General features: G+C 62.7%; 59 protein-coding genes, 3 tRNA genes and 1 pseudogene (1 of these 63 cut by a window edge). 31 read left to right on the top strand and 32 right to left on the bottom strand.

Going from position 1 to position 54,928, the window contains the following annotated elements; translation table 11 throughout:
• From gmk to WA904_RS15300, 3 genes are all read left to right on the top strand, one after another.
• Positions 1-516: the 3' portion of a guanylate kinase gene (gene gmk / locus WA904_RS15310; protein ID WP_425197981.1), read on the top strand. It extends 105 nt beyond the left edge of the window; the window shows 516 of its 621 coding nt (coding positions 106-621); its start codon lies beyond the left edge, outside the window; the stop codon is at positions 514-516.
• 46 nt (positions 517-562) lie between these two features.
• Positions 563-766 (top strand): DNA-directed RNA polymerase subunit omega, encoded by a 204-nt coding sequence (gene rpoZ / locus WA904_RS15305; protein WP_096662930.1) that lies wholly within the window; start codon positions 563-565, stop codon positions 764-766.
• A gap of 111 nt (positions 767-877) precedes the next feature.
• Positions 878-3,118: a RelA/SpoT family protein gene (locus WA904_RS15300; RefSeq protein WP_425197980.1), complete on the top strand. Its 2,241-nt coding sequence runs from the start codon at positions 878-880 to the stop codon at positions 3,116-3,118.
• On the opposite strand, the gene greB is transcribed toward WA904_RS15300, so the two are convergent.
• From greB to hrcA, 4 genes are all read right to left on the bottom strand, one after another.
• Positions 3,115-3,687, bottom strand: a complete 573-nt coding sequence (gene greB / locus WA904_RS15295) for a transcription elongation factor GreB (RefSeq protein WP_425197979.1) — start codon at positions 3,685-3,687, stop codon at positions 3,115-3,117. The two genes, WA904_RS15300 and greB, sit on opposite strands and share 4 nt — an antisense overlap.
• An 88-nt stretch (positions 3,688-3,775) precedes the next feature.
• Positions 3,776-3,852: transfer RNA gene (locus WA904_RS15290), tRNA-Arg, on the bottom strand.
• A gap of 30 nt (positions 3,853-3,882) precedes the next feature.
• Positions 3,883-3,959, bottom strand: a tRNA-Ile gene (locus WA904_RS15285).
• 27 nt (positions 3,960-3,986) lie between these two features.
• Positions 3,987-5,006, bottom strand: a complete 1,020-nt coding sequence (gene hrcA, locus WA904_RS15280) for a heat-inducible transcriptional repressor HrcA (RefSeq protein WP_425197978.1) — start codon at positions 5,004-5,006, stop codon at positions 3,987-3,989.
• A gap of 48 nt (positions 5,007-5,054) precedes the next feature.
• Here hrcA and WA904_RS15275 point away from each other — a divergent pair, with 48 nt between their 5' ends.
• Genes WA904_RS15275 through rapZ form a run of 3 tightly spaced genes read left to right on the top strand, consistent with a single transcriptional unit; the run spans position 5,055 to position 8,457 of the window.
• Complete coding sequence (locus WA904_RS15275; protein WP_425197977.1) at positions 5,055-5,930, top strand: NAD kinase; 876 nt, start codon at positions 5,055-5,057, stop codon at positions 5,928-5,930.
• On the top strand, positions 5,927-7,570 hold the full coding sequence (gene recN / locus WA904_RS15270; protein ID WP_425197976.1) for a DNA repair protein RecN: 1,644 nt from the start codon (positions 5,927-5,929) through the stop codon (positions 7,568-7,570). The genes WA904_RS15275 and recN overlap by 4 nt, the downstream gene beginning before the upstream one ends.
• On the top strand, positions 7,567-8,457 hold the full coding sequence (gene rapZ, locus WA904_RS15265) for an RNase adapter RapZ (RefSeq protein WP_425197975.1): 891 nt from the start codon (positions 7,567-7,569) through the stop codon (positions 8,455-8,457). Before recN ends, rapZ begins: the two co-directional genes overlap by 4 nt.
• A gap of 89 nt (positions 8,458-8,546) precedes the next feature.
• On the opposite strand, the gene mutY is transcribed toward rapZ, so the two are convergent.
• From mutY to mutM, 3 genes are all read right to left on the bottom strand, one after another.
• Positions 8,547-9,680, bottom strand: a complete 1,134-nt coding sequence (gene mutY / locus WA904_RS15260; protein ID WP_425197974.1) for an A/G-specific adenine glycosylase — start codon at positions 9,678-9,680, stop codon at positions 8,547-8,549.
• An 8-nt stretch (positions 9,681-9,688) separates the two neighbouring features.
• On the bottom strand, positions 9,689-11,650 hold the full coding sequence (locus WA904_RS15255) for a dynamin family protein (protein WP_425197973.1): 1,962 nt from the start codon (positions 11,648-11,650) through the stop codon (positions 9,689-9,691).
• Between the two features lie 74 nt (positions 11,651-11,724).
• Positions 11,725-12,540, bottom strand: a complete 816-nt coding sequence (mutM, locus tag WA904_RS15250; protein ID WP_425197972.1) for a bifunctional DNA-formamidopyrimidine glycosylase/DNA-(apurinic or apyrimidinic site) lyase — start codon at positions 12,538-12,540, stop codon at positions 11,725-11,727.
• A 64-nt stretch (positions 12,541-12,604) separates the two neighbouring features.
• Here mutM and WA904_RS15245 point away from each other — a divergent pair, with 64 nt between their 5' ends.
• From WA904_RS15245 to pth, 7 genes are all read left to right on the top strand, one after another.
• On the top strand, positions 12,605-14,386 hold the full coding sequence (locus WA904_RS15245) for a tetratricopeptide repeat protein (protein WP_425197971.1): 1,782 nt from the start codon (positions 12,605-12,607) through the stop codon (positions 14,384-14,386).
• 6 nt (positions 14,387-14,392) lie between these two features.
• A complete protein-coding gene (locus tag WA904_RS15240) occupies positions 14,393-14,914 on the top strand; it encodes a lipoprotein insertase outer membrane protein LolB (RefSeq protein ID WP_425197970.1) in 522 nt (173 codons plus the stop codon).
• Between the two features lie 38 nt (positions 14,915-14,952).
• Positions 14,953-15,807, top strand: coding sequence for a 4-(cytidine 5'-diphospho)-2-C-methyl-D-erythritol kinase (gene ispE / locus WA904_RS15235; protein ID WP_425197991.1), 855 nt, complete (start codon positions 14,953-14,955; stop codon positions 15,805-15,807).
• Positions 15,808-15,913: 106 nt separating this feature from the next.
• Positions 15,914-15,990: transfer RNA gene (locus WA904_RS15230), tRNA-Gln, on the top strand.
• Positions 15,991-16,238: 248 nt separating this feature from the next.
• Positions 16,239-17,213, top strand: a complete 975-nt coding sequence (locus tag WA904_RS15225) for a ribose-phosphate pyrophosphokinase (protein WP_348072241.1) — start codon at positions 16,239-16,241, stop codon at positions 17,211-17,213.
• An 86-nt stretch (positions 17,214-17,299) separates the two neighbouring features.
• The gene (locus tag WA904_RS15220) at positions 17,300-17,998 is read left to right on the top strand and encodes a 50S ribosomal protein L25/general stress protein Ctc (protein ID WP_425197969.1); all 699 of its coding nucleotides are present in this window, start codon (positions 17,300-17,302) and stop codon (positions 17,996-17,998) included.
• Positions 17,999-18,141: 143 nt separating this feature from the next.
• Entirely contained in the window at positions 18,142-18,768 is a 627-nt protein-coding gene (gene pth, locus WA904_RS15215; protein ID WP_425197968.1) for an aminoacyl-tRNA hydrolase, read from the top strand.
• Positions 18,769-19,006: 238 nt separating this feature from the next.
• Here pth and WA904_RS15210 read toward each other — a convergent pair whose 3' ends face one another.
• From WA904_RS15210 to WA904_RS15190, 5 genes are read right to left on the bottom strand one after another with little or no spacing between them, the layout of a single operon-like run.
• Complete coding sequence (locus WA904_RS15210) at positions 19,007-19,288, bottom strand: YfhL family 4Fe-4S dicluster ferredoxin (RefSeq protein WP_425197967.1); 282 nt, start codon at positions 19,286-19,288, stop codon at positions 19,007-19,009.
• Positions 19,289-19,290: 2 nt separating this feature from the next.
• Positions 19,291-19,800 (bottom strand): pantetheine-phosphate adenylyltransferase, encoded by a 510-nt coding sequence (gene coaD / locus WA904_RS15205; RefSeq protein WP_425197966.1) that lies wholly within the window; start codon positions 19,798-19,800, stop codon positions 19,291-19,293.
• 54 nt (positions 19,801-19,854) lie between these two features.
• Positions 19,855-20,508: a 16S rRNA (guanine(966)-N(2))-methyltransferase RsmD gene (rsmD, locus tag WA904_RS15200; RefSeq protein WP_425197965.1), complete on the bottom strand. Its 654-nt coding sequence runs from the start codon at positions 20,506-20,508 to the stop codon at positions 19,855-19,857.
• The gene (locus WA904_RS15195; protein WP_425197964.1) at positions 20,505-21,896 is read right to left on the bottom strand and encodes a M16 family metallopeptidase; all 1,392 of its coding nucleotides are present in this window, start codon (positions 21,894-21,896) and stop codon (positions 20,505-20,507) included. Before WA904_RS15195 ends, rsmD begins: the two co-directional genes overlap by 4 nt.
• 55 nt (positions 21,897-21,951) lie before the next feature.
• A complete protein-coding gene (locus tag WA904_RS15190; RefSeq protein WP_425197963.1) occupies positions 21,952-23,406 on the bottom strand; it encodes a M16 family metallopeptidase in 1,455 nt (484 codons plus the stop codon).
• 28 nt (positions 23,407-23,434) lie between these two features.
• On the opposite strand from WA904_RS15190, the gene ftsY reads away from it, so the two are divergent.
• Complete coding sequence (gene ftsY, locus WA904_RS15185) at positions 23,435-24,580, top strand: signal recognition particle-docking protein FtsY (RefSeq protein WP_425197962.1); 1,146 nt, start codon at positions 23,435-23,437, stop codon at positions 24,578-24,580.
• Between the two features lie 15 nt (positions 24,581-24,595).
• Here ftsY and WA904_RS15180 read toward each other — a convergent pair whose 3' ends face one another.
• Together WA904_RS15180 and WA904_RS15175 are read right to left on the bottom strand one after the other, a co-directional pair.
• Positions 24,596-25,609, bottom strand: coding sequence for a YeiH family protein (locus tag WA904_RS15180; protein WP_425197961.1), 1,014 nt, complete (start codon positions 25,607-25,609; stop codon positions 24,596-24,598).
• Between the two features lie 22 nt (positions 25,610-25,631).
• Complete coding sequence (locus WA904_RS15175; protein WP_425197960.1) at positions 25,632-26,423, bottom strand: GntR family transcriptional regulator; 792 nt, start codon at positions 26,421-26,423, stop codon at positions 25,632-25,634.
• Positions 26,424-26,542: 119 nt separating this feature from the next.
• Here WA904_RS15175 and WA904_RS15170 point away from each other — a divergent pair, with 119 nt between their 5' ends.
• The 12 genes from WA904_RS15170 (at position 26,543) to rpoH (ending at position 37,938) form a co-directional block, all read left to right on the top strand.
• On the top strand, positions 26,543-26,824 hold the full coding sequence (locus WA904_RS15170; protein ID WP_425197959.1) for a flagellar biosynthesis protein FlgA: 282 nt from the start codon (positions 26,543-26,545) through the stop codon (positions 26,822-26,824).
• 107 nt (positions 26,825-26,931) lie between these two features.
• Positions 26,932-28,107, top strand: a complete 1,176-nt coding sequence (locus tag WA904_RS15165) for a UxaA family hydrolase (RefSeq protein ID WP_425197958.1) — start codon at positions 26,932-26,934, stop codon at positions 28,105-28,107.
• A gap of 244 nt (positions 28,108-28,351) precedes the next feature.
• Complete coding sequence (locus WA904_RS15160) at positions 28,352-29,287, top strand: hydroxyacid dehydrogenase (RefSeq protein ID WP_425197957.1); 936 nt, start codon at positions 28,352-28,354, stop codon at positions 29,285-29,287.
• Complete coding sequence (locus WA904_RS15155) at positions 29,288-30,298, top strand: Ldh family oxidoreductase (protein WP_425197956.1); 1,011 nt, start codon at positions 29,288-29,290, stop codon at positions 30,296-30,298.
• A gap of 73 nt (positions 30,299-30,371) precedes the next feature.
• The gene (locus WA904_RS15150; protein ID WP_425197955.1) at positions 30,372-31,343 is read left to right on the top strand and encodes a Bug family tripartite tricarboxylate transporter substrate binding protein; all 972 of its coding nucleotides are present in this window, start codon (positions 30,372-30,374) and stop codon (positions 31,341-31,343) included.
• 131 nt (positions 31,344-31,474) lie between these two features.
• Complete coding sequence (locus WA904_RS15145; RefSeq protein WP_425197954.1) at positions 31,475-31,936, top strand: DUF962 domain-containing protein; 462 nt, start codon at positions 31,475-31,477, stop codon at positions 31,934-31,936.
• A 74-nt stretch (positions 31,937-32,010) separates the two neighbouring features.
• Positions 32,011-32,307, top strand: a complete 297-nt coding sequence (locus WA904_RS15140; RefSeq protein ID WP_425197953.1) for a hypothetical protein — start codon at positions 32,011-32,013, stop codon at positions 32,305-32,307.
• 146 nt (positions 32,308-32,453) lie between these two features.
• On the top strand, positions 32,454-33,167 hold the full coding sequence (locus WA904_RS15135; RefSeq protein ID WP_425197952.1) for a GntR family transcriptional regulator: 714 nt from the start codon (positions 32,454-32,456) through the stop codon (positions 33,165-33,167).
• A gap of 41 nt (positions 33,168-33,208) precedes the next feature.
• The gene (locus WA904_RS15130; protein WP_425197951.1) at positions 33,209-34,180 is read left to right on the top strand and encodes a Bug family tripartite tricarboxylate transporter substrate binding protein; all 972 of its coding nucleotides are present in this window, start codon (positions 33,209-33,211) and stop codon (positions 34,178-34,180) included.
• 113 nt (positions 34,181-34,293) lie between these two features.
• Complete coding sequence (locus WA904_RS15125) at positions 34,294-35,664, top strand: MmgE/PrpD family protein (protein ID WP_425197950.1); 1,371 nt, start codon at positions 34,294-34,296, stop codon at positions 35,662-35,664.
• Entirely contained in the window at positions 35,661-36,650 is a 990-nt protein-coding gene (locus WA904_RS15120) for a D-2-hydroxyacid dehydrogenase family protein (RefSeq protein WP_425197949.1), read from the top strand. Before WA904_RS15125 ends, WA904_RS15120 begins: the two co-directional genes overlap by 4 nt.
• Positions 36,651-36,993: 343 nt before the next feature.
• Positions 36,994-37,938 carry an RNA polymerase sigma factor RpoH gene (gene rpoH / locus WA904_RS15115; protein ID WP_425197948.1) on the top strand — a complete coding sequence of 315 codons (945 nt, stop codon included), beginning with the start codon at positions 36,994-36,996 and terminating at the stop codon, positions 37,936-37,938.
• A gap of 114 nt (positions 37,939-38,052) precedes the next feature.
• Here the strand turns inward: rpoH and WA904_RS15110 are convergent, their stop codons facing one another.
• From WA904_RS15110 to WA904_RS15090, 5 genes are all read right to left on the bottom strand, one after another.
• Complete coding sequence (locus WA904_RS15110; RefSeq protein WP_425197947.1) at positions 38,053-38,682, bottom strand: SCO family protein; 630 nt, start codon at positions 38,680-38,682, stop codon at positions 38,053-38,055.
• Positions 38,679-39,596 (bottom strand): heme o synthase, encoded by a 918-nt coding sequence (gene cyoE / locus WA904_RS15105; protein ID WP_425197946.1) that lies wholly within the window; start codon positions 39,594-39,596, stop codon positions 38,679-38,681. Before cyoE ends, WA904_RS15110 begins: the two co-directional genes overlap by 4 nt.
• Entirely contained in the window at positions 39,593-40,753 is a 1,161-nt protein-coding gene (locus WA904_RS15100; protein ID WP_425197945.1) for a COX15/CtaA family protein, read from the bottom strand. Before WA904_RS15100 ends, cyoE begins: the two co-directional genes overlap by 4 nt.
• A gap of 137 nt (positions 40,754-40,890) precedes the next feature.
• The gene (locus WA904_RS15095) at positions 40,891-41,520 is read right to left on the bottom strand and encodes a hypothetical protein (RefSeq protein WP_425197990.1); all 630 of its coding nucleotides are present in this window, start codon (positions 41,518-41,520) and stop codon (positions 40,891-40,893) included.
• A 110-nt stretch (positions 41,521-41,630) separates the two neighbouring features.
• Positions 41,631-42,377, bottom strand: a complete 747-nt coding sequence (locus tag WA904_RS15090; protein WP_425197944.1) for an SURF1 family protein — start codon at positions 42,375-42,377, stop codon at positions 41,631-41,633.
• An 18-nt stretch (positions 42,378-42,395) separates the two neighbouring features.
• On the opposite strand from WA904_RS15090, the gene WA904_RS15085 reads away from it, so the two are divergent.
• A complete protein-coding gene (locus WA904_RS15085) occupies positions 42,396-42,614 on the top strand; it encodes a twin transmembrane helix small protein (RefSeq protein WP_425197943.1) in 219 nt (72 codons plus the stop codon).
• 94 nt (positions 42,615-42,708) lie between these two features.
• Here the strand turns inward: WA904_RS15085 and WA904_RS15080 are convergent, their stop codons facing one another.
• From WA904_RS15080 to WA904_RS15045, 8 genes are all read right to left on the bottom strand, one after another.
• Positions 42,709-43,626: a cytochrome c oxidase subunit 3 gene (locus WA904_RS15080; protein WP_425197942.1), complete on the bottom strand. Its 918-nt coding sequence runs from the start codon at positions 43,624-43,626 to the stop codon at positions 42,709-42,711.
• A gap of 63 nt (positions 43,627-43,689) precedes the next feature.
• Positions 43,690-43,899 (bottom strand): DUF2970 domain-containing protein, encoded by a 210-nt coding sequence (locus WA904_RS15075; protein WP_425197941.1) that lies wholly within the window; start codon positions 43,897-43,899, stop codon positions 43,690-43,692.
• Entirely contained in the window at positions 43,896-44,510 is a 615-nt protein-coding gene (locus WA904_RS15070) for a cytochrome c oxidase assembly protein (RefSeq protein ID WP_425197940.1), read from the bottom strand. Before WA904_RS15070 ends, WA904_RS15075 begins: the two co-directional genes overlap by 4 nt.
• Positions 44,511-44,513: 3 nt before the next feature.
• Positions 44,514-44,627, bottom strand: a complete 114-nt coding sequence (locus tag WA904_RS15065) for a cytochrome oxidase small assembly protein (RefSeq protein WP_348070369.1) — start codon at positions 44,625-44,627, stop codon at positions 44,514-44,516.
• A 26-nt stretch (positions 44,628-44,653) separates the two neighbouring features.
• Positions 44,654-46,288: a cytochrome c oxidase subunit I gene (gene ctaD, locus WA904_RS15060; protein WP_425197939.1), complete on the bottom strand. Its 1,635-nt coding sequence runs from the start codon at positions 46,286-46,288 to the stop codon at positions 44,654-44,656.
• A 105-nt stretch (positions 46,289-46,393) separates the two neighbouring features.
• On the bottom strand, positions 46,394-47,599 hold the full coding sequence (gene coxB, locus WA904_RS15055) for a cytochrome c oxidase subunit II (protein WP_425197938.1): 1,206 nt from the start codon (positions 47,597-47,599) through the stop codon (positions 46,394-46,396).
• A 141-nt stretch (positions 47,600-47,740) separates the two neighbouring features.
• Entirely contained in the window at positions 47,741-48,238 is a 498-nt protein-coding gene (locus tag WA904_RS15050) for a DUF2244 domain-containing protein (RefSeq protein ID WP_425197937.1), read from the bottom strand.
• A 147-nt stretch (positions 48,239-48,385) separates the two neighbouring features.
• Complete coding sequence (locus WA904_RS15045; protein WP_425197936.1) at positions 48,386-49,285, bottom strand: biotin synthase; 900 nt, start codon at positions 49,283-49,285, stop codon at positions 48,386-48,388.
• Positions 49,286-49,488: 203 nt separating this feature from the next.
• On the opposite strand from WA904_RS15045, the gene WA904_RS15040 reads away from it, so the two are divergent.
• Together WA904_RS15040 and trmL are read left to right on the top strand one after the other, a co-directional pair.
• Positions 49,489-50,223, top strand: a complete 735-nt coding sequence (locus WA904_RS15040) for a ComF family protein (protein ID WP_425197935.1) — start codon at positions 49,489-49,491, stop codon at positions 50,221-50,223.
• 327 nt (positions 50,224-50,550) lie between these two features.
• Entirely contained in the window at positions 50,551-51,024 is a 474-nt protein-coding gene (gene trmL / locus WA904_RS15035) for a tRNA (uridine(34)/cytosine(34)/5-carboxymethylaminomethyluridine(34)-2'-O)-methyltransferase TrmL (protein ID WP_425197934.1), read from the top strand.
• Here trmL and WA904_RS15030 read toward each other — a convergent pair.
• Complete coding sequence (locus WA904_RS15030; protein WP_425197933.1) at positions 51,021-51,971, bottom strand: LysR family transcriptional regulator; 951 nt, start codon at positions 51,969-51,971, stop codon at positions 51,021-51,023. The genes trmL and WA904_RS15030 overlap by 4 nt on opposite strands.
• A gap of 213 nt (positions 51,972-52,184) precedes the next feature.
• On the opposite strand from WA904_RS15030, the gene WA904_RS15025 reads away from it, so the two are divergent.
• Positions 52,185-52,478 (top strand): DUF4148 domain-containing protein, encoded by a 294-nt coding sequence (locus WA904_RS15025; RefSeq protein ID WP_425197932.1) that lies wholly within the window; start codon positions 52,185-52,187, stop codon positions 52,476-52,478.
• A gap of 105 nt (positions 52,479-52,583) precedes the next feature.
• Here WA904_RS15025 and WA904_RS15020 read toward each other — a convergent pair whose 3' ends face one another.
• On the bottom strand, positions 52,584-52,760 hold the full coding sequence (locus WA904_RS15020; protein WP_425197931.1) for a hypothetical protein: 177 nt from the start codon (positions 52,758-52,760) through the stop codon (positions 52,584-52,586).
• A 91-nt stretch (positions 52,761-52,851) separates the two neighbouring features.
• On the opposite strand from WA904_RS15020, the gene WA904_RS15015 reads away from it, so the two are divergent.
• Positions 52,852-53,040: a hypothetical protein gene (locus WA904_RS15015; protein ID WP_425197930.1), complete on the top strand. Its 189-nt coding sequence runs from the start codon at positions 52,852-52,854 to the stop codon at positions 53,038-53,040.
• A gap of 40 nt (positions 53,041-53,080) precedes the next feature.
• Here the strand turns inward: WA904_RS15015 and WA904_RS15010 are convergent, their stop codons facing one another.
• The 3 genes and pseudogenes from WA904_RS15010 to WA904_RS15000 all read right to left on the bottom strand — a co-directional run.
• The gene (locus WA904_RS15010) at positions 53,081-53,536 is read right to left on the bottom strand and encodes a MaoC family dehydratase (RefSeq protein WP_425197929.1); all 456 of its coding nucleotides are present in this window, start codon (positions 53,534-53,536) and stop codon (positions 53,081-53,083) included.
• A gap of 88 nt (positions 53,537-53,624) precedes the next feature.
• On the bottom strand, positions 53,625-54,242 hold the full coding sequence (locus WA904_RS15005; RefSeq protein WP_425197928.1) for an AAA family ATPase: 618 nt from the start codon (positions 54,240-54,242) through the stop codon (positions 53,625-53,627).
• A 407-nt stretch (positions 54,243-54,649) separates the two neighbouring features.
• Positions 54,650-54,928 (bottom strand): annotated as a pseudogene (locus WA904_RS15000) (serine/threonine protein kinase); the annotation flags it as partial.

Genomic DNA, 54,928 nt, shown 5'->3' with positions numbered 1-54,928 from the left:
GTATCGCACACCACCAGGCCACCCCGCGGGCAGGAAAAGCATGGGCGCGAGTACTTCTTTATTTCGCCCGAAGAGTTTGACGGCATGGTGCTGCGGGATTCTTTTCTTGAATGGGCGCATGTGCATGGCCAGCGTTACGGTACTTCCCGGCAAACCATCGAAGAGCGCGTGGCGCATGGCGCCGACGTCATCCTGGAGATCGATTTTCAGGGCGCCATCAACATCAAGCGTATTTTCAGCAACGCGGTGCTGATCTTCATCCTGCCGCCCAGTTGGGAAGAATTGCGTTCGCGGCTGGAACGGCGCGGTGAGGACACGCCCGAGGTGATTGAACTGCGGCTGAAAAACGCCGCCGTCGAGATGGCCCAAGCCCATGAATTCGACTTCGTTATAATCAACGAGTTATTTGAACGAGCGGTTTTCGACCTGAAAACCATTGTTCATGCCCAGCGGCTCAAGTTTGCAGCCCAACGACGTGCCCGCGCCGAGACCTTCAAGGCCCTGCATATTGCCTGACCTGCTACCTCGTTTCCCTATTTCCCCATTTAACCCGGAGATCATCATGGCCCGCATCACTGTTGAAGACTGCCTGGAAAAAATCCCCAACCGCTTTCAGCTCGTTCTGGCAGCTACCTACCGCGCCCGCATGCTCAGCCAGGGCCATGCGCCAAAAATCGAGAGCAAGAACAAACCCGGCGTAACGGCCTTGCGCGAAATTGCCGAAGGCAAAATCGGCCTGGAAATGCTGAAAAAAGTCCCCTCCTGAGGCCACCCCGCCGAATCAAAAAAGCACCGCCTGCGGTGCTTTTTTATTTCCCCGAACCGGTCCAAAGCCCGTTTTTTGCATGTTTTATTGGCACCGCGATACATTTAAGGCATGAGCGCCCTGGATTTCCCCATCGCTAACGCCAAGTCGAGCCCGGCTGCCGCCAACGCGGCTGCGGCGAGTTTTGCAGCGCTCACCGCCAAACTGGACTACATGAGCGCCGAGGACGTCGACAATGTCCGGCGCGCCTACCGCTTTGCCGATGAAGCGCATCTGGGCCAGATCCGCAATGGCGGCCTGCCCTATATCACCCACCCGATCGCCGTGGCCCAGCAATGTGCCGAATGGAAGCTGGACGCGCAAGCCCTCATGGCAGCGCTGCTGCATGACGCAATCGAGGACTGCGGCGTCACCAAGCCCGAGCTGATCGAGCGGTTTGGCGCACCCGTGGCCGAACTGGTAGACGGGTTGACCAAGCTGGAAAAGCTGGAATTCAACACCCGCGAAGAAAACCAGGCGGAATCGTTTCGCAAAATGCTGCTGGCCATGGCCCGCGATGTGCGCGTCATCCTGATCAAGCTGGCCGACCGCAGCCACAACATGCGCACGCTCAGCGACGTGCCGCGCAGCAAATGGACACGCATTTCGCGCGAAACGCTGGACATCTACGCACCCATTGCACACCGCCTCGGCCTGAATGCGACCTACCGCGAACTGCAGGACCTGGCTTTCCAGCACCTGTATCCCTGGCGCTACGCCACGCTGACCAAAGCGCTGGCCAGGGCACGCGGCCGCCGGCGCGACGTGATCAAGCGTGTCCAGGCGGAAGTGGAAGCCGCCTTTGCCAGCGCCGGCATCCAGGTGCATATCTACGGACGCGAAAAAGCACTCTATTCGGTCTACCGCAAAATGGACGAAAAACACCTGTCCTTCGCGCAGGTGACCGACATCTATGGCTTTCGCATCATTGTCGCGAACGTCACTGCGTGTTACACCGCCATGGGCGTGCTGCACCAGCTCTACAAGCCTCTGCCGGGGAAATTCAAGGACTACATCGCCATTCCCAAGGTCAATGGCTACCAGTCGCTGCACACGACGATGGTCGGTCCCTTTGGCACCAATATCGAGTTCCAGATGCGCACCGAGGCCATGCACATCGTGGCCGAATCCGGCGTTGCTGCACACTGGCTGTACAAAGCCACCGACCCGGAAAGCGACGCGTCACAGCGGCTGGGCACCCAGTGGCTGCAGTCCCTGCTGGACATCCAGCATGAAACCCGCGACGCTGCCGAGTTCTGGGACCACGTCAAGATCGACCTTTTCCCCGATGCTGTGTACGTGTTCACGCCCAAAAGCCAGATCATGGCCATGCCGCGTGGGGCCACGATTGTCGACTTCGCCTACGCCATCCACAGCGATGTCGGGCATCGGGCCGTTGCAGCCAAGGTCAACGGCGAGCAAGTTCCACTGCGCTCCGAACTGCGCAATGGCGACGTGATCGAAATCATCACCGCCTCGGTCTCCAGCCCCAACCCGGCCTGGCTGGGGTTTGTGCGCACCGGCAAGGCCAGGTCCAAGATACGCCATCACCTCAAGACCATGGCGCTCACCGAATCGCAGGAGCTCGGCGAGAAAATGCTGGCGCAGGCGCTGCGGGCCGAAGGCATAGAACGCCTGCCCGAGGACAACGAGCAGCACCATGCAACCTGGGAAAAAATACTGCGCTTTTCCGGCAACCGTTCACGCGCCGATCTGCTGACCGACATTGGCCTGGGCAAGCGCATCGCCAGCATGGTGGCCAAACGCATTGTCAGCCTGCTGGCTGAAACCGGCGAAAAACCGGACCAGCTGCTGATGAGCCGTGAGCGTTATACGGCGCACGAATCAATCTCGCAGGGCGCCCTGGTACTCGACGGCAGCGAAGGCGCCTCGGTTCAATTTGCCACCTGCTGCCGCCCCATTCCCGGCGATGGCATTGTCGGCTACCTGGGGCGCGGCGAAGGGCTTGTGGTGCACACGGAAGACTGCGCGGTTGCCAAAAAATTGCAGCAGCGCGATAGCGAACGCTTCATTGCAGTCGACTGGTCTGACGAGCCCACTCGGGCCTTTGAGGCCGGTTTGCTGGTCACCGTATCCAACGGCAAGGGCGTGCTGGCCAAAGTTGCCTCGGCCCTGGCGAGCGCAGAGGCCGACATCACTCATGTGGACATGGGGCAGGACCCCGCACAGGACGCAACCGACCTGCGCTTTGATGTGCTGGTGCGCGACCGCATCCATCTGGCGGCCGTCATGCGCAGCGTCAAACGCACTGCGCCGGTGCTGCGCGTGCAACGCGCCAAGCCGGGCGTCTAGGGCGGCGATCCGGCGCTGACCGGCGCCGGGTAGCTGACTTCCACCACTTCGATGTCCTTGAGCCCGCCGGGCGTCGCCAGTTTGACTTCGTCGCCCACCCGGGCCTTGAGCAGCGCGCGGGCAATCGGCGAAATCCAGCTGACCTGGTTCTGCGCACTGTCTGCTTCATCGATACCCAGGATGGTGACTGTCTGCTCCAGACCGCTGTCGTCGGCGTAGGTGACCGCGGCACCGAAAAACACCTGGTCGTTGCCAAAGTGCACAGCGGGGTCTGAAATCTCGGCAATTTCGAGGCGCTTGGTCAAAAAGCGGATGCGCCGGTCAATTTCGCGCAGGCGCTTCTTGCCATAGTGGTAGTCCCCGTTTTCCGAACGGTCGCCGTTGCTGGCCGCCCAGTGCACCACTTCAACCACCTTGGGACGCTCGTTGTCGATGAGGTCCAGCAGTTCGGTCTTGAGCCGCGCATAACCATTCGGGGTGATGTAGTTTTTGCCGCCCGCGGGCAAAGGCGGGAGCGACAGGTCTTCGTCGTCTTCCGCGTCGGTTTCTTTGGTGAAAGCTTTGCTCATGATGAGCCTGCAACAGTGAAAACGGGTTCCAAATCAGGACATCGTAACGAAAAAGCCCTGGAACCTTGCGGTTCCAGGGCTTGACGTTTGGTGCGGCTGGCAGGAATTGAACCCACGACCCCTTGGTTCGTAGCCAAGTACTCTATCCAACTGAGCTACAGCCGCTAAGCCTCGAATTATAGCCTATTTGGAGGGTGGTAGGGCGTCACAGACTTGAACTGTGGACCAAAGGATTATGAGTCCTCTGCTCTAACCAACTGAGCTAACGCCCCACGTCGCCAGTGCAGATTGTACCGGCCCTACTTGCTGTGGCTCAGCGCGCTGCTGACCATCTTGGCGGTGATGTCAACGATCTGGATCATTTTTTCATAGGGCATGCGCATGGGCCCGATGACGCCCAGGGTGCCCACCACTTTGCCGTCCACCTCATAGGGCGCGGTCACGATGGACAGCTCCTGGTAGGGCACCACCTGGCTTTCCCCGCCGATGTAGATGCGCACGCCTTCGGCCCGGCTGGACACATCGAGCAGGCGCATGAGCTGGGCTTTCTGCTCGAACAGGTCGAACAGCTTGCGCAGGTTGCCCATGTCGCTGGAAAAGTCGCTCACGGCGAGCAGGTTGCGCTCGCCGGAGATCACCACCTCGTCGCGCGACTCGATTGCCTCCGAACTCACCTGCACCGCCGCCTGCATCAGGCTGGCGATCTCGCCGCGCAGGGCTTCGACTTCGTTTTGCAGGCGTTCGCGCACCTCTTCGATGGCCATGCCCGCATAGTGCGAGTTGAGAAAGTTGGCCGCTTCGATGAGCTGGGTCTGGGTGTAGTCGGTCTCGGTGAAAATGACCCGGTTCTGCACGTCGCCATCGGGCGAAACGATGATGACCAGGATGCGCTTTTCCGACAGGCGCAGAAACTCGATGTGGCGAAACACCGAAGTGCGGCGCGGAGCCATCACCACACCGACAAACTGCGACAGGCTCGACAGGATGTTGGCGGCATTGCTGAAGACTTTTTGCGGCTGGTCCGGTGCCAGGCGGGGCGCGCCCAGCGAATTGAGCGCCGAATACTGGTCGCGCTGCATGGTCAGCATGGTGTCGACGAAGAGGCGGTAACCCCGGGCCGTCGGGATGCGGCCGGCCGAGGTGTGCGGGCTGACGATCAGGCCCAGGTCTTCCAGGTCACTCATGACGTTGCGTATGGTCGCCGGCGACAGGTCCAGTCCGGAAGCCTTGGACAAGGTGCGCGAGCCGACCGGTTGACCGTCGGCGATGTAGCGCTCTACAAGCGCTTTTAACAACAGTCGGGCACGTTCATCAAGCATGAAGCCATTCTACGAAGCTTGCCACGGATGTTGTGATGTAATTTGACGATGAAGTCGCAATTTCGTCACGTCGCCCTGATCGGGAAGTACCACGCGCAGGGTTCCCGCTCGGCGCTGGAAGAAATTGCCAACTTCCTGCACACGCAGGGTTGTGAGGTTGCGCTGGAGAAAGACACGGCCAGCAACACCGGCCTGACCCGGCACCCGGTGCTCGATGTGGCCGGCGTCGGTACGCACTGCGACCTGGCGCTGGTCGTCGGCGGTGACGGCACCATGCTGGGCATAGGCCGGCAGCTGGCCCAGTTCGGCGTGCCGCTGGTCGGCATCAACCAGGGACGCCTGGGCTTCATCACCGACATTGCCTTCGAAGATTTCCAGACGGCGCTCGAACCCATGCTGCGCGGCGAATACGAGGAAGACCGGCGCTGGATGATGCAGGCCGAGGTGGTGCGTGACGGCCGCTGTGTCTTCAGCGCCACCGCGATGAACGACGTGGTTGTGAACCGCGGCGCCACGGCCGGCATGGTGGAACTGCGGGTCGAGGTCGATGGGCGTTTTGTGGCCAACCAGCGTGCCGATGGCCTGATCATCGCCACGCCGACCGGCTCCACCGCCTATGCCCTGTCGGCAGGCGGCCCCCTGCTGCATCCTTCGATTTCCGGCTGGGTGATGGTGCCGATTGCGCCGCACACGCTGTCGAACCGGCCCATCGTGCTGCCCGATACCGGTGAGATCACCGTGGAAATTGTTGCCGGCCGCGATGCCAGTGCCAATTTCGACATGCAGTCGCTGGCCACCCTGCTGCACGGCGACCGCATCACGGTGCGGCGTTCGCAATACCAGATGCGCTTTTTGCATCCCAAGGGCTGGAGCTATTTCGATACCCTGCGGAAAAAACTCCACTGGAATGAAGGTGTGGCATGAGCCTTAAAAGCATCGCCCTGCGCGACTTTGTCATCGTGCGCGAGCTCGCGCTGGACCTGGAACGCGGGTTCACCGTGCTCACCGGTGAAACCGGCGCCGGCAAATCCATCCTGATCGATGCGCTGCAACTGGCATTGGGCGCGCGCGCCGATGCCGGCGTGGTGCGCGAAGGCGCGCAGCGCTGCGAGATCAGCGTCACTTTCGACGCCCCGCCCCAGCTGGCGGGCTGGCTGGACCAGGCCGGCTTTGCCGCCGAAGATGATCTGCTCCTGCGCCGTACCATCGATGCCCAGGGGAAAAGCCGAGCCTGGATCAATGGCAGCCCGGCCACAGCCACGCAGCTGCGCGAGATCGCCGACCTGCTGGTCGATATTCATGGTCAGCATGCCTGGCAAAGCCTGACCCGTCCCGATGCGGTGCGTGGCCTGCTGGATGCCTATGCCGGACTCCCGGCCCAGACCCTCGCGCAACCCTGGCAGGCCTGGCGCAACGCGCACAAGGCCCTGCTTGATGCGCGTGAAGCGCAGGACAGCCTGCAACGCGAACGCGAGCGCCTGGCCTGGCAGATCGGCGAGCTGGACAAGCTGGCCCCGGGCGAGCACGAATGGGACGATCTCAATACCCAGCACAGCCGGCTGTCCAATGTGCAGTCCCTGCGCGATGCAGTGCAAACCGCGGTCGATGCGCTGCAGGAGGCCGACGACAACGCCACGGCCCTGCTGGGTCGCGCCCTCACAGCGCTACAAAATCAGGAGCACATTGAACCCGAATTCAAAGGGCTGACCGAGGTTTTGAGCAGTGCCCTGGCGCAGGTTGAAGATGCCGTGCATACACTGCATGGCTACGCTCGGCATGCCGAGCTGGAGCCGCAGCGCCTCGCCGAACTGGACGAGCGCCTCTCGCTCTGGGTCAGCCTGGCACGCCGCTACAAGCGTACGCCGGCCGAGTTGCCGGAACTGCTGGCCGCGTGGCGCAGCGAACTGCAAAAACTTGATGCTGCGGCGGACCTCGAGGGTCTGGAGAAAACCGAGCAGGTGGCCAAGGCCGCTTATATGGATGCGGCCCGCGCCGTGACCAAAGCCCGGACCAAAGCGGCTCCCTTGCTGGCCAAAGCCATCACCGAAGCGATGCAGGGCCTGGGCATGCAAGGTGGAAAATTTGAAGTGGCACTGGGCAAGCTGGAGCAGCCCGCGCAGCATGGGCTCGAGCAGGCGGAATTCCTGGTGGCCGGCCACAGCGGCAGCACGCCGCGGCCGGTCGGCAAGGTGGCTTCGGGTGGCGAGCTGTCGCGTATTGCGCTGGCCATTGCAGTCACCACCAGCCAGCTTGGACAGGCGCAGACCCTGATTTTTGACGAGGTGGACTCGGGCGTGGGTGGTGCCGTTGCCGAAACCGTGGGGCGCCTGATGAAGCAGCTCGGCAAGGACCGCCAGGTCATGGCCGTCACCCACCTGCCGCAGGTCGCTTCCTGTGCCGACCATCACCTGGTGGTGGCCAAACGCCCGGACAAGGGCCAGACGATCAGCACGGTCGAGCTGGTCCACAGCGAACAGCGGGTTGCCGAGGTAGCGCGCATGCTGGGCGGCGAAAAACTCTCCGGCACTACATTGGCCCATGCCAAGGAGATGCTGGGGCAATGAACGCCGCCACCGGCCCCGCGCCCGACCTGGACATGGTGCTGATCACCGGCATGTCCGGTTCGGGAAAATCCGTTGCGCTGCATGCGCTGGAGGACGCGGGCTATTACTGCGTGGACAACCTGCCGCCGGAGCTGCTGCTGCCCTTTGTCGCGCTGGAAAAACAGCATGGCGCCAGCAAGGTGGCCATCGCGATGGACGTGCGCAGCGCCACTTCCCTGCCGCTGGTACCGCTGCAGCTTGCGCAGATGAGGGAGCAAGGCGTGGCCGTGCAATCCATCTTTCTCGATGCCAGCACCGACACGCTGGTGCGGCGCTATTCGGAAACCCGGCGCCTGCATCCCCTGTCGCGGCGCGACGACTCCGACCAGCAGCGCGCGCTGGTCGATGCGATTGACGAAGAGCGCGAACTGCTTGGCGACATGCGCGAACATGCCCATGTCATCGATACCAGCATGATCCGGGCGTCGCAGTTGCAGGGCTATGTGAAGGCCCTGATTTCCTCGCCCGCCACGCAGCTGACGCTGGTGTTTGAATCCTTCGCCTTCAAGCGCGGCGTACCGGTCGATGCCGACTACGTGTTTGACGTGCGCATGCTGCCCAATCCGCATTACGAGCCGGGATTGCGCCACCTGACCGGCAAGGACGAAGCCGTGGTGAACTACCTGCAGGCCCATGCCGATGTGGGCGACATGTTCCACCACGTTGAACAGTTCCTGGCGCACTGGCTGCAGGCGCTGGCGCGCGACCACCGCAGCTATGTGACGGTGGCCATCGGCTGCACCGGCGGGCAGCATCGCTCGGTGTATCTCGTCGAGCGGCTGGCGCAGGTTTTCAGCAAGCACTGGGTCACACTCAAGCGCCACCGTGAACTCGACGCCGCCCTCTAGCTAGCGGGCAAGGAATCACTATTGTTTTGATAGCTGCTTGCGTCCACCAATAAAGGGCCAGAGGCCTTTTTTCTCAAAGAACTCGGCTTTTAACTCTGGCGCTGCAGCAGCAGCTTCCTGATCGGTGCGGGCAGCCCCAGCCCTTCCCAGGCATCCCGCGCAAACCAGGCCCCGGCCCCCGGCAAGCCGGCAGTTTTGGCCTCACGCGCCGACAAGGCCAGCACCATGGGCGACAGACGCAAGTCCTTGTGGGTCAACACGTGCACAAAAGGCTGGATCGCTGCCAGGCGTCTCTGCCATGGCACCGGCAGGGCCGCCAGCAAATCTTCTTCGCTACCGAACACCGGAAAACAATACAGCCCACCCCAGATGCCGGGCGCGGCGCGGCGCTCCAGCCACACGGATCCGTCGCGTCTTTCGGCCCACAGCAGCGACAGGGACTGTGCACTGCGCTTGAGCTTGCGAGTCTTGACCGGGTAGGTTTCCGGCGTGCCGCCTGCCCTGCCCCGGCACATCGCCTGCACCGGGCACAACAGGCAGGAGGGCTGGCGTGTCGTGCAGATCGTCGCGCCCAGGTCCATCACGCCCTGGGTGTAGCGCGGCATGTTGTCAGCCAGGTTGCGACTCGGCAGCAGCGTGGTGGCGATCTCCCACAAAGCACGTTCCTGGGCGCTGGATGCCAGATCGCCTGAAAATGCCGTGACCCGCGTCAATACCCGTTTGACATTGCCGTCCAGGATGGCCACACGTTCGGAAAAGCAGAAGGAGGCAATCGCCGCCGCCGTCGAGGGGCCGATGCCGGACAGCGTCTGCAGCAGTTCCGCATTTTGTGGAAACTGCCCGCCGTGCAATCGCACCACCTCCTGCGCGCAGCGGTGCAGGTTGCGCGCCCGGCTGTAGTAGCCCAGCCCGCTCCACAAGCCCAGCACATCATCCAGCGGCGCCGCGGCCAGGTCGGCTACCGCAGGAAAGCGCTGCAAAAACCGCGTGTAGTAGTCCAGTACCGTGGCCACCTGGGTTTGCTGCAGCATGATTTCGGACAGCCAGACGCGGTAGGGATCGCGCGTGTTCTGCCAAGGCAGGCTGTGGCGGCCATGGCTTTTTTGCCAGCGCACGATGTGCGAGGAAAAGTCCTCTTCCAGTGCCCTGGCGTGCGAAGCGGGCTCGGCGTCCGCATGGCGCCGCGAGGGCACGCCAGCGCCAGCCAGAGGAGCCCGGGCCATCCGTGCGCTCAGGCGGCCTGGGTCAGCGCCGCGGCAGGAACGGGCTCGTGCGGGCTGGCCGGCGCGCTGACCAGTTGGTCCGTCAGTTCATCGAGCTTGCCGTCCAGCTCGGTGAGTGCCTGCTCATGGGCGTCAATTTCCGCGATGCGTTCATCCAGGCCTGTCGCAGCCTGCTGGATGCGTTCGATCGCCTCGATGCGGCGGCTGAAATTCTTGCGGCGTTCCTTGAGTTGGGCATCCAGCTGAGAAGCCGCCGACTTGTTCCACAGCTCGACTTCTCCCAGCGCGGTTTCATAGACCACGCGCAGCCGCGTGGCCAGGGCGCGCACCAGCCGCTCGGAAAATTCCGGCTGCGCAAGCTTGAGGATGTTGGCCACGCCCAGGTATTGCAGATGGCTGCGTTCGATCTGCTCGAGGTCCTCCATGAAGCGGTCCATCTGGGGCTCTTTGGGAGCCTGCAGGGAAAAACCGAATTCGGAATTGAGCTGCTTGAAAGACCCGCTGAGCATGGTCTGGATTTCCGCGCTGGTGCTTCGGGCTTTTTGCAGGCCTTCGCGCAGGCGCGAAAAAGTCTGGCCATACGCCTTCTTGACGCCCAGCTTGATGCCGGGCTGTTTGAGCGCCTCGGTCAGTTCGGCCAGCTCCGTCTTGAGCGTCGGGGTACCCAGCAGGTGAAACACTTCCCTGAGCAGCTTCAGGTGGATGGACCGCACAGCCTGTATCTTGGCACCGCTGGTGTTGAACTCGCCATGCTCCTGTTCGATGCGCGAGCGCATGTGTTTGATGACCGAGTCGTTCTTGCCGCGCAGGCCGCGCAGCTCGATCATCTGCTCAGCCAGGTCGCGGCGGCGGATGTGGATGACACGTCCGGCCTCGGCACGCAGCTCGACAATGCCTGCAGCCACAGCGGAACGCAATATCTTTTGCCGCTGCCCCATCACGCCCTGGGCCAGCGCCAGCTCCAGGCCCGGCAGGCAGCTGGCCTTGAGCAGCTTGTCGTCGCCGGTGACTTTGGCCACCAAGCCTTTTTGGGCCGAGACCGGAATCACCTGGGCCATCGGCAGACCGAGGATTTCCGCAGACGTCGCACGCTGGCGGTCAATCTGGGCCTGGATCTGCGCGGGGGAACTCAGGGCATCCCACAAGGTGTCGATCTTGTTGAGCACCACCAGGCGGGCGTCGTTGTCGTCGCCCTCGGTGATCAGGTGTTCACGCCAGATCGCCAGGTCGGATTTGGTCACACCGGTGTCCGCCGCCAGGATGAACACCACCGCGTGCGCCTGCGGGATCAGGCTGACCGTCAGCTCCGGCTCGGCACCGATCGCATTGAGCCCCGGTGTGTCCAGGATGACCAGGCCCTGCTTGAGCAGCGGATGGGCAATGTTGATCAGCGCATGGCGCCACTTGGGCACCTCGATCATGCCGTCGGCATCGATGCGCGGATTGTCCTCGGGCGTTTCGTCGTGCCAGAAACCCAGCGCGCGGGCTTCCTCCTTCGTGACGCGCCGGACCTCGGCCACCTTTTCCAGGGCCTTGGCCAGTTGCACCGGATCGTTCACGTCAAGGTCGACCCGCGTCCATTTTTCCGGGACCATGCGCCATTCCATCAGGGCCTGGGGCTTGAGCCGCGTCTCAATCGGCAGCAGGCGCAGGCAGGGCGGAACGTCAGCGTCGTAGCCCAGCTCGGTCGGGCACATGGTCGTGCGGCCGGCACTGGCCGGCATGATGCGCCTGCCGTAGCCGGCAAAAAAGATGGCGTTGATCAGCTCCGATTTGCCGCGGGAAAATTCGGCAACAAAGGCCACCATGACCTTGTCGGAACGCACCTGCGACTCGAGCCGCTGCAGGCGTTCTTCCACCGCCGCATTGAGCAGGTCGTGGTCTTTCATCCATTCGGATAAAAGTTTCAGGCGCAGGGCAAACTCGCGCCGCCAGGCGCCGTGCTGGTCAAATTGTTCGTTAAAAGACATGGTGCGCCGGGAACATAGGTCAATCAATATAGCATCGCATCCCGGAAACGGTCAGCCCCGGTCGCGGCTGGCCTTCAGGGTTTCTGGCAGTTGACACAGAAAAAAGTAGAGCGCTGCCCTTGCCGAAGCGTCCGGATCGGCGCCGCACACACCTTGCAGGGCAGGCCGGTCCGGTCATAAACCATGGCCTCGAGCTGGAAATATCCGCTCTCGCCCATGGCATTGGAAAAGTCCCTGAGTGTGCTGCCGCCCTTTGTAAGGGCTTGTGACAACACGGTGCGGATGGCGGCATGCAGCCTGGCCGCACGCGGCTTGCTCAGCCGCGCGGCGCGCACGGTTGGGCGAATTCCGGCCATGAACAGCGCTTCGGATGCATAGATGTTGCCGACGCCGACAACGATCTCCCCTGCCAGCAGCACCTGCTTGATCGCCGTCTGCCTGCCTTGCAGCGCACGATGAAAGACCAGCGCGTCAAAGGCGTCGGTCAGCGGTTCCACGCCAAGCCGGCCCAGAAGCTTCTGCGCGGCAGCATCGTGCTCGGCAGGCGCGTACACCACGGCACCAAAGCGGCGCGGATCATGCAACCGCAGGGTGCCTGCGGTGGTGTGCATGTCGAAGTGATCATGTTTGCCGGGCGGCGGCAGATCGCCGCCAAAACCCAGACTACCCGACATGCCCAGGTGGATCAGCAACAGACCGCCTGTGGTGTCGAGCAACAGGTATTTGCCCCTCCTGCGTACCTCAAGCACGGTATGCCCCCGCAAACGTGCAGGCTCGCAGCCCAGGGGCCAGCGCAGCGGCTTGCCCATCTGCAGGTCCAGGATTTTTGCGCCCGCAATGCGTCCGGCGAAACTCAGGCGGGTCACTTCAACTTCAGGCAATTCAGGCATAGGGAGCTCGGGACAATCGGCGGAAACGCCTACATCGGAACATTGCTTCAATTATCATGGCCCGATGAAGCAACTTATCAGCGTTTTCAGTGCACTTTGCCTGGCGGTTCCCGGTTTGTGGGCGCAGCCCGCCCCAGCCGCCCCCGGCCTGCCTCCCGCCGCCCTTCCCGAAGCGCCGGCCGCAGCCCAGGCCGTCACGCCTCCACCCTCCAGCCTGGACGGTGAGCTGTTTTATCAGGTGCTGATCGGCGAACTCACGGCACGCGAAGGCGACGCGCCCACCGGTTTTTCGCTGATGCTGGATGCCGCCCGCAAAACCAACGACGCCCAGCTGTACCAGCGCGCGGCCGACATTGCCCTGCAATCGCGCTCCGGCGATGCGGCATTGCAGGCAGCTCAGGCCTGGCGGCAGGCGCAGCCGGCATCGCGCGAGGCCAACCGCTATGTGCTGCAGATCCTGGTGGCTCTCAACCGCATCACCGAGACCGCAGAACCCCTGAAAACCGAAGTGCGGCTGGCGCCCCTGGCCGAACGCCCGGTGACCATCACCAACCTGCCCCGCTTCTTTGCCCGTGTCAGCGATAAAAAACTCGCTACAAGCGTGCTTGAAAGCGCACTGGCCGATGAACTCAAGACACCGGCCACCGGCCCGGCCGCCTGGACTGCCGTGGGCCGCATGCGCCTGGCAGCGGGCGACCTGCCCGCCGCGCTCGAGGCTGCAGACCGCGCACAGGCGCTGGACCCCATTTCCGAAGCGCCGGCCCTGCTGGCGCTGGAGCTGATGGACTCCAAACTGCCGCGCGCGGAGGCCCTGGTTCAAAAATACCTGGAAGGCAATCCCAAGGCCTTGCCGGAAATCCGCATGGCCTATGCCCGCGCCCTGCTCGATGGCCAGCGTTATGCCGAAGCCAGCGCGCAGTTGCAGGTGGTCACGCGCGACAAGCCCGACTACCCCGAGGGCTGGCTGGTGCTGGGATCCCTGCAGTTGCAGGACAACCAGCTGGCGCAGGCGCAGACTTCCCTGCTGCGTTATATCGAACTGGCCGGCCAGGGTGACGCTCCCCAGGCACAAACCAGCCGCGGCCTGTCCCAGGCCTACCTGTCGATGGCGCAGCTGGCCGAAAAACGCAAGGATTTTGCCGAAGCAGAAAACTGGCTGAGCAGGATTCCCGATGCGCAGGAACTGGTCCAGGCCCAGGCAAGACGCGCCTCGCTGCTGGCCAAACAAGGCAAGCTGGCAGAAGCCCGCCAGCTGATCCGGCAACTGCCCGAGCGCAACCCCGATGACAAACGTATCAAGCTGATGGCGGAAGTCAACCTGTTGCGCGAACAAAAGGAATACCGCGGTGCCTACGAGCTGCTGGCGCAGGCCGTCGCGCAATTTCCCGATGAACCCGAGCTTCTATACGACCAGGCCATGATGGCCGAGAAACTCAATGCCTTGCCGGAAATGGAACGCCTGCTGCGCGAAGTAGTACAACGCAAGCCGGACTACCACCATGCCTACAACGCACTGGGCTACTCGCTGGCCGATCGCAATGTGCGCTTGCCTGAAGCCAAACAATTGATCCTGAAGGCACTGGAGTACGCGCCCGAAGACCCCTTCATTCGCGACAGCCTGGGCTGGGCTGAATTTCGCCTCGGCAACAAGGCCGAGGCCCTGAAAATCTTCGAGGCTGCCTACAAGGCCAAGCCCGACCCGGAGATCGCGGCCCATTTCGGCGAGGTCCTGTGGAGCCTGGGCCAGCGCGACAAGGCCATGGCCATCTGGAAGGAAGGCATGCTGCTCAACGCAGACAATGAAACCCTGCTCCAGACACTCAAACGCCTTCGCGTCAGGCTGTAGACCGCCATGACCCTGATTGACGCGCCGCTGCGCCGGTCGGCCGCCCTGCTGGCGAGCCTTCTATTTGCTACGTTTTTCATAGCTGGTTGCGCAAGTCCACCAAGGGCTGCAGGCCAAAATGATGAGAAGAATTCATTCTGGGCTGGCCGCATCAGCCTGCAGGTGCAAAGCGAGCCTCCCCAGGCTTTTTTTGCCGGCTTCGAGCTCAAGGGCAATCCCGTTCAGGGCGAACTGACCCTGAACAGCCCGCTGGGCAACAGCCTGGCCGTGCTGCGCTGGTCGCCGCAGGAAGCCGTGCTCGATTCCGGCAACCAGATCCAGCGCTTTGCATCCGTCGACGAGCTGATGGAAAAAGCCACCGGCGCCGCCGTGCCGCTGCCCGCGCTGTTCGACTGGCTGGGCGGCAAAAATACCGCCGCGCACGGCTGGAGCGCCGACCTTTCACAACAGGCCGAGGGGAAGATTTCAGCCAGCCGGACGACGCCGCAACCGCGCTCGGACCTGCGCATCGTGCTTGCGGCCCCCTGATGCCTTTCGACCTGCTGCACACCGCTACCAACCAGCCGCTGAAAGCCATCTACGATGTCGCGGCGCCGGCAAAGCTCAATCTGTTTTTGCACATCACCGGGCGCCGTCCGGACGGCTACCACCTGCTTCAATCGGTGTTCATGCTGATCGATTGGTGCGACACCCTGCACTTCGAGCTGCGCCATGACGGCCAGATCACGCGCACCGACCTGGGTAGCGAAGCCGGCGAAGTACTCCCGGCTGAAGATCTCGTGGTGCGCGCCGCGCGCGCCCTGCAACGCGCCACCGGCACCACGCTGGGTGTACACATCGGCCTGGAAAAACGCATTCCCTCGCAGGCCGGCATGGGCGGCGGCTCATCCGACGCGGCCAGTTGCCTGCTGGCCCTGCAGCGTTTGTGGGGGTTGCGCCTGCCGACCAGCCAGTTGCAGACCATCGCACTCGGCCTCGGCGCGGATGTTCCATTTTTTCTCGGCGGCGGCCATGCCTGGGTCGAAGGTGTCGGCGAGAAGATCACACCCCTGCGCCTGCCCGCCGCCCGTTTTGTCGTGGTCAAACCTCCCGCGGGCTTGCCAACCGACGCCATTTTCCGCGCGCCCGCGCTCAAACGCGACACAGAAACTGCTACAATCCAAGGCTTTGCTGCAAACTCAGATGGCTCCGTTTACGAATTCGGCCATAACGACTTGCAGCCAGTCGCGCAGGCCTTGTGTCCGCAGGTTGGCCAATCCCTCGGTTGGCTGTCCATGCAACATTTGCAAGGCCGCATGACTGGCTCTGGAAGTGCTGTGTTTGCGCATATGCCGCACGAGATGGAACTCGCGGTCGCCCCAGGCGACTGGCAGGTCCGCAAATGCAGCAACCTGGATGCACATCCTCTGGCCGGTTGGTAAGATAAAGGCCATGGAATGTGTTTCCAGAACAACGATTAAAGGGTTGGTTGGCGGTGCCTGCAGATTGTCTTTTTGACAGTGTTCAGGCCTGACAATCTACCTGTGTAGGGGTGTCGCCAAGTTGGTTAAGGCACCGGATTTTGATTCCGGCATTCGCAGGTTCGAATCCTTCCACCCCTGCCAAAATTTTCGGGTCCCTTGTGGGGCCCGTGCTTTTAGGCCCCCGATAACGGGGGCCGGTGCTCGCTGACTGTTGAGTGTCTCCGGTTCAGGCCCTGCCTGGCAACATTCAGAAGCTGAATGTGCCAGGCGGAAAACGGCCCCAAGCCGCATGGGCATGGAACGGACACAGGGCGTTCGTGTTTTCAGTGCGTTTATTGCCTTTACCCATTCAGCACCGCTCCCCTTCCTAGACACCCGCTGGGCCACACATGCAACCGCACCATTCCGACTTCATGCTTTTCACCGGCAATGCCAATCCGAGCATGGCCTCCGAAATTGCCCAGCATCTGGGCATTTCACTGGGTGCGGCCCATGTGGGGCGTTTTTCGGACGGTGAAGTCACGGTCGAGATCCAGCAGAATGTGCGCGCGCGTGACGTGTTTGTGGTGCAGTCCACCTGCGCGCCGACCAACGAAAACATCATGGAACTGCTGATCATGGTCGATGCGCTCAAGCGCGCTTCGGCCGAACGCATTTCCGCCGTCATTCCCTACTTTGGTTATGCCCGCCAGGACAGGCGCCCGCGTTCGGCACGGGTGCCCATCAGCGCCAAGGTGGTGGCCAACATGCTACAGGCCGTGGGCGTCTCACGCGTACTGACCATGGACCTGCATGCCGACCAGATCCAGGGCTTCTTTGACATCCCGGTCGACAACATCTATGCCTCGCCGGTGCTGCTGGGCGACCTTCGCCAGAAAAATTACAACGACCTGATGGTGGTGTCGCCTGACGTCGGCGGCGTGGTCCGCGCACGCGCGCTGGCCAAGCAGCTCGGCTGCGACATGGCCATCATCGACAAACGCCGGCCCAAGGCCAATGTGTCGGAAGTGATGCACGTCATCGGCGACATTGACGGACGCAACTGCGTCATCATGGACGACATGATCGATACCGCCGGCACGCTGGTCAAGGCTGCTGAAGTGCTGAAAGAGCGCGGAGCCAAGAAGGTCTATGCGTATTGCACGCATCCGATTTTTTCCGGCCCGGCCATCGAGCGCATCGCCCAGGGCGAAGCGCTGGACGAAGTGGTCATCACCAACACCATCCCCCTGAGCCAGGCGGCCCAGGACTGCAAGAAAATTCGCCAGCTCTCCGTGGCCCCGCTGATTGCCGAAACAATCCAGCGCATCGCCAGTGGTGAGTCGGTCATGAGTTTGTTCTCGGACCAGGACAACCTGTTCTGATCCGGAGCGAAAAGCCGGCTGCATGTTTGTGCAGCCTTTTTATGTCGGGGTGAGCTGGTCGCGGCCCACCTCTTTTGGAGAATATTATGAAATTCGTCGCTTTTGAGCGCGCCAAGCAGGGCACGGGTGCGAGCCGCCGTCTCCGCATCACGGGCCGCACGCCCGGTATCGTTTACGGTGGCACCGGTGAACCGTCGCTGATCGAACTCGATCACAACGCACTGTGGCACGCCATCAAGAAAGAAGCTTTCCACGCTTCCGTCCTCGAGATGGAACTGGGCGGCAAGACACAAAAGGTCTTGCTTCGCGATCTGCAGATGCACCCGTTCAAGCAACTGGTCCTGCACATCGACTTCCAGCGCGTTGACGCGAAGACCCGCCTGACCATGAAAGTGCCCCTGCACTACAGCGGCGAAGAAGAGTCGCCTGCGGTCAAGGCCGAAAACTGCCTGGTCAACCACGTGCTGACCGAGCTGAGCATCTCCTGCCTGCCGAAAGACCTGCCTGAATTCATCGCCATCGATCTGAGCGGCCTGAAAAAAGGCACCTCGCTGCACGTCAAGGACATCACACTGCCCAAGGGCGTGAAGTTTGTCGCCAAGGGTGGCCAGGACAACCCGGTCCTGGTGTCGGTCTCTGCCGTCTCGGAAGAAGCCGAAGCCGATGCAGCTGCAGCAGCCGCCGCGGCCGTGCCTGTGGATCCCAAGGCAGCCAAAGCCGCTGCCGCCAAGGAAGCCAAAGCCGGCGCCAAGGCTGACGCTGTCAAGCCTGCCGCCAAGAAGTAATTCATGACGGCATCGGCCTGAAAGGGCCGGCGGCCCTTGTCCTCCCTGGAGGCCAAGGGCCTTTTTCTTGGGGAAAGCTCCTGCTGCGCTGATAATCCGGTTGCGGGCCCGCCCGCAGACTTTTTCTCCCCTCACCACACAGCATGATCAAACTTTTTGTTGGCCTGGGCAACCCGGGCCCGGAATACGAGGCGACACGCCACAACGCCGGTTTCTGGTGGACCGAGGCGCTGGCGCGCGAGCTCAAGCTGACGCTGGCACTCGACAAAAACTACCATGGCCGCGTCGCCCGGACCACGATCAAAGGGCAAACCGTCTGGCTGCTCGAGCCCCTGACTTTCATGAACCTGTCAGGCAAATCGGTGGCGGCCCTCGCGCGTTTTTTCAAGATTGCACCTGAAGAGATCCTGGTGGCCCACGACGAGCTCGATATCGTTCCCGGCCAGGTCAAGCTCAAGTTCGGCGGCAGCCACGCCGGCCACAACGGCCTGCGCGACATCCATGCCCAGCTTGGCACCGACGACTACTGGCGCCTGCGCATCGGTGTCGGACACCCGGGCGTGAAGTCCGAAGTCATCAACTGGGTGCTGAAAAAGCCCTCGCAGGAACACCGCGCAGCGATCGAGGACAGCATTGCCCGTGCATTGAAAGCCGTGCCGGACCTGCTGGCCGGCGAGATGGAAAAGGCCACCATGCTGATCCACACCAGCACGCCGCCCCGGCCGAAGCCGCCGCGCAAGCCCGAAGCGGAAAATTCCGAAAACGATTAGAGGCATCACGCTACGACTGCGGTCTGTCCGCACCCTTTCCCGCCGCATTCCCCCCTCCTGTATGCGCGAGGAGCACAGGTCCAGCCGGGTCAGGGCAAGCGATTGTCTGAGGTGCAACGCCGGAAGTTAACAACCCTGGATCCAGAATCAAGTCCGAGATGACCAGGCTGGAAAAGTTTTCGCTATGAATTCAATAGCTTCTCGCGCCCGTCGTACAAGGGCTGGAGCGACGAACGACTTATAAAACCCGAGCCTGCACGACAGCTGCAGCCGACTCCGCCTGCAAGCGCTGGTACTTCTGCCAAAGCGTTTCACGGCTTTCGATGAAGTCGGGATTGAGCGGAATGCAGGCCACAGGACAGACCTGCACACACTGCGGCTCATCGAAATGCCCGACACATTCGGTGCAGCGCTGCGGGTCGATCTCGTAGATTTCCTTGCCCAGGTAAATCGCCTGGTTCGGGCACTCCGGCTCACACACGTCGCAGTTGATGCATTCGTCGGTGATCAGCAAGGCCATGCTCAGATGCCTTTCTGTGCACCCGCGGTGTGTGCCAGCCGCAACGCAGACGCAACGCCGCTGCTCACCATCTGGCTCACGTCGCCGCCCAGCTTGCTGATCTCACGCACCAGCGTGCTGCTGATGCATTGCACCGGTGCGTCGGGCAGCAGGAACACGGTCTCTACCTGGGGACGCAGTTTGCGGTTCATGGCCGCCATCTGGGCTTCGTAATCAAAATCGGTGAGGTTGCGCACACCGCGCACAACCGCCACGGCTTGCTGCGCTGCGCAAAAGTCCATGATCAGTCCGTCGAAAGGCAGCACGCTGACATTGGCCATGCCCTGCGTTTCGTCCTGCACCTGCTGCAGGCGCGTGTCCAGGCTGAACAGGGTCTTCTTGTGGTGCGCCATTGCAACGCCGATAACAAGCCGGTCAAACAGCCCTGCCGCGCGGCGCACGATGTCCTGGTGCCCAAGCGTGAAGGGGTCAAAAGTTCCGGAATAAACCGCGATGCGGGTGCTGGTAGCCATGGGCCAATTATGCCCGCCTGCCCGTGGAGCCGCGTGTCCCTGCCGCCCTCAGGGCTACGCCGCAGCGCCCTTGCGCACCAGCAGGTGAAAGTGCACCGCCCCGGCCTTGCCGCTGCGATGCAGCTGCAAGCCATACTCGGCCAGCGCATCGTCAGACCAGGCCTGCGGCGCTTCCAGGTAGACATAACCGGGCTCGGCCACCACTTGAGCCGCCGCCCTGAGCGCCGGCTCGAACAGCGGCGAATCAAAGGGCGGATCCAGGAACACCAGCTGCATGCTGGCGGGTGACGCCCGTCTCAGGCCAGCCAGGCCATCGCCGCGCTCGACCTTCACCATGTCCGCATGCAGTTTTGCCTGCAATGCCTTGAGCTGGTCCACCAGGCCGGGGTCCTGCTCGCACAGCAACACCTCGGCGGCGCCGCGCGAAGCGGCCTCCAGCCCCAGCGCGCCGGTGCCGGCAAACACGTCCATGCAGCGCCAGCCCGTCAAGTCCTGGCCCAGCCAGTTGAACAGGGTCTCGCGCACGCGGTCAGGCGTGGGGCGCAGGCCGAGCTTGTTGGGCACGGGCAGTTTGCTGCGCTTGTACTGGCCGCCGATGATGCGGATCTCGCCCGGGGGCACGGACTTGCGGGCCACGACCTTGCCTGATTTCGGTCGTGGCGCGGTGCCTGGCGGGGCCTTGCCTGCAGTGGCTGGCGTGTACTTCATGGTTTGGTTCCTGGGGTCGCATCTCCCGCCGAAGCGGGAACAGACCCGAGGATAACAGTCACCATTTTCTCCGGCTGCAGCTTGCGGGCAAAAGCGGCCCGCACGTCGGTGACGCTCACTTTGGCAATCCGGGCGGTCCAGGTGTCCAGATAATCCAGCGGCAAGTCGTTCCAGGCGATGTTGGCCAGGTTGCCCAGAAGTTTGCCGTTGCTGTCGATCAGCAGGGGAAAGCCGCCAATCAGGTAACCCTTGGCCGCCTTGAGTTCAGCCTCGGTGGGTCCTTCGGCAACAAATTTCGCAAGCACCTGCTGCGCCACCGCTGTCGCCTGCGCCGCCTGGTCAGGACGCGTCTGCAGCCCGACGGTGAACGCCCCGGCATGCCGGCCCGGCGAGAAATAGCTTGAGACGCTGTAGCTCAGGCCGCGTTTTTCGCGCACCTCCTGGGTCAGCCGCGAAACGAATCCCCCGCCGCCGAGAACGTAGTTGCCCAGCGTCAGGGCAAAGAAGTCAGGATCGTTGCGTTTGTAACCGGGCTGGCCCATCAGCACATGCGCCTGTGCCGAATCGAAGGGAATGTTCAGGGCCTGTGCACGCTCCAGCGGCAGCACCTCCGCCACCGCCGGCAAGGGCGGCGCAGCGGCGCAGTCAACTTGCGGCAAGCGCGCGAGCAGGCCCGTCACCAGGGCATCGGCCTGCACACGGTTCAGCGCGCCCACGATGCTGACACGGGCGTGGCAAGGCGTGATGTAAGCCGCGTGAAAAGCCCGCATGTCGGCGACGCTGATGCGGCCCAGGCTGGCTTCAGTGGTCTCATGGCCATAGGGGTGGTCGCCATACACCGCTGCAGCAAATGCGCGGCCGGCCAGATACGCCGGCCGGGTATGGGCCTCCTTGAGCTGGGCCACCAGCCGCTGCCGGTCGCGCTGCCAGATGTGGTCCGGGAAAGCCGGCTCGGCCACCTGCCGGGCCGCCAGCCGCATGGCCTGGTCCAGCAGGTCCGACTCAGTCAGGCTGCGCAATGAAAAACTGAAGCGATCAGTCCCCGCAGAAGCCCCGAACTGCGCCCCCAGGTCGGCCCAGGCTTCGCCGAGCGCATTTTCATCGAGCGCAGGTTCATTGCCACGCGCAGCGACGCCCTTGGAGAGCAGGGAGGCGGTGGCGCCGGCCAGGCCGGCCTGCGCTGCCGCCACGCGCCGGCTGCCGGCGTCGAAATCGAGCTGTACATCGACCATGGCAATGGCCGGGCTCTCGATCAGGTAGACCCTGGCACCACCGGGTTGTGCCCACTGCTGGATGGGAATCGCCGCCAGCGAGAGTAAAGGGCAAAAAATGCCTGCAGCCCCTGCCAGTATTGCGCCGATAGCTCTTTTTTTGATAGCAATTGTCACGTGAGTTTCCCCAGGAAAATGTGTTGGGAAAAGCACCCGGCCAAACGGGAGGCGCTCAATGCCTGAGCCCCGCAGCGAGCACCCGCCTGGCGCGGCCCGGATCGGGAGGCTGCGGCAGCAAGGTGGCCAGCGTCAGCTGGTCGTCGCTGAAATACCGCGCGGCCACCGCCTGCACCTCGGCGCTGCTGATGCTGCGCAACTGGCTGACCAAGCGCGAATCCGTGTCAAGCGGCAGCCCGTTGATCCAATAGGAACCCAGCTGGCTTGCCTGGCTGAACAACGCATCAAGCTTGTAGGTTTCGCTGGCGATCCACTGGGTTTTGACGCGTTTGAGTTCGGCCTCGCTAACCCCCTCGCGCGCGATCAGCGCAACCTGCTGGCGCAAGGCATCAGCCACCTGCGCTGCCGTTTTTCCGTCAGCAGGCGCGCCGTCAAGCACGAACACCTGCGGCCCGCGGCCGATCAGCCCATTGCCCGCGCCGGCGCTGTCTGCCAAGCGCTGCTCGCCCTGGGTCAGGGCCCGGTCCAGCCGCGCACCGCTGTAGCCGTCCAGCACCGCCGCCAGCACCGTCAGCGCCAATGCATCGCGGTTAAAACCCCCGGCTGCGTCCTGGCCACCTCCCGGTGGCTGCAGCCCCGGTACCTTGTAGAGCAGGCTCACATAAGCCTGGCTCGCCGGGGCCTTGAAATCGAGCTGGCGCAAACCGCTTTGCGCGGGCTCGATGCGCGGCTTGCGCTCCGGTACCGGGCGCGCTGCAATGCGGCCATAGTATTTTTCAGCCAGGCGCCGCACCTGATCCACATTCACATCGCCGGCCACCACCACCACCGCATTGGCCGGCACATACCAGCGCCGGTAAAACGCTCGCGCATCATCGGGTGTCATGGCTTCGAGGTCGTTCATCCAGCCGACAACCGGTCGGCGGTAGGGCGAAGCCATGAAGGTCATGGCATTCGCGGCTTCATACAGCAGGGCACGCGGCGAGTCTTCGGTGCGCAGGCGCCGTTCTTCCTTGACAACCTCCAGCTCGCGTTTGAACTCATCGTCGACCCACTGGTTGCGCGCAAAGCGGTCGGCCTCCAGGCGTATCACGTCCTCAAGCTTGTCCGAGGGTATCTGCTGGTAATAACCGGTCGCGTCGCGGGTGGTGAACGCGTTTTCGCGCCCCCCCAGCGCAGCAACGCGGCGTGAAAACTCGCCCGGCTTCATGTCGGGTGTTCCCTTGAACAGCATGTGTTCCAGCACGTGAGCCACACCGGTGCTGCCATCCACCTCGTCCATGGAACCGACCCGCACCCAGAGCATGTGGGCTGCGGTGGGCGCGCGCCGGTCGGTCTTGACAATGACGGTCATGCCGTTGGCAAGCTGGAATTGGGTCACCGGAGCGGTGTTTTGTGCCCACACGGGAGCCGTCAGGAAAAAGCCGGGAAGGAGGAAAAGAACTGTGCGACCAAGGAGTGTCGAAGAAGCGGAAAAAATACCCATGAAATCCTGTGTGCTGTGTTTCATAGAATAGTGTGACTCCAAAGCACAATCAATGTTCAGTTTCTTCAAGAAAAAAAAGCCCGCTGCCGCGCCTGAAACCGCTCCGGCCGCCATCGGGCACCCTGCCCCGCCCGACACGGCGGCTCCCATTGCCGGCAGCCCGGAAGGCCTGCCCCCCGCAGCTCCGATGCGCCCCGGCGGAGGCCTGATCGGCAGTGCGCTGGTCACGCCAATAGCGATTCCCGAGCCAGGCGCCATACCCGCGGAGCGTGAACACTGGGTCAGCAAGCTCCGCTCGGGTCTGCACAAGACCGGGGCCAGCATTTCCGGCGTGTTCACCGGTACCCGCATTGACGATGCGCTGTATGAAGATTTGGAGTCGGCCCTGCTGATGGCCGATGCCGGCACCGGCGCCACCACTTACCTGCTCGATGAAGTCAAGCGCCGCGTGAAGGAGAGCGGTGTGACCCATCCGGTGGCCGTCAAGAACATCCTGACCGAGGTTCTCGCCCAGCTGCTCAAGCCGCTGGAGCAGGCACTGGTGATAGGCGAGTACAAACCGACCGTGATCATGGTCGCCGGCGTCAACGGTGCGGGCAAAACCACGTCGATCGGCAAGCTCACGCGGCACCTTGCCAGCGAAGGCGCTTCGGTGCTGCTGGCCGCGGCCGACACCTTCCGCGCCGCAGCACGCGAGCAGCTCGAGGTCTGGGCCGACCGCAACATGGTGGAGATCGTCAGCCAGGAAGGCGGCGATCCGGCAGCGGTGAGCTTCGACGCCGTCAGTGCCGGCAAGGCACGCGGCAAGGACGTGGTACTGGTGGACACCGCGGGCCGCCTGCCGACCCAGCTGCACCTGATGGAAGAGCTGCGCAAGATCAAGCGTGTGGTCGCCAAGGCAGATAGCACGGCGCCGCATGAAGTACTGCTGGTGATCGACGGCAACACCGGCCAGAACGCGCTGAGCCAGGTCAAGGCCTTTGACGATACGCTGCAGCTCACCGGGCTGGTCGTGACCAAGCTTGATGGCACCGCCAAGGGCGGCGTGCTGGCTGCCATAGCGCTGTGGGCACGGGAGCGCGCGAAAGCCTCGCCCGGCTTGCGGCCGGTGCCGGTCTATTTCATCGGCGTCGGCGAAAAACTGGAAGACCTGGAAACCTTCAACGCCCGGGAATTCGCGCAGGCACTGCTGTCGTGAGCGGCCGATGCCCGGTCAAGCCAGGCCCAGTCGCAGCAGCAACACGCCCAGCACCACGAACGCCACGATAAAGGCAGTCTCGCCCAGGAGCATGGCGACCGGTTTCCAGCCGAGTTTGAGCAGGTCTTCGAAACTGGTCTTCACGCCGGCCGCCGCAATTGCTGTCACCAGCATCCAGCGCGAGGCATCGCCGGCAAGCTGGGCCATCGGCGGCGTGATGGTTCCCACGCTGGCCAGCATCACCAGCACCACAAAGGCCAGCAGGAAGCCGGGAACCAGCGGCACTTCGGTTTCCGGTGTCTTGACGGCCGGGTGATGGCGGTAAAGCACCGCAATCACCAGCACCACCGGCATCAGCAGCATCACGCGAAACAGCTTGACCAGCGTGGCGGTGTCGCCCGCCTGCGGCCCCAGCATCATGCCCGCGGCCACCACCTGGGCCACATCATGGATGGAGCCGCCCAGGACGATGCCGGCCTGCGCCGGCGCCAGTCCCATCGCATTCAGGCTGAAGGGGTAGACCACCATGGCCACGGTCGACAGCACGGTGACGCCAACCACGGCCAGCAAGGTAAAGCGCTCGTTCTCGCGGGTCTGCGGCAGCACCGACGAGACGGCAAGTGCCGCCGAGGCCCCGCAGATTGCCACGGCGCTGCCGGTGAGCAGGCCCTGGTCGCGCGAGCAGCCCAGCCAGCGCGCCAGCACCAGCCCGCACACAATCGTCAGCAGCACCGCCAGCACCATCAGCACGCCGGTCTGCACGCCAAGCTCGGCCACCTGCGCAAACGTGATGCGTGCGCCCAGCAGGGCAACGCCGACACGCAGCACCGTGCGGCCACAGAAATTGATGCCCTGAACGGCCTTCGGATGGCCGTTCAGGAAATGGAAGGCCAGGCCGATCAGCAGCGCGTACAGAAGCTGCGGCCCCCCGTAGTGTTCGGAGACAAAGGTGGCCGCCAGCGCAATCACCAGGCACACCAGCACGCCGGGGAAATACGAAGCCAGCCTGGCACGCCAGTGCGCCGTCACGATGATTGCATCCCGGTCACTTTCAGGTTTTTTTGGACAGCACACTCACGTAGTCATGTGCCTGGGTGTTGATGAATGAAACCCTGTACTCCACGGGCTTGTCGCCAAAGGTCAGCGCGAGACGATGCACCTCCATGACCGGGGTGCCCGGCGCAACACCCAGCACCCGCGCCACGGCCTTGTCGGCGCCCGAAGCCCGGGCGCGCTCCTGGGCGCGCAGCACGGTAATGCCGAAATCGGTCTGGTACAGCGCATAAACCGTGCTGGGCCGTTCGACAAAACGCTTTTCGGTGAGGTTGCGAAACATGGCGGACGACAGCACCAGCCTGTCATACACCACCACGCGTCCGCCCAATGTCAGCTTGTTCTCCACGCGAAAGACCGGGTCCTCCAGCTTGATGCGCAAGGCCCGGGCTTCAGCCGCATCGGCCTTGTCACGCATGAAACCGATGCAGGTGATGCCGGGAAACTCCTGCTCCAGCGGCGGCCCCTCGTCTTCGGGGTCCGGACGCGGCTCCACATGAAAAAACTGGAACATGAAACGGGCACGGTTGTGCGGCGCGACAAAAGTACCCTTGCCCTGGCGCCGGACCAGCACATGCTCGTGCACGAGTTCGTCCACCGCATGGCGCAGGGTGCCCACGCTGACCTGCAGTTCCAGGGCCAGCGCCGATTCACCGGGCAGCGCCTTGCCCGGGCCATAGCGCCCGGCCTCAATGATTTTCTGCAAATCCCTTTTGACCTGACGGTACAGCGGCAGGGAGTCGCCGCCTTTCGGCAGTTTGCGCGGTCCCGGTCTGGTTTTTGTCTTCACCGCCTGATTGGAACACTGCGGGCGGGCGCCGTACAACTCATATACAGGAGTTCATTGACAAGCCATGGCCGGTCTCTAGACTGGCGGTTCGATTCAACTTCGGACCTCTGGAAAACCCAATGATTCATTTTGTATTACATGACGCCAAAGACACCGTGGCGGTCGTGGTGGTGGAAGGTGTGAAGTCAGGCACCGACATGACCGGCTGGATCATGGACGAAGACCGCATGATCAATGTCAAGGCGATGCAGGACATCCCGATCGGCCACAAGGTGGCGCTCAAGGACATGGCTGTCGGCGAGACCGTCTGGAAATACGGCATCGACATGGGCAAGGTCGTGGCCGACATCAAGGCCGGCCAGCACGCCCACGTGCACAACATTAAAACCAAAAGGTGGTAACCCCCCGAAGCAGCCTGCGGCCGCCTCCCCCCAAGGGGCATCGCCAGTGGCCTGGCAGAGCCAGATCCACGGCGATCGCTGAAAAATAATTCATCAAGGACCCATTCATGTCAGTCATCGATAAAAACACCACCTTCCTCGGCTACCGCCGGGAAAACGGCCGCGTCGGTGTGCGCAACCACGTGATCATTCTTCCGCTGGATGATTTGTCCAACGCTGCGGCCGAAGCCGTCGCCCACAACATCAAGGGCGCGATGGCGATTCCACACCCTTATGGGCGCCTGCAGTTTGGCGCTGACCTCGAGCTGCACTTTCGCACCCTGATAGGTGCGGGCTGCAACCCCAATGTTGCAGCTGTTGTCGTCATCGGCATTGAAGACGCCTGGACCAAAAAAGTGGTGGACGGCATCGCCACCACAGGCAAGCCCGTGGTGGGTTTCGGCATTGAAGGACATGGCGACCACGAAACCATCATGCGGGCCTCCAAGGCAGCCCGCGAGTATGTGCAGTGGGCCAGTGAAAAGCAGCGCGAGGTGTGTCCCATCTCCGAGCTGTGGGTCTCCACCAAATGCGGCGAATCGGACACCACTTCCGGCTGCGGCGCCAACCCGACGGTCGGCAATGCCTTCGACAAGCTGCACCCCCTGGGCACCTATCTGTGTTTCGGTGAAACCACCGAACTCACCGGCGGCGAAAAAATCGTCGCCGACCGCTGCGCCACCGATGCGATCCGCGAGCAGTTCATGTTCATGTTCAACCGCTACCAGGCGGTGATCGACCGCCACAAGACCAGCGACCTGTCCGACTCGCAGCCGACCAAGGGCAACATTGCCGGCGGCCTGACCACCATCGAGGAAAAAGCACTCGGCAACATCCAGAAAATCGGCAAGAAATGCACAGTCGATGGTGTCATCGACAAGGCCGAGATGCCGACACATCCGGGCCTCTGGTTCATGGACTCGTCGAGCGCCGCTGCCGAGATGGTGACGCTGTGCGCCGCCTCCGGCTACGCCGTGCATTTCTTCCCCACCGGCCAGGGCAATGTGATCGGCAATGCGATAGTGCCGGTCATCAAGATCTGCTCCAACCCGCGCACCGTTCGCCTGATGAGCGAACACATTGACGTGGACACCTCGGGGCTACTGCAGCGCGAGATCACGCTGGACCAGGCCGGCGACCAGTTGCTGGAGAACATGCTGCGCACCGCCAATGGGCGGTTAACGGCCGCCGAGGCGCTGGGCCACCGGGAATTCGTTTTGACTCGCCTGTTCGAAAGCGCCTGAATATGGCCCCCACGCTTGTCGCTTCGCGTACTGCGCTACCCCCCGGGGGGGCGCATTTTTCCTTGGGGCGGCCCGGCGGAAAAACCTTGTCCCCCACGCTTGCCGCTTCGCGTGCTGCGCTGCCCCTTGCACAAAGAAGAGGGGCGCTGCGCCTGCGGCCCGGCAGAGCCGGTTCCGCGGCCCCGGCTGGTGAAGAAGGTTCTCCCACGCTTGTCGCTTCGCACACTGATGGGCGCAGTCCGTCATGACGACCCGCGCACGCATCGTCATCACCGAGTTCATGGACGAGCGCGCGGTCGCGCAGCTGGCGGCTATGCATGATGTCCTGTACGACCCGCTGCTGGTGGACGACGCACCGCGCCTGATCAAAGAGGCCGCAAGTGCCGACGTATTGATCGTGCGTAACCGCACCCAGGTTCGCAACGACCTGCTTTCGGCTCTGGGCCAATGCCGGGTCGTGGGCCGGCTGGGAGTGGGCCTGGACAACATTGATGTCAGCGGCTGTGAGGCCAAAGGCATTCAAGTGATTCCGGCCACGGGCGCCAACGCGCTCAGCGTTGCTGAATACGTGATAGCCAGCACCATGTTGTTGCTGCGCGGCGCCTATACAGCGACACAAGCGGTTGCCAGCGGCCAGTGGCCGCGCGCGGCGCTGAGCAACGGCCGCGAAACGGCTGGCAAGACGCTGGGCATCATCGGCTTTGGCTCCATCGGGCAAACCGTGGCCCGCATGGCGCACGGCCTCGGCATGAAAGTCATCGCATTTGATGCCATGCTCACGGCAGATGCTGCAGTGTTCAGGCAAACGGGCATCGCATTTTCCAGCCTGGACACGCTGATAAGCCAGGCTGACGTGGTCACCCTGCATGTCCCGCTGGTGGAAACCACCCGCGGTCTTTTCAACGCTGCACGAATTGCAGCCATGAAAAAGGGCGCTGTACTAATAAATACCTCACGTGGACACATTGTTGATCTGCAAGCTGTCGCGACGGCGCTACGTTCTGGCCATCTGGGGGGCGCGGCCATCGATGTTTTTGATACAGAACCCTTGCCCGCTGATGTCTCGCTGCAGAATTGCCCTAACCTGCTTCTGAGCCCTCACATCTCTGGTGTCACTTTTGAAGCCAATGAGCGTGTGTCTTTCATGATTGCTGACAAAGTGCTGGAGAGCCTGAACTGAATGGCCCAACTGACCTTCGAAGAAGCCACCCGCCTTGCAACCCTTGCACTGCGCCTGGCCGGTGCCGGTGAGGCCATGGCGGCCAGCACCGCCCGGGCACTGGTCCGGGCCGAGGCACAGGGACTGGCCTCACATGGCCTGAGCCGGGTCGCGCAATATGCCACGCATCTGCGCAATGGCAGGGCCAATGGCAGGGCCTTGCCAGCGGTGACACGGCACAAGGGTGCGGCCATCCTGGTCGATGCCGGCCAGGGCCTGGCGTTCCCGGCCTGCGATCTTGCCATCTCGACCGCCATCACCACAGCGCAGACCCTGGCCGTATGTTTTGCCGGCGTGACCAACAGCCACCACTGCGGTGTGTTGGTGGACCACTTGCGTGCGGTAGCCGATGCCGGCATGGTCGGACTCGGTTTTGCCAATTCGCCGGCGGCCATGCCGGCAGCCGGCGGCAAACACCCCATCTTCGGCACCAATCCCATCGCAGCCGCTTTCCCGCGGCGCAACGCCGACCCGCTGCTCATCGACCTCTCGCTCAGTGAAGTCGCACGCGGCAAGCTGATGGTTGCAGCCAAGGAAGGCCAGGCCATTCCCCTGGGATGGGCGCTGGACAGCCAGGGCCAGCCGACCACGGATCCCAAGGCCGGGCTGGCGGGCTCCATGCTGCCGCTGGGCGCCGCCAGCAGCCCCAAGGGCGCCATGCTGGCGCTGATCGTCGAGCTGCTGGTCACCGCCGTGATCGGTGCGCAATTCGGTTTCGAAGCCTCTTCCTTTTTTGTCGATGAAGGCAATGCACCGCGCATCGGCCAGGCTTTCATCGTGATCGACCCCGGCGCCCTGGCCGGCCAGGATGTGTATTACGAACGCATGGAAACACTGGTCAGCGAAATGCTGATCGATGATGGGGTGCGCCTGGCAGGCGCCCGAAGAACAAGCCTGGAAGAAAAGGCAAGAAATTCAGGGCTGACGATTCCGGATGCGCTGAAAGACCAGCTCGACAGGCTGGTCGCATAACCCGCCGGGGCTGCATGGGTCGTTCCACGCGGCAAGGGCGGATTCGATGAAAAACGCAACCATGGAGAAAGACATGAAACGTCGAGACATCGTATTGGCTTCCGCCGGCGCTACCCTGAGCGCGCTACCTGCCTGGGCCCAGGCCCCCAGCTTTCCAAAACCGGGAAGCACAATCAAATATGTCGTGCCCTTTGCACCTGGAGGTCTGACGGACGTCATGGCCCGCACCGTGGCGCAAAAACTCACCGAGGCCTGGAAGGTTTCGGTCATCGTGGAAAACAAGGCCGGCGGCAACGCGCAGATTGGTGCCGAGCAGGTGGCCAAATCGACACCCGACGGCAACACCCTGCTGGCCATCACCCTCACGCATGCAGCGAATGTTTCACTGTTTCCGAAAGCGCCTTACAGCCTGACCAGGGACCTGCGCCCCGTCGCGCTGCTGGCTGGCTCACCCATGCTGGTGGTGGTGCCCACGGGCAGCCCGATCAAGGACTTCAGGGACTTGATGGCGATCGCGAAGAGCAAGCAACTCAACGCGGGCTCCAGCGGCAACGGCACGCCGCCGCACCTGACCATGGCGCTGTTCAACGATCTGAACAAAACGCAGATGACGCATATCCCCTACAAGGGTGGTGCGCCCTCCATGACCGACCTGATTGGTGGGCAACTGGATGTTATTTTTTCAAACTTCCCGGAATCGATTGCGCACGTCAAGGGCGGCAAGCTGCGCGCGCTGGCGATATGCGGCCTGAGCCGGCATCCCATGGTGCCCGACGTGCCGACCGCGATGGAATCCGGCATGCCCGGCCTGTATGTTGAAAACTGGACCGCGGCGATGATCCAGGCCCAGACACCGGATGCCATCGTGGACCGTTACTCGCGCGAAATGATCAAGATCATGTTCAGCGCCGAGGTGGAAGAGCGCGCCAAGCAGCAGGGGTTTCGCGTCACGCCAAAGGGTGCTACCGAGTTTGCTGTTTTTCTCAAAAGCGAGATCGAGCGCTGGAGCCGCATCATCCGGACCGCGAAAATCACGGCCACCTGACCGGGAACCGGTTCGCGCTTTTGTACTACTTGCGGGGATGGGGATGCGGTAATTCCCCTGCTTTCGTAAACAACCGCCATCCAGTAAAGTGCTTCGGCAGGGAGTGTTTCGACTCCCATGCCGGAGGCACCATGAACCACACCACCACACCTACTGCTTCTGACGGCACACGCCAGGTTGACCGCCTGCTCGCCCACTACAGCGAGAGCCACCAGAATCCGAAAAACGAACTCATTCATTTCATCGCCATTCCGCTGATCATGCTCAGCCTGCTCGGCATGATGTTGACCCTGCACCCCTACCTGGCCTACGCCTTTATCGCGGCCAGCATGGTGTATTACCTGAGGCTGTCGTTGGTTTTTTTCGGCGCCATGATCCTCTGGTCGGCCATCTTGCTTGCGCTGGTGCATGCCGTGGGCGAGCTTCTGTTGCCGCTCTCGGTCGGTATTTTTGTCGGCGCGTGGATCCTGCAGTTTGTGGGCCACAAGCTGGAAGGCAAAAAACCCTCTTTCTTCGAGGACATCCAGTATCTCTGGGTGGGGCCGCTGTTTGTGCTGAGTAAACTTTTTGTCAAGCTCGGCATCCGATGGTAAATCTGGGCGCACCCGGTTGAATAGGCGGCCTTCGCCCGCAGCTAAGTCGTTCTGACTCTTACGGGAATTGCCACGTGCCCAGCTTCATTAGCCGCGTTTTTCGTTTCATCCTGCGCCTGGTCCTCTGGACTTTCGCCGCGATTTTTGCGGTGAGCCTGCTGTTGGCCAGCCTTATCCTGCTCGCGCTGGGCCTGCTGCGCTCGCTGTTCACCGGCCAGAAACCCAACCCTGTCGTGTTTGGGCGTTTCCAGCGTTTTGCCTCTCAGCCTCCCTGGCCGGGAGCGAGCACGCGCGAAGCCTCATCCACCCGCAGCGGCGATGTCGTGGACGTAGAAGTGCGCGAAATCCGCGACGACAAATCCCGTTCCTGAACATCCGCCGCCGGCGCTTGGTCAGAGCACGCAGTTGCGCCGCTTGGCACGTTCCCCCCATCCCCACACGCAACTTTTACAGGCTCGCCGGCCCTTTTTTGTTTCTTTTCGTATACGATATATCGTCTTCCATTTTTGAAGTCTATATGCTGCCCTGGCTCACCGAATCTTCTGCCGAACGCCTGAACGACGTGCGCGACACCTCGCTGGCCAAGCTCGTGAAAAGCGACATGCTGGCGCTGATCCTGCGCGGCGTACTGGCGCCCGGCCAGCGCATCAACGAGCCCGATGTAGCCGCCCGCCTGGGCGTGTCACGCGTGCCGGTACGTGAAGCCCTGCGCGAGCTGGAAAGTTCCGGTCTCGTGGTGGCACGAAAACATTCGGGCGTGTTTGTACGCCAGCTCGACGCGCCCGAAATTCGCGACCTGTACCAGATGCGCGGCTTGCTGGACGGCTTTGCCGGCCGCCAGGCAGCGCTGCTGCCGGAGGGCCGCATGGCCGCGTTGCTGGCACTGCTTGACGATTCCGTCCATGCCATGACAGACGCCGCCGCCAAACATGAAGTGCAGCGTTATTACGGCGAGAACCTGCGTTTTCACTGGGCCATCATCGAAGCCGCCGGCAACCGGACCCTGACCGAGACCTACCGCGGCATCGTGCAGAAGCTGCATCTGTCGCGCCTGAAAAACCTGTCGCATGACGTCGGCATGCAGGCGTCGATTGCCGAACATGCGGAGATCGTCCAGGCGCTGCGCGAGCGCGACCCGGTGCGCTGCGAAGCGCTGATGGCCCACCACGTCGGCGACGCCTACCTGCGCCTGGTGGATGCCACACCGGCCATGACCGGCACTGCCGCCTGATTTCAGCTTTCCGATCCACAAACATCCACTGGAGACAACCCATGAAACGACGCACCCTGCTTCACGCAGCTCCCGCCCTGCTGGGCGCACCCGGCCTGCTGCTGGCCCAAACCGGCTTTCCGGCCAAACCGATACGCTACATCGTGCCGGTGTCTGCCGGCGGCGGCAGCGACATGGTGGGCCGCACCCTGACCGAACGCTGGGGCGCCCTGCTCAAACAAAGCTTCATCGTTGACAACCAGAGCGGCGGCGGCGGCGTGATCGCCTGCCAGGCCACCGCCCGCGCCGCGCCCGACGGCTACACCCTGCTGCAGGGTTATGTGGCCACCCACGGCACCAGCCCGGCCACACGCAAGCTGCCGTACGACGCCATCAAGGACTTCACGCCCATCGGCATGATCGGCGGCACGCCGAATGTGCTGGTGGTTAACGCCGCCCTGCCGGTCAGCAACGTCAGGGAGTTCATCGACTACCTGAAGAAAAACCCCGGCAAGGTCAGCTACGGCTCGGCCGGCGCCGGCTCGCTGACCCACCTGACCATGGAGCTGTTCAAGCAGCAGGTCAACTCCTTCATGGTGCACATTCCCTACCGCGGCATTGCACCGGCCTTCACCGACCTCATCGGCGGGCAGACCCAAGCCATGTTCCCCGGCTTGGCCGCGGCGGTGCCGCACATCCGCTCCGGCCGCGTGCGGCCGCTGGCCGTGACCGGCCTGCAGCGCCACCCGCAGTTCAAGGATGTGCCGACGCTGGACGAGTCCGGTTTCAAGGGTTTTGACGCCCAGCAGTGGTACGGCGTGGTCGGCCCCGCCGGCATGCCGGCCGCGATTGTCAAACAGCTCAACGAAACTCTGGCCACCGTGCTCAAGGCGCCCGACCTGCGCGAAAAGCTCTCGGTGGAAGCGGTCGAGCCCATTGTCATGACACCCGAACAGTTCGGCACGTTCATGCGCGCCGACATTGCCCGCTGGACCAAACTCGCGCGCGAGCGGGGCATCCAGCTCGACAGCTGAGTCCCATATATAAAAAATGCCTGTAGCCCTTATACAGCGGGCGCAAGCAGCTCCTTTATTGATAGCATCTATCGCTTTTTTCACCCTCTGGCAGTCTGCTGCCGAAAGACACCATGGCCCGCAATACCCAGGTCGCCGCCGACCACAACGCTCCCCCCGTCACCCAGATCCTGGCGCAGCATGTTGCCACCCACCCATCGCGCGGATGGAGTGATGCCGTCGATCACGAAGCGCACCGCACCTTCATGAACTGGCTGGGTTGTGCAGTCGGAGCCGCCCGCCATGAGGCTGCCGACGCAGCGCTGGCCGCGGTGCAGGTGCTGCAGCCCGCGGCCCAGGCCAGCGTGCTGGGCCGCGCGGAAAAAGTCGACATGGCGAGCGCCGCTCTGATCAACGGCATCACCTCGCACACCTTCGACTTCGACGACACGCACCTGAAAACCATCATCCACCCGGCGGGTCCGGTCGCCAGTGCCGTACTGGCGCTGGCCGAACACAGCGGCGCGTCCGGTCGTGATGTGATCGACGCGCTGGTGCTGGGCATCGACGTGTCCTGCCGCGTCGGCAACGCGATGTACCCCGAGCATTACGATCGCGGCTGGCACATCACCGGCTCCACCGGCACGCTGGGCGCCGCAGCGGCCTGCGCGCGCCTGCTCAAGCTCGACGTAAACACAACCGCGATGGCGCTCGGCATCGCCGCCTCGCAGCCCGTCGGCATGCGCGAACAGTTCGGCACCATGACCAAGCCCTTCCACCCCGGCGGCGCAGCCCGCGCCGGCCTGATGTCGACCCTGCTCGCGCAGCACGGCTACACCGCCAGCCCGAAAGCGCTGGAGGCGCCGCGCGGCATGATGCAGACGGTCTCGACGAAGAACGACTGGAACGAGATCACCGGCGAGCTGGGCCGGCGTTTCGAAATATCGTTCAACAGCTACAAGCCCTTTGCCTGCGGCATCGTGATCCACCCCAGCATCGACGCCTGCGCCCAGCTGCGCACCCAGGGTGTCACGCCAGCGCAGGTGGAACGCATCGAGCTCAAGGTGCATTCGCTGGTGCTGGAACTCACCGGCAAGAAGGAACCCGTGGATGGCCTGCAGGCCAAGTTCAGCGTTTACCACGGCTGCGCCGCGGGCCTGAGCTTCGGGCGCGCCGCCGAGGAAGAATTCTCCGACGAGGTGGTAAACCGCGCCGACATGGTGGCGCTTCGCCGCAAGGTGGTGGCCACGGTGGACGACTCCATCGATGAAGCCAGTGCCGACGTCACTGCCGTGCTCACCAACGGCCGCCGCGTCCACGTGTTTGTCGAACACGCCATCGGCTCGCTGCAGAACCCGATGACGGATGCCATGCTGGAAGCCAAGTTCCATGGCCTGTCGGATGCGGTGCTGGGCGCCGCCAGAACCGCGGAGCTCATCCAGGCCTGTTGGACGGTCGGCAAGGCCGCAGATCTGCGGACACTGACGGCGCTGGCACGGCCATGAGCAAAGCCAGGCCTCGCATCGTCGTCCTCGACGACACGGAACGCGCGCTGCGGCGCCTGGCCAACTGGGGCGGCATTGACGCCCAGGCCGAGGTCACCGTCCACCACGCGCCGCTGGCCAGCGCGGCGCTGGTCGATGCGCTGAAGGATGCCGACGCCATCGTGCTGATGCGCGACCGCACGCCCTTTGACGCCGGCCTGCTGGCCCGGCTGCCGAAACTGCGCTACCTGGTTTTCACCGGCACCCGCAATGCCAGGCTGGACCTGGCGGCACTGGCTGCGCGCGGCATTCCGGTCAGCTGCACCGAGTTCGGGCCCTCGAAAGACAGCACCTGCGAACTGACCTGGACCGCCATCCTCGCCGCCACCAAGCAGCTGGACAGCCACATCGCCAGGCTCAGGGCCGGCCAGTGGCGAAGCGACGCCGCCCTGCCCCTGCCCGGCGCGCTGGCAGGCCAGCGTCTGGGCCTGATAGGCCTGGGCGAAATTGGCGGTCGCGTCGCTAAAGTCGGCAAGGCGCTCGGGATGGACGTCGTGGCCTGGAGCCCGCGCATGACGGCCGAACGCGCCGCCGAACAAGGCGTCGGCTTTCTGCCGCTGGAGGAGCTGCTGGCCACCTCGCGCGTGGTCAGCCTGCACCTGGTCGTGCTGCCCACGACCCGGCACCTGATGAATGCCGAATGCCTGGGCCTGATGCAGCCCGGCAGCCTGCTGGTCAATACCTCCCGCTCGGAGCTGATCGACACCCCGGCCCTGGTCCAGGCCCTGAAGCTGGGCCGGCCCGGATTTGCCGCGCTGGACGTGTTCGACACGGAGCCGCTGCCGCTGGACGATCCGCTGCGCAAACTACCCAATGTCCTGCTGACGCCGCATCTGGGGTTTGTCACCGAACCGGTGTTCCGGCGTTTTGCCGAAGGGGTCACGGAGTGCCTGCAGGCCTGGCTGGCCGGGCAGGCGCTGGTCCGGCCTGTGGTGCCAGCGGCCTGAAGCGCTTCCGCGGCTGCCCAGCTGCAGAGTCCCCAGACCGCTACTGAAACCATAGCTATCAGCGCCCGTCAGCATTGCTCTAAATCGCTATTTGACCCTGTTCTTTTGATTTTCAGGCGCTGACCTGGACCGGGCAAGCCCGCCTGCACCACGCAATCATGGGTTTTTGACGCCCTCGCTCCCCGCTTTTGACCTACAGCGCCTGTTGAACTAAAGCGCAGAATGGGACACAAACTAGGGTAATTACCAATTAGCCGTACCCTATCAAAGTCATTGAACTTATTGCTTAGCACTCTCTCCAACAGAGTGCTAATATTTGACTTCAGAAAAGGAGTTTTGCTCTATGTCCTACGCCCTCTCTCCCAACGTGACACCCGCCACCACGGCATTGGCACCCGCCAACCCTTGGTCGCTGCTGCCGCCATTGGGTAATCTGGACGCCTATATTTCGGCGGTCAACCGCCTGCCCATGCTCACACTGGAGCAGGAGCAGGAGTTCGCCCGAAAACTCAAGGACGAGAACGATCTGGATGCTGCCGGTAAGTTAGTGCTCTCTCACTTGCGTCTCGTGGTAGCGACCTCGCGCAAATACCTGGGTTATGGCTTGCCCCACGCCGACCTGATCCAGGAAGGCAATATCGGCCTGATGAAAGCCGTCAAGCGTTTTGACCCGGACCAGGGCGTGCGCCTGGTCAGCTACGCGCTGCACTGGATCAAGGCCGAGATGCACGAGTACATCCTGAAAAACTGGCGCATGGTCAAGGTGGCCACAACCAAGGCGCAGCGCAAACTGTTTTTCAACCTGCGCTCGATGAAACAGGGCTTCAAGGACGACGCCGATGTGGCAACGCACCGCGACACGCTGACCGAAGGCCAGATCGATTCGATGGCCAGGACGCTGAACGTCAAGCGCGAGGAAGTCATCGAGATGGAGCAGCGCATGTCCGGCGGCGACGTGCTGCTGGACCCGAGCCCGAGCGATGATGGCGAAGATGCGTTCGGCCCGATTGCCTACCTGTCGGACGCCACCCAGGAACCGACACAGCTGATGGAGTCGCGCCAGCGCGACTACCTGGCCAGCGACGGCATCACGACTGCTCTGGAAGGCCTGGACGACCGCTCCCGCCGCATCGTCGAAGAGCGCTGGCTCAAGGTGAACGACGACGGTTCAGGCGGCATGACGCTGCATGACCTGGCGGCGGAGTACAAGGTCAGCGCCGAACGCATTCGTCAGATCGAAGTGGCGGCCATGAAAAAAATGAAAAAGGTCCTCGCGGCCTACGCCTGACGACTTGACGGCAATGCCGCGAAAGCGGCTGTTGCCCAAAGCCTGCATACGACCATCGTGTGCAGGCTTTTTTTTGCCTTCCGTCTGCGGTCACACGGGCAGAGGAGTGCTGCTTCAGTTGTTCTTGGTCAGCAGGCGGATGTCGGAAGCCAGCGCGGGAGCGCCGCTGCCGTAGCGGCTGTACAGGCGGACCCGGCCCTGCGGGTCGAAGATATAGCTGCCGGCCGAATGGTCCAGCGTGTAGCTGCCAGCGGTTTTGCCATCCACCTTCTTGTAGAAAATCTTGAAGTCCCGCGCCACCTGCGGCAGCTTGTCGAGATCGGGGCGAAGCGCGAGGAAGGTCGGGTCAAAGTTGCCCATGTAGGCCTTGAGCACTTCCTGCGTGTCGCGCTCGGGGTCCAGCGTGACGAACAGGCCCTGCAGCCGCTCGCCGTCGGCGCCCAGTATTTTTTTGACCTCCGCAAGTTCGGCCATCGAGGTGGGGCAGACGTCCGGGCACTGGGTATAACCGAAAAACACCACCACCACCTTGCCCTGGAAGTCCTTGATGCTGCGCATCTGGCCGTTGTGGTCGACCAGCGCAAAGTCGCGCGCGTAGTCGGCGCCGGTGATGTCGATGCTGGCGAACTGCGGTTTCTCTCCGGAGCATGCACTCAAAAGGCCTGCCACCACCGCCAGCAAAGCGCTACCAGCTATCAATCTAAGAGTATTCCGCTTGCCGGAGGATGCGTGGAAAGTGTTCATACGAGGTAATGGTCCAGCAGCAGTGCTGCAAACAAGACAGACAGGTGGATCAGCGAGAAGCGGAAGGTCTTGCGCGCCAGGGCGTCGGAATAGTTGCGCCACAGGCGCCAGCCGTACCAGCTGAAACCCACGCTCAGGCCAATCGCCACCGCCAGGTAAAGCCAGCCGCTCATCTTGAACACAAAAGGCATCAGGCAGGCGGCAAACAGCACCAGTGTGTACAGAAACACCTGCAGGCGCGTGAACGCATTGCCGTGCGTCACCGGCAACATGGGCAGGCCGGACTTGCGGTAGTCCTCCACCCGATACAGCGCCAGCGCCCAGAAATGCGGCGGCGTCCAGAGGAAGATGATCAGGAAAAGAATCAGCGCCTCCGGACTGACGCTGCCGGTCATGGCGGCCCAGCCCAGCACGGGCGGCATGGCACCCGAAGCGCCGCCAATCACGATGTTCTGCGGCGTCAGCGGTTTGAGAATCACGGTGTAGACCACCGCGTAACCGACGAAGGTGGCGAAGGTCAGCCACATGGTCAGGGGGTTGACCCAGACATAGAGAATCCAGGAACCGAGCGCACAGAGCACGGCCGAAAAGGTCAGCGTCAACCCGTTGCTGATCTGCCCCTGCGCCGTGGCACGCCAGGCGGTGCGTTTCATCTTCGAGTCAATCTGCTGCTCGACCAGGCAGTTGAAGGCTGCCGCCGCGCCTGCCACCAGCCAGATGCCGGCGCAGGCCACGATGGCCAGCTTCACATCGGCCCAGCCTGGCACGCCGGGCACCGCCAGCACCATCCCGATCAGCGCGCAGAACACAATCAGCTGCACCACACGCGGTTTGGTCAGCGCGTAGAACTGCGCAAATTTGGAAGGCACAAAGGGAGTAGCCGCCACGGAGGCGGAAGAGTCAGAGGGATTCATGGGATGGAAGCCCTCAATTTTGACGCACTTGCCGGTACCGGCGCACGATGGCTGGAAAAAAGAGTGCCGGTCAGTACCACCACCAGGGCAGCAGCGCCGCCGGTGTGTGCGACAGCCGCCGCCATCGGCCAGCCCAGCACAACGTTGCTCAGGCCGGTCGCAAATTGCCACAGCGCCAGCGCCCCCATCCACCACCCATGGGAGCGCATGCCGGGAACATGGCGCAACCGGGCAGCCAACAGCAGCAGCGCAGCAAACACCACATAGGCGGTAAGCCGGTGCACGTAGTGGATGGCCGTCAGGGCCTGGAAGCTGATGTTGTTGCCGTCCAGCCCCGCGCCCAGCGCCCGCCAGAAAGTGAAACCTTCCCTGAAGTCCATGGCTGGCCAGAAGCTGCCCTGGCAGGCCGGAAAATCCGTGCAGGCCAGCACCGCATAGTTGGTGCTGACCCAGCCACCCAGCGCGACCTGTAGCCACAACAAGGCAAAAGCGATCACCAGCAGCAGCCAGGTGCTTACGGACAAGGGAACCGGCAAGGACTCCCCTTGCGCCTGCGCATAACGCACGGCTTGGGCGCGCAGCAAGGTGAGCAGGACCAGCCCACCCAGCAGATGCAGGGTGACGATCAGCGGAAACAGTTTCATCGTCACGGTCAGCGCGCCAAACGCGCCCTGGATGCAGACCCAGACCAGGGTCGCCGTGGGCCACCACGCTGAAAGAATGCTTCCGTTCTGCTGCCCCTTGCGACGGCTCAGCCAGGTGGCTACGGCCAGCGTCAGGATCAACACGCCCACAGCGGTCGCCAGGTAGCGGTGAATCATTTCCACCCAGGCCTTGGAATGCGTGACCGGTCCGCTGGGCATGGCGGCCTGCGCAGCGCTGATGGGCTGGCTGGCACCGACCGGGCTGGCATGGCCGTAACAACCAGGCCAGTCAGGACAGCCCAGACCCGAATCCGTCAGCCGCGTGAAGGCGCCGAACAGCACCAGGTCGAAGGTTAAAAACAGCGTGAGCAATGTCAGTATGCGCAAGCGCCGCGCCATGGGCTGGTTTTTGTTGCGCAGCCAGACCCAGGCCAGCGGGCCCAGCGCCAGCACCAGGCCCATGCCCATCAGGCGCAGCGCCGGACTGAGGTTATAGAGGTCTTGCGTTTCCATTTACTGGTTGCCTCGCGCGGTCAGGCACCCCGGCTGTTCAGACCAGCCGGGGCCGCGGGTCCGGCTCCGCCGGGCCGCAGGCGCAGCGCCCCCTCGGGGGGCAGAGAGCGACACGAAGTGCGCGAACGTGGGGGCCATCATCTGCCGGCCCTGTCCCAGGAACTCGAAGCACGCATCAAGCGCTCCAGGTCACGCTTGGCTTTGGCGGCACCAGCGGCATCCATGCGGGCAGGAAAACGCATCATCCAGTTGCCGAGCGGATCGACCACATACAAATGGTCTGCCAGCACCTGGCCGGGGGCAGCCTGCAGCCACTGCTCCAGTCCAGCTACGCGCAGGACGGTGGCGTCCTGCAGCGCAGCTTCGAGCGCATCAGGAATGGCGGCTTCATCGCTGACCAGCCAGACACGGTCCAGCCGGTCTTTTTCGCGGCCCAGCGACTCGCGCAGCTGGCGCTGGAAATAAAGATGCTGCTGACAAACGCCATCGCAGGCACCGCCGGCCACACTGACCAGCAGCCACTGGCCCTTGAGCGCCGCCAACTCGACATGGCGGCCATCAGGTGCCACAGCAGCCAGTGCCGGCAAAGGTCGCTGGGGGTCCATCAACTCGCCGTAATTGCGCCGGCCTTCGGGACGGACCACGTAATAGGTGAAGTAGGAGGCGACCACCGGCGCTGCGCAGACCAGCAGCACGGCCAGCATTTTCAAGCGGCCCGCCCGGGTGTCCGGGACCCGCGCAGCAGCGGCCGCGTCAAGTTGTGGCATGGCGTGCACGGTCAGGCCCAGAGGCTGGTCCTGACCAGCTGTTGCGGCGTGGCCGGCTGAAGACGGCAGGGAAGAATCGGACTGTGGATGTTGCACGTTGAAATCGCCGTTCAGGAATGGGGACGAGATGGGGGCTGCTTCTTGCGGCTTGGGGAAATCAGCTGGAACCAGGCATACAGCCCCAGGACCAGGGCACACAAGCCGAACCACTGGAAGGCATAACCGTAATGTTTGTCGACACCCAGTGTGGGCTCCGGCCAGTCACGCAACATGCCCTCACTGGCCGGCCCTGTCTGCAGCAGTGATGCAGGCAACAGGGGCTGACCGATTTCAGCGCTGAAGGCAACGACGTCGAGATTTTGCCGGATGCGGCCGCTTTGCACGCCTGCGAACTCGTATAGCTTGGACGGCGGCGGGGCCATGCGGCCAGCAACTCGGACCAGGCCGGGCGGCGTTGAAACCGCAGGCAGGCGGGTCCGGTCATTGAAGTCCCGCGGAATCCAGCCGCGCTGCACGAGCAGCCACGGTCGGCCGCCCTCCAGCGCCAGCGGCGTCACCACCCAAAAACCGGGTTTGCCGCCCATGGGGCGATTGTCCAGGTAGACGGTGTGCGCCTCCTGCCAGACACCTTGCAGCGAGGCTTGCCGGTGCGTTACATCAGCTATGTTTTTTGCAGCAAAAAGTGCACGGTTATCAAGGGCAGGAAGCCTTTTTTGCTCAGTGATCGCAGCTTGCAGCGCGATCTTGTCGGCGGCCCGGCGCCACTGCCATTGCCCGAGGGAAAAGGTCAGGCCAGCCATCAGGACGGCGGCCAGGGTCACCACCCAAAAACGGAGCCTGGGCAGGGCTGGGCTCATGCGCGGATAATCCTGATCATGACTTACCTTGTAGCAATCGCGTTTTTGATCATCATTGCCAGCCTTGGATCAGCGCTGTTTTTCATGCTGAAAGGCGGCAGCAGCAAAGCGAAAAGCGGCAACATGGCGCGCGCACTGGCCTTTCGCGTCGGCTTTTCAATTGTGCTGTTTGTCTGCATCCTGATCGCCTGGAAAATGGGCTATATCCAGCCTACCGGCATTGCGGCAGGCAAATAAAAGAACAAAAGACAAAGGCCGCGGATGGCGGCCTTTGCTTTCTCGCCGCCTGCAGCAGCGCAACTCCCGTCACACCTGTCTGGCGGCGGGCGCCTCAGAGCCAATAGACCAGGACGTACAGGCCCAGCCACACCACGTCCACAAAGTGCCAATACCAGGCAGCACCTTCAAACCCGAAGTGACGCTCCGCCGTGAAGTGTCCTTTTTGCAAGCGCAGTGTGATGAACAGCAGCATCAGCATGCCGACAAAGACGTGGAAGCCGTGGAAGCCCGTCAGCATGAAAAAGGTCGAACCGTACACGCCGGATGAAAGCTTCAGGTTCATCTCGTGGTAGGCATGAAAGTACTCATAGCCCTGCACAAGCAGAAAGACCACGCCGAGCGCAACCGTCGTCCACATGAAGGCGATGGTGCGGGCACGTTTTCCATCGATGAGTGCATGATGGGCGATGGTGATGGTGACGCCGGAGCTTAGCAGCAGCGCCGTGTTGACCGTCGGCAAGGAGCCCATGATACTGGCCCAGATTCCTCCACCTATCATCAGCGGCTTCATCGGCGTGAACGGTTCGATGATGCCGGCCGGCGACGCAGTGACGCCGGCTGCAACGCTGGGCCAGACCGCCTTGAAGTCGGGCCAGAGCAAGGCATTTTCCAGGCTGCCCAATTCCGGCACTGAATGCACTCGCGCCCACCACAGGGCCGTGAAAAAGGCACCGAAAAACATGACTTCCGAGAAAATGAACCAGCTCATGCTCCAGCGGTAGGACAAGTCCACCTTGTGCCCGTAAAGTCCCCCCTCGCTTTCGCTTACCGCAGCACTGAACCAGAAGAACAGCACAGCCAGCCACCAGGCCATGCCGAAAGCCAGGGAGTAAGCACCCCAGCCTGCGCCGTTGATCCACTGACCTCCGCCAAAAAAGACGAAAAACAGGCCGATGGCCGCCATCACCGGATAGGCCGAGGGCGCCGGGACGAAGTAATACGGGGTTCCTGCATGCGCTGCTGAAGACATTTCCAACTCCTGTTTCGCTAAATTCTAGTATTCAAAAAATCAATGGCCTGAAGCACGCCGCGGCTACTTGCCCACCACCCAGGTGGCCAGAAGAATCAGACAGCCGACAAAAACAAGCACCCCGACCAGCGCCGCAATGACAATGTGCACCGGGTTGAGTTGCTCGACGTCTTTTTCGTACTCGCCCCGGCTGCGCAACCCGACGAACGACCAGCTCACCGCCTTGATGGTGCGCCAGATCGAACCTTTGCGTTGCGTCACCGGTGTGCTCATACGCCCGATTCCAGTCGCTGCACGGCCAGATCAACCGCGGCCACCGGACCTGCAGCGGGAGCGGCCGGCGTTTTGCCACCCACTTCAAAAAATGTATAGGACAGTGTGATGGTGCTGACGTCTTTGGACAGCTTGGGGTCGATGACAAAGGCCACCGGCCACTGTTTTTTCTCCCCCGGGGCCAGGGTGTACTGGCTGAAACAGAAACACTCGAGCTTGTTGAAATGCGCACCAGCCTGGACCGGCGCGTAGCTCGGTATCGCCTGGGCCGACATGGTGCGGCTCTGCACATTCTGGAACTCGTACATCACCGTTGCCAGCTCACCAGGATGCACCTGAAGGGAACGCACTGCCGGCTTGAACATCCAGGGCCCGCGCGCGTTGGCATCGAACTCGACGGTGATGCTGCGGCTGGTATCAACCTGCGTGTTGGCCGACATTTTCGGTGTTGCACCAGGAATCTGCCGGTCACCCAGCGCCAGGATGTTGATGCCGGTCATTTCGCAGATGGTTTTGTAAATGGGTACCAGCGCATAACCGAAGGCAAACATGCCGAGCACAATCACGCCCAGCTTGCCCACCATGCGGAAATTTTCGCGCTTCAGACCCATGCCTCAGCCCTTGCCGAAAAAAACCAGCTTGGCCATGAAACCGAGAAAAAACACGATGGCAATCGAGGCGAGGATCAGCCCCAACCGCAAATTGTTCTTTTTCTGTTCAGGTGTCATGGCGCGCAAGCTGCTTGCCTGAAAACTCAGTAACCCACGACCTTGGTCGCGGTAGCGTCCAAGCGGGGAGGTGTTTCAAATGTGTGGAAGGGGGCGGGAGACGCCACTTCCCACTCCAGGCCTTCAGCGCCCGCGCCATCAGGGTCGTTCCAGGGGCGCTGTGGCGCTTTTTCACCTTTGCCGCGCATCGTCGGCAGGACCACGAAGAAGAAGAAATAAACCTGGGCAAAGCCAAAGAAAAAGGCTCCCACACTGGCAATCGCATTGAAGTCGGCAAACTGCATCGGGTAGTCGGCATAACGGCGCGGCATGCCGGCCAGGCCGAGGAAGTGCATCGGGAAGAAGGTCACGTTGAAGGAAATCAGCGACCACCAGAAGTGAATCTTGCCGCGGGTTTCGTTGTACATCACGCCGGTCCATTTGGGCGACCAGTAGTAATAGCCGGCAAACAGCGCATAAAGCGAGCCGGCCACCAGCACGTAGTGGAAGTGGGCCACCACGTAGTAGGTGTCCTGCACCTGGATGTCGATCGGCGCAACCGCCAGGATCAGGCCGGTGAAACCGCCCATGGTGAACACGAAAATGAAACCGACGGCAAACAGCATCGGGGTTTCGAAAGTCATCGAGCCCTTCCACATCGTCGCGATCCAGTTGAAGATCTTCACGCCCGTGGGCACGGCGATCAGCATGGTCGAGTACATGAAGAACAGCTGGCCCGTCACCGGCATGCCAGTGGTGAACATGTGGTGCGCCCAGACCACAAAGCTGAGAATGGCGATGGAGCCCGTCGCATACACCATGGAGGCGTAGCCGAACAGGCGTTTGCGGGCAAAGGCCGGGATGATCTGGCTGATGATGCCGAAGGCCGGCAGGATCATGATGTAGACCTCCGGGTGGCCGAAGAACCAGAAGATGTGCTGGAACATCACCGGGTCGCCGCCGCCGGCAGGATTGAAGAAACTGGTGCCGAAGTGGCGGTCGGTCAGTGTCATGGTGATGGCACCGGCCAGCACGGGCATCACGGCGATCAGCAGGTAGGCGGTGATCAGCCAGGTCCAGCAGAACATCGGCATTTTCATCAGCGTCATGCCGGGTGCGCGCATGTTCAGGATGGTCACGATGATGTTGATCGAGCCCATGATGGACGAGGCACCCAGGATGTGCAGCGCAAAAATGCCAGCATCCATGGACGGGCCCATTTGCAACGACAGCGGCGCATACAGCGTCCAGCCACCGGCGGGCGCACCACCTGGCATGAAGAAGGAGCCGACGATCATCAGGCCGGCGGGAATCAGCAACCAGAAGCTGAAGTTGTTCATGCGGGCAAAAGCCATGTCGGCCGCGCCGATCTGAAGCGGGATCATCCAGTTCGCAAAACCGACAAAGGCCGGCATGATGGCGCCGAACACCATGATCAGGCCGTGCATGGTGGTCAGCTGGTTGAACAGTTCCGGATTGACCAGTTGCAGGCCGGGCTGGAACAGCTCGGCGCGGATCATCAAGGCCAGTACACCGCCCACCATCAGCATGGTGAAGCTGAACAGCAGGTACAGCGTGCCGATGTCCTTGTGGTTGGTTGCAAACACCCAGCGGCGCCAGCCCGTCGGGGCATGGCTGTGGTCATCATGCGCGTGATCGTGATGGTCTAGAACTGCACTCATCTTGGCTTCCTTTGGTGGCTTGTGCCTGTAGCTTTGTCTTTGCGGCAGGCCCGGAGGGCCTTGTCGGCTGTACTTGAAATCTGCGAGGGTCCGGCTGTAGACGGCCTATTTCCGCGCGGCCAGCACTTCAGAAGGCTGGACGAGCTGGCCGGTCTGGTTGGACCAGTTGTTCTTTGTATAGGTGACCACCGCAGCCAGGTCGGTGTCGCTGAGCGCTTTCCACGAAGGCATCGCCCCCCCGGCCGCACCGTTCAGCAGAACCTGGATCTGCTTGCCATGATCCTTGTCCATCACGATGGCCGAGCCGTCCAGCGGTTTGATCGGGCCTGCGCCCTTGCCGTTGGCCTGGTGGCAGGCTGCACAGTTTGCTGCATAGACCTTCTCGCCACGGGCCTTCAGCTCGGGCAGCACCCACACCTTGGAAGGATCGTCGGCCTTGGCAGCGGCTTCCTTGACCTTCACGCCAACCCACTTGGCATAGTCTTCGCTGGAAACAACCTTCACATGGATGGGCATGTAGGCGTGCTCCTTGCCGCACAGCTCTGCACACTGGCCGTAGTAGTCGCCGATTTTCTCGGGACGGAACCAGGTATCGCGCACGAACCCCGGAATGGCATCCTGCTTGATGCCGAAGGCCGGCACCATGAAAGCATGGATCACGTCATTGGCCGTGGTGATGATGCGGATCTTGCGGTCGACAGGCACCACCAGCGGGTTGTCCACCTTCAGCAGGTAGTCGTCCGGCGCTTCACCCTTGGCCGGGCCGCCGTTGCTGGACATTTCACGCTGGGTGCTGTCCAGGGTCGAGACAAAAGCGATGCCTTCGCCCTCGCCCTTGATGTAGTCATAGCCCCACTTCCACTGCATGCCGGTGGCCTTGATGGTCAGGTCGGCGCCGGTAGTGTCCTTGGATGCCACCAGCACCTTGGTGGCCGGCAAGGCCATCAGGATCACGATGACGAAGGGAACGATGGTCCAGATGATCTCGACCGTGGCGGACTCGTGGAAATTGGCCGATTTATGGCCGACGGACTTGCGGTGCTTCCAGATGGAATAAAACATCACACCGAACACCGCCAGGAAAATGACCAAGCAGATGATCATCATGAACCAGTGCAGCCAGTGCTGCTCTTCGGCTATCTTGGTCACGGCCGGGTGCAAATTGAGCTGGTTGACGGCCGGCCCGCCGGGCAGGTCATTGACCGCGTAGGCTGCGGTACTGATCCAGGCGGCCAGCAGGGCCGTGACGGCAGCCAGCTTGCGATTCGCTTGCAGGACCAGGGATGTCAAAACTGCGCCTGCGTGCTTCATGCCTGACCCTATTGTTGTGCGTACGTTCATCGTGATCACTATTAATGCCTCAATTACCGACTGATTAAGCAGCTGATTATAAAGTCAGCCCCGACGACGCCCGGGCGACCCCCGACCCGGTACCCCGCCATCCAGCGCGACTCAAGCGTCACGCAAAGCGTGACGAAGCTCCCGCGCCAGCGCGGGCCGCAACTCCGGACGCACATGCCGCCCTACCCTGACCGACCGGCCCTGGCCCGATACCTCGATCAGCGAGCCGTCTCCGTTCCTGGGTTCGACACGAACCCATTCGCGGTTGAACTCTGCCCGCTCAAGACGCCCCGCGCTCTCCAGCTCCACCACCAGTCGCTGTCCCTGCAGCACAATGCGTTCGCCATCCGTGGCATGCCGGGCATAGACCCAGAACGCAGCACCCACCGCCAGGAGTTCGAGCCACGCAAAAAACATCACCATTTTTGCGCCCTGCGACCAGAAGAAGCCCGCGATGCCCAGAGAAACCAGGCACAGCGAGACATACAGCCACAGCAGTTGAGCCGGCGTCACCGAACAATTGCGCTTGAGCAGCCATTGCACAGCCTGCTGGCCCTGGCCACCTTGGCCTGACGCAGTGAAACGGAATGCGGGGTTGGTGTGCGACACGAAGCAACGCTCAAAAAATTGCCGCCGGTCATACGCTTTCGGCGGCTTGTTGCGCGGGAACATACCCAAAATTCGACTCTGGATTGTAGCCGGGTTTACCCCGTGCGAAGCCATGCGGAGAGCCCTGCCCCGGCTTGCCCGCAGGCCTCAGGAACTGCCGCGCGACCCTTGCAGCATGGCGCGCATGTCCTGGACCGACACCGCGCTTTGCGCGCTGACCCTGATTTTCGGCGGCGCCTTGAGCGCGTGGCCGTAGATGACCTCGAAGGTCAGCGTGAACCGGCCGTCGGCCTGACGCGGCAACTGTTGCGCCAGCGTCTCCAGCAGTTGCGCCTGCCACTTGCGGCCGCGCAGGGCAGGGAAACGTCCGGGATGAAAGTTGCGGCCCAGCTCGCGCAACTCCTGCAGCATGCGTTGCGGCGTCTCGTAGGTCAGTGTGATGCGCTCCATGTCCATCACCGGTTCGGCAAAGCCGGTTTGCACCAGCATGTCGCCCCAGTCATGCATGTCGGTCAGCTCATGGCCGGCCGGCGGCCAGCCCAGCGCCTGGTAGATTGCGCGCAGTTCGCGCGCGCTGTCGGGCCCGAGACTGGAGAACATCAGGAAGCCGCCGACACGCAGCGCCTCGTGCCAGCGCGCCAGCAAGGCTTGCGGATCGGCAGCTTCGTGAAGTGCCATGTTGGCCCACAGCATGTCAACGCCGGCCGCGGGCGGTGCCTCAAAACGCGGGGCCGGCGTGGTCCAGCGTTTCGGGTTCCACCAGGGAATTGCTATGTTTTTAATAGCCATCTGCGCATGCCCTGCATGGGTTTCAGCCACAAAACACTCTGCATTCGAATATTTTTCAGCCAGCTGGCGATGCGCCTGCAGGCCACCGCGCACGGCCCCCCAATGAGCCCAGGCCTGCGGCTTGAGCTTGATCCACTGCAGCCTGTCCAGCATGCGTTGCGCCACTTCCTCGTGCAGCCACGGCGATACCGCCGGCGCCACGCGCTGCCAGCGGGCAACAGCGATCGGATCCAGGGTAGGCGGGCGGTCGTTGGGCATGATGAAGAGTGAAGAAGGAGAGCGCCTGGGAGCCTGTCGGGCTTGGGGCGTCGAAAGCGAAAATCGGCCCCGGCGAGGACAGTTTTTGCCGGATTTGCAGGCCCATAGCCCAGCTATGGGACAAAAAGACGGTGAAAAATGGACCGCTGCGGCCGGGTTGCAGCCGACGACTCCCAAGTCCAACAGGCTCCTAGTATATTGACATGATGTCGCTGCGCTTGCTCCACCCGGCCTCTTCCATGCTGCAAAACCTGGCCAGCCAGTGCGCGGTATGCCACAGCTGGCCGGCACGCCGCATCTGCGCGCCGTGTGTCGCGCGCTTTGCCAAGCCCCTGGCGCGCTGCAGCACGTGTGCGCTGGGTCTGTCCACCGGCCTGGACCAGTGCGCCGCGTGTGTCCGCCGGCCACCACCGCTGCACGCGTGTTTCGCCGCCGTACCTTATGCCTATCCCTGGTCAGAACTGATGGCAGACTACAAATTCGGCCATGACCCGGCCTGGGCGGCGCTGTTTGCGGGCCTGCTGATGCGGACACCTGGTGTCGCTGAAAACCTGGCTGCACTGCGGGCAGATGACTGGCTGCTGCCTCTGCCGCTGTCGGCAGAGCGGCTGGAAGCCCGCGGATTCAACCAGTCCTGGGAACTGGGGAAGGCGCTGGGCCGCCAAAGCGGGACATCGGCCGCCGTCGACGCCCGGCTGCTGCTGCGCATCAAGAATACGCCGCCCCAGTCCCAGCTCAAACGCGAAGCGCGGCTCCGGAATGTCAGAGGCGCATTTGTGGTGGAACCCCTGCGCGTGTCAGAGCTGAAAGGCCGCCGCGTGCTGCTGGTCGACGATGTGATGACCAGCGGTGCCTCGCTGTTTTCCGCTGCGCAGGCCTTGCTGGATGCGGGTGCCGCACGGGTGACCGGTGTGGTGTTCGCACGTACGGAGAATTAGAGCCCCCACGGTCGCTCACTTCGTGTGGCTTCCTGCACCTTGCAGGCCGCCGCTCGCCGGAGGCTTCGCTTCTTATGCCTGTCCAAACCTGCTCAAGCAGGTTCGGAGCCGCAGGCACCAGCCCCGAGGGGGCCGCTGCGCCTGCGGACTGGCAAAGGCAGATCCGCGGCCCCTGCTTGATTGAAGAGCCCCCACGCTTGTCGCTTCGCGTACTGCGCTGCCCCCCGAGGGGGCGCTGCGCCTGCGGCCCGGCAGAGCCGGTTCCGCGGCCCTGGCTGGCCTGAGTCAAAGCCCGCGACGCATCATGGGACCAACGACAATCGGACCATGTTCAATATCGTTCTGGTCGAGCCCGAGATCCCGCCCAACACCGGCAATGTCATCCGGCTGGCCGCCAACACCGGCTGTCGCCTGCACCTGGTGGAGCCGCTGGGGTTTTCGATGGATGACAAACACATGCGGCGCGCCGGGCTGGACTACCACGAGTACGCCGAGCTCAAGTGCCACACCAGCTGGCAGGCTTTTCTGGACACCGAGCAGCCGGATCCGGAGCGGCTGTTCGCCCTGACCACCCGCGGAACAAAACTTGTGCACGACGCGCAGTTTGCTCCCGGTGACTGGCTGGTGTTTGGTGCGGAAACCCGGGGCCTGGCCCCTGAGCTGCGCGAGACGTTTGCACCGGCACAGCGCCTGAAACTGCCCATGCTGGCCGGCCAGCGCAGCCTGAACCTGTCAAACGCGGTGGCTGTGACGGTGTTTGAGGCCTGGCGGCAAAACCACTTCGCCCAGGCGTCTGGTTAGCCGGCACCGTTCTCAGCGCCGGAGGGCCAGGTGCGCTCGGCTTCAGCGGCTTTCAGCCGGGTCTGCTCGATCAGGAACTCCATGAACGCCCGAGCCCGGGCCGGCACGTATTTGCGGCTGGGCAGGGCTGCATACAGCGTGAAACGACCGGTGATCCAGGGCGCGAGCACGCGCCGTAGCTGCCCATCGCGCAGGTAGTTGGCCACCAGGTCCAGCGGCTGTGCACTGATGCCGGTGCCGTCCAGCGTAGCGCGCAGCAGGGTGTCACTGTGGTTGGCCATCATCACCGGCTTGATTTCGACCGAGACCTCCCGGTCGGCCTCCTGCGGGTTGATCAGGCGCCATTCACGCTGGCGGATTCCCGCCTGGCTGAGCCGCAGGAGTGCATGTTTTTCCAGGTCCTCGGGCTGGCGCGGCGTGCCGGCGCTGCGCAAATAGCGCGGCGAGGCGCATAGCAGCCCTTCCGAGACAATCACCGGCCGCGCCACGACATTGGCGTCATAGAGCCGGCCGGCCCCCAGAATCGTCAAGTCATAGTCTTCGATCGGCGGCACCAGCGGCGAATCCACCGTGATGTCGAGCACCACCTTGGGATAACGGCGCCGGAATTCGGCCACCAGCGGGGCGATGATGTGCACAGCCATCACCGGCTGGGTATGGATGCGCAGCAGACCGGCCAGCTCGTCCGTCTGCTGCCGCGTCGAAGCCTCGGCCTGGTCCACATCATTGAGGATGTGCCGCACACGGTGCAGGTAGGACTGCCCGGCCTCGGTCAGCGACAGCTTGCGGGTGGTCCGCTGCAGCAACCGGGCGCCCAAGTGCTGTTCCAGATCCGTGATCAGCCGGGTCATCGCAGCAGCCGACATGTCCATCGTCCTGGCCGCAGCGGCGAAGCCGCCATCGTCCACCACCTGCTGGAAAGCGCGCATCGATAAAAGTCGGTCCATAGGGTAATTACCTAAGAAATCAAGCCCTCATTGTTCCATAAACAGCAATGCCCAATTGATGGATATGCTGTTTTTCTTCATCCATGGCAATAGTACAGTTCAATCCATCGATGAGCCGAAACCAATAAACGACTCACCGAGGCTGGACAGACGGGATCAATGAGGCCCGCCATGCCCGGAAATGTTTATTAACCCTTTCAAGGAAATTTCATCATGAACGCATCCAAATTCTTCGCTGTTGCCGCTCTTGCCACTGTTGCCTCTTTCGGCGCCCACGCCGACGAGGCTGACGGTTCGCAATTTGCCGTCCAGTTCAATTCGACCCGCTCCGTGGCCGAAGTGCGGGCCGAAGCCACCGCCAAGGTGACAAACCACAGCCAGGAGCCTGCAGGCTCCCGTGTTCTGGCCAGCGCACCGTCCACGATCGAGCGCGCTGCAGTGCGTGCGCAGGCAGCTGAAGCCGTCCGCCTGGGTCAACTCCCGCGCGGCGAAGCCAGCTACATGTAATTTGAGCCGGCTGGCCGGGTTGCTCCCGGCCGCGCAAGACGCCCAAAAACCGTCCGGATTCTGTCCGGGCGGTTTTTTTATTCCGCAACGTGTGTGGTTTGCGAATCAACCTTCTTCGGGGAGGGGAAAAGCTTGTCCAGAACCAAGGGTAAACCCTATAATTGACAGGCGCCAGCGCTGAAGACCGAGATCCGGCCCTTCACGTTCTCTTTTTCCTTCGGTCCACAAGGCCGCAAGAACCCCGATTCTCATGGCCTTTCCTTCCATTTTTGCAATGTTCAAGCATGTGCCTGCCGCCCCGCTTTCCCCGGGCCGTTTGCCACTTGAGCAAATCCGCCAGCAACTGCATGGAGCCTTGCATGACTGCACAGGCATGGACACGCAGCGCGTGACCTACAAAATCGACCTGGCCGTCACGCCGGCGGACCTATGGCTGTTGCGCAGTGATCTGCACCAGTGCATTTCACGGACACATGACCAGGCGGAGGCGGCCCGGCGCATCAATGCGCTGCTGGAAACCTTTTGCGGCTGGATACCGGCGATCCAGTTAAGCCGGATCTAGCTTTAAGTCCAGCAAGAATGCACGGCCAGCCGCCGGGCGGTCAGGGGTAACGCCGGACCAGCGACTCGGCGACGCACACCGGTTTGGCCGCACCTTCGCGCTCGACAGTCACTTCCCAGGCCATCTGCACGCCTTCGTTGTCAATCGGCTCACAGGCCAATAGTTTCATTCGGGCCCGCAACCGGCTGCCAACCGGCACCGGCGCCATGAAACGCACCTTGTTCAGGCCGTAGTTCACGCCCATGCGGCTTTGCACGATTTCGAACGAAGATTCAAAAAACTTCGGCAGCAGCGCCAAGGTCAAAAATCCATGCGCAATCGGCCCGCCGAACGGCCCAGCTTTGGCCTTTTCCGGGTCCACGTGGATCCATTGGTGGTCACCGGTGGCCTCGGCAAAAAGATTGACCTGTGCCTGGGTGATGGTGAGCCAGTCGCTGACGGCGACTTCCTGGCCGACACAGGCCGCCAGTTCGGAAAGGGTCTGGAAGGTTTTCATGCCCAGACTTTAACGTCGCCCGGAAAACCGGCTTGTCCAGCCAGCGACACGGCCGGAGGACCGCTCCGGCGTGGGCGGGAGTGTCCCGTCACTGGTCCAGCCAGCGACAGATGCCCTGCCATTGCTCCAGATCTTTTTCCACCCGGCTCGGTGCCACGTCAAACAAGGTGAGCCCGCGTGCTGCCAGGTGAATGTAGTTCTGTGTGTCACGTACATAACCGAGCACCGGCAGGCCCAGGCTTTCGACGAAACCGCGCAGCTTGTCGGCCGCAATCGTGCGCGCATCGACCCGCATGCCGACAATGCCGACCTGCATCTTGCCGGCGTGACGGTGTTCTGCAAGCTGGTCCAGGAAACTTCGAGTGGCGAAAATATCAAACACACTGGGCTGCAGCGGCACGATCACCTTGTCGGCGAGCTTGAGTACATCGTTAAAGCGCCAGCCATGCAGGCCGGCGGGGGTGTCCAGCACCACATGAGACGCGCCCTTGGGCGGCCTGGCAATCATGTCGGCATTGACCTCCCAGGTCGAAATCGGCCGGGCGCCCGGTGGCCGCAGCCCCAGCCAGAGGCGCGACGACTGCTGGCGGTCCGTGTCCCCGAGCATGACCGTATGGCCCTGGCTGGCGAAATAACCTGCCACATTGGTGGACAGCGTCGTTTTGCCGACGCCCCCTTTCGGATTGGCAATCACAACCACAGGCATACGAAACTCCTGGAATTTTGACGCTATGGTAACGGCTGCCATCCCATAGACCAAACGCAGGCTACACATCCGGGCTGCAGACCAGCCGCCCAAGGACACAGCCAGCACCAGAAAGGTTCCAGCCCGATGCCAATGGCTGGCCATCAAAAAGGCCTTCTACCCTTACTGACCGGGCGCCACCAGCTCCTGTTTTTATAGCATCCGCCAGACAGCAGCCAGGGTCGGACTGCAGCTGCTGCAGTGCCTAGTGGCCTGTAACGCTGAAACCGGAAGTCGCTGCCCACGCGATACGTTGCACGCTCCGGTGTTGCAAATGCGCGCGATGCCTGGGGCATCGCTGTGCTTTGCGCCTTGCATCGCACCCCGTCTCACGCGTTCCTCGCCTCCCATTTCAACGTTACAGGCCACTAGTTGCGCATTTCCTGCGCCTCCTGGCGCAGCTTCTCCATCGCGCGCCGCTCCACGCAGGCCGGATGTTTGCTGAAAGCCGGTTTGGCGCACTGCTCGTTCATGCAGAGCTGGAAACCAAGCAGCACACGGTTTTCACAGGCTTGTTTGGGGTTGGTGGCTGCTGGCGCCGGACCCGCCGCCTCCGACCCAGCCGCAACCGCGGCCGTTTCTGCCGCCGGTTTGGCCGCAACCGGCCTGGCTGCGGCCGGCTTTTCAACCACCGGCACGGCCTGGCG

The organism is Polaromonas sp., from assembly GCF_049790275.1.
Classification (GTDB): Bacteria; Pseudomonadota; Gammaproteobacteria; order Burkholderiales; family Burkholderiaceae_C; genus Polaromonas.
Note: the sequence above shows the minus strand (reverse complement) of the source record. Positions and strands in the feature narration are given on the sequence as shown.

Excerpts from the sequence above, each read along its gene's own strand:
- WA904_RS15145 (WP_425197954.1), top strand. The coding sequence starts at position 31,475 with ATGAACCACACCACCACACCTACTGCTTCTGACGGCACACGCCAGGTT.
- WA904_RS15090 (WP_425197944.1), bottom strand. The coding sequence starts at position 42,377 with ATGAGCCCAGCCCTGCCCAGGCTCCGTTTTTGGGTGGTGACCCTGGCC.
- WA904_RS15100 (WP_425197945.1), bottom strand. The coding sequence starts at position 40,753 with ATGGAAACGCAAGACCTCTATAACCTCAGTCCGGCGCTGCGCCTGATG.
- WA904_RS15135 (WP_425197952.1), top strand. The coding sequence starts at position 32,454 with ATGCTGCCCTGGCTCACCGAATCTTCTGCCGAACGCCTGAACGACGTG.
- WA904_RS15040 (WP_425197935.1), top strand. The coding sequence starts at position 49,489 with ATGATGTCGCTGCGCTTGCTCCACCCGGCCTCTTCCATGCTGCAAAAC.
- WA904_RS15300 (WP_425197980.1), top strand. The coding sequence starts at position 878 with ATGAGCGCCCTGGATTTCCCCATCGCTAACGCCAAGTCGAGCCCGGCT.
- WA904_RS15220 (WP_425197969.1), top strand. The coding sequence starts at position 17,300 with ATGAAATTCGTCGCTTTTGAGCGCGCCAAGCAGGGCACGGGTGCGAGC.
- WA904_RS15005 (WP_425197928.1), bottom strand. The coding sequence starts at position 54,242 with ATGCCTGTGGTTGTGATTGCCAATCCGAAAGGGGGCGTCGGCAAAACG.
- pth (WP_425197968.1), top strand. The coding sequence starts at position 18,142 with ATGATCAAACTTTTTGTTGGCCTGGGCAACCCGGGCCCGGAATACGAG.
- WA904_RS15025 (WP_425197932.1), top strand. The coding sequence starts at position 52,185 with ATGAACGCATCCAAATTCTTCGCTGTTGCCGCTCTTGCCACTGTTGCC.
- hrcA (WP_425197978.1), bottom strand. The coding sequence starts at position 5,006 with ATGCTTGATGAACGTGCCCGACTGTTGTTAAAAGCGCTTGTAGAGCGC.
- WA904_RS15080 (WP_425197942.1), bottom strand. The coding sequence starts at position 43,626 with ATGTCTTCAGCAGCGCATGCAGGAACCCCGTATTACTTCGTCCCGGCG.
- WA904_RS15065 (WP_348070369.1), bottom strand. The coding sequence starts at position 44,627 with ATGACACCTGAACAGAAAAAGAACAATTTGCGGTTGGGGCTGATCCTC.
- WA904_RS15130 (WP_425197951.1), top strand. The coding sequence starts at position 33,209 with ATGAAACGACGCACCCTGCTTCACGCAGCTCCCGCCCTGCTGGGCGCA.
- WA904_RS15070 (WP_425197940.1), bottom strand. The coding sequence starts at position 44,510 with ATGGGTCTGAAGCGCGAAAATTTCCGCATGGTGGGCAAGCTGGGCGTG.
- recN (WP_425197976.1), top strand. The coding sequence starts at position 5,927 with ATGAGCCTTAAAAGCATCGCCCTGCGCGACTTTGTCATCGTGCGCGAG.
- rpoH (WP_425197948.1), top strand. The coding sequence starts at position 36,994 with ATGTCCTACGCCCTCTCTCCCAACGTGACACCCGCCACCACGGCATTG.
- WA904_RS15155 (WP_425197956.1), top strand. The coding sequence starts at position 29,288 with ATGGCCCAACTGACCTTCGAAGAAGCCACCCGCCTTGCAACCCTTGCA.
- WA904_RS15015 (WP_425197930.1), top strand. The coding sequence starts at position 52,852 with ATGGACACGCAGCGCGTGACCTACAAAATCGACCTGGCCGTCACGCCG.
- cyoE (WP_425197946.1), bottom strand. The coding sequence starts at position 39,596 with ATGAATCCCTCTGACTCTTCCGCCTCCGTGGCGGCTACTCCCTTTGTG.
- WA904_RS15160 (WP_425197957.1), top strand. The coding sequence starts at position 28,352 with ATGACGACCCGCGCACGCATCGTCATCACCGAGTTCATGGACGAGCGC.
- WA904_RS15010 (WP_425197929.1), bottom strand. The coding sequence starts at position 53,536 with ATGAAAACCTTCCAGACCCTTTCCGAACTGGCGGCCTGTGTCGGCCAG.
- WA904_RS15085 (WP_425197943.1), top strand. The coding sequence starts at position 42,396 with ATGACTTACCTTGTAGCAATCGCGTTTTTGATCATCATTGCCAGCCTT.
- WA904_RS15125 (WP_425197950.1), top strand. The coding sequence starts at position 34,294 with ATGGCCCGCAATACCCAGGTCGCCGCCGACCACAACGCTCCCCCCGTC.
- WA904_RS15170 (WP_425197959.1), top strand. The coding sequence starts at position 26,543 with ATGATTCATTTTGTATTACATGACGCCAAAGACACCGTGGCGGTCGTG.
- WA904_RS15095 (WP_425197990.1), bottom strand. The coding sequence starts at position 41,520 with ATGCCACAACTTGACGCGGCCGCTGCTGCGCGGGTCCCGGACACCCGG.
- WA904_RS15030 (WP_425197933.1), bottom strand. The coding sequence starts at position 51,971 with ATGGACCGACTTTTATCGATGCGCGCTTTCCAGCAGGTGGTGGACGAT.
- WA904_RS15150 (WP_425197955.1), top strand. The coding sequence starts at position 30,372 with ATGAAACGTCGAGACATCGTATTGGCTTCCGCCGGCGCTACCCTGAGC.
- WA904_RS15165 (WP_425197958.1), top strand. The coding sequence starts at position 26,932 with ATGTCAGTCATCGATAAAAACACCACCTTCCTCGGCTACCGCCGGGAA.
- greB (WP_425197979.1), bottom strand. The coding sequence starts at position 3,687 with ATGAGCAAAGCTTTCACCAAAGAAACCGACGCGGAAGACGACGAAGAC.
- WA904_RS15190 (WP_425197963.1), bottom strand. The coding sequence starts at position 23,406 with ATGAAACACAGCACACAGGATTTCATGGGTATTTTTTCCGCTTCTTCG.
- coaD (WP_425197966.1), bottom strand. The coding sequence starts at position 19,800 with ATGGCTACCAGCACCCGCATCGCGGTTTATTCCGGAACTTTTGACCCC.
- ctaD (WP_425197939.1), bottom strand. The coding sequence starts at position 46,288 with ATGAGTGCAGTTCTAGACCATCACGATCACGCGCATGATGACCACAGC.
- WA904_RS15275 (WP_425197977.1), top strand. The coding sequence starts at position 5,055 with ATGAAGTCGCAATTTCGTCACGTCGCCCTGATCGGGAAGTACCACGCG.
- mutM (WP_425197972.1), bottom strand. The coding sequence starts at position 12,540 with ATGCCTGAATTGCCTGAAGTTGAAGTGACCCGCCTGAGTTTCGCCGGA.
- WA904_RS15110 (WP_425197947.1), bottom strand. The coding sequence starts at position 38,682 with ATGAACACTTTCCACGCATCCTCCGGCAAGCGGAATACTCTTAGATTG.
- WA904_RS15225 (WP_348072241.1), top strand. The coding sequence starts at position 16,239 with ATGCAACCGCACCATTCCGACTTCATGCTTTTCACCGGCAATGCCAAT.
- ftsY (WP_425197962.1), top strand. The coding sequence starts at position 23,435 with ATGTTCAGTTTCTTCAAGAAAAAAAAGCCCGCTGCCGCGCCTGAAACC.
- mutY (WP_425197974.1), bottom strand. The coding sequence starts at position 9,680 with ATGGCCCGGGCTCCTCTGGCTGGCGCTGGCGTGCCCTCGCGGCGCCAT.
- rsmD (WP_425197965.1), bottom strand. The coding sequence starts at position 20,508 with ATGAAGTACACGCCAGCCACTGCAGGCAAGGCCCCGCCAGGCACCGCG.
- WA904_RS15245 (WP_425197971.1), top strand. The coding sequence starts at position 12,605 with ATGAAGCAACTTATCAGCGTTTTCAGTGCACTTTGCCTGGCGGTTCCC.
- coxB (WP_425197938.1), bottom strand. The coding sequence starts at position 47,599 with ATGAAGCACGCAGGCGCAGTTTTGACATCCCTGGTCCTGCAAGCGAAT.
- WA904_RS15240 (WP_425197970.1), top strand. The coding sequence starts at position 14,393 with ATGACCCTGATTGACGCGCCGCTGCGCCGGTCGGCCGCCCTGCTGGCG.
- rapZ (WP_425197975.1), top strand. The coding sequence starts at position 7,567 with ATGAACGCCGCCACCGGCCCCGCGCCCGACCTGGACATGGTGCTGATC.
- WA904_RS15120 (WP_425197949.1), top strand. The coding sequence starts at position 35,661 with ATGAGCAAAGCCAGGCCTCGCATCGTCGTCCTCGACGACACGGAACGC.
- WA904_RS15255 (WP_425197973.1), bottom strand. The coding sequence starts at position 11,650 with ATGTCTTTTAACGAACAATTTGACCAGCACGGCGCCTGGCGGCGCGAG.
- WA904_RS15045 (WP_425197936.1), bottom strand. The coding sequence starts at position 49,285 with ATGCCCAACGACCGCCCGCCTACCCTGGATCCGATCGCTGTTGCCCGC.
- trmL (WP_425197934.1), top strand. The coding sequence starts at position 50,551 with ATGTTCAATATCGTTCTGGTCGAGCCCGAGATCCCGCCCAACACCGGC.
- rpoZ (WP_096662930.1), top strand. The coding sequence starts at position 563 with ATGGCCCGCATCACTGTTGAAGACTGCCTGGAAAAAATCCCCAACCGC.
- WA904_RS15075 (WP_425197941.1), bottom strand. The coding sequence starts at position 43,899 with ATGAGCACACCGGTGACGCAACGCAAAGGTTCGATCTGGCGCACCATC.
- WA904_RS15210 (WP_425197967.1), bottom strand. The coding sequence starts at position 19,288 with ATGGCCTTGCTGATCACCGACGAATGCATCAACTGCGACGTGTGTGAG.